This is a genomic window from Longimicrobium sp. (genome assembly GCF_035474595.1).
Taxonomy (GTDB): domain Bacteria; phylum Gemmatimonadota; class Gemmatimonadetes; order Longimicrobiales; family Longimicrobiaceae; genus Longimicrobium.
This window is the reverse complement of sequence record NZ_DATIND010000001.1, coordinates 1-57,671: the sequence shown is the minus strand read 5'-3', so window position 1 is coordinate 57,671 and position 57,671 is coordinate 1. Positions and strand designations below refer to the sequence as shown.

Sequence of the window (57,671 nt, the reverse complement as noted above, 5' to 3'; positions counted from 1 at the left end):
TTCCGGTGATGGCGGCGGGGCGCGCGGTGGCGGTCGTGGAAGCGTGGGCCTCGCAGAACGAGGCGGAGGACGCCGCCGTGCTCGACGCCTGCGTCTTCGCCGCACGCCAGCTCGGCGCCGCGTTCGAGCGCGAGGCCGAGCGCGCCGCCCTCCGCGCCGAGGCCGATTCGCTGCGCGCGGTGGTCGCCGCGGCGCCGGCGGGCGCGGTCGCCTTCGGGGCCGACGGCGAGCCGGCGCTCTGGTCGTCCGTCGCGGCGGAGCTGCTGGGCGGCTCGCCGGAAAGCGGCGGATGGCAGCCGGTGCGCAAGGCCGCGGGCGAGGCGATCCGCGCCGGCCGCCCGTCCACGCTGAGCCTGCGGACCGCGGGCGACCGCCCGCTGAAGCTGCGCCTGTCCCCCGTCACCGTGGCGGACGGGGCGCAGGGAGCGGCCGGCTGGGTGTGGAAGCAGCGCGCGGCGCGCCCCGCCGCCCCGGCGCCCGCTGTGCAGGCGGAGACGGCGTCGCGCTGGGCCGACCAGGCGCTGGCCACCGTCGCGCACGACCTGCGCAGCCCGCTCACCGGCATCACCCTGGCGGCGGAGACGCTGCTGCGCGCGAAGTCGGCCGGCGGGGAGCAGGGCCCCGAGGCCATGCTGCTGGGCTCCATCTGCAATGCCGCCGAGCGGATGCGCGAGATGGTGAACGACCTGCTCGATGCGTCGCGGGTGGACGGCGGCGCCATCCCCATCGCCCCGCGCGAGGTGGAGCTGGGCGCGCTGCTGCGGGACGCGGCGGACGCGCAGCGGCTCCAGGCGGCCGACCGGGGAATCGCCCTGAGCGTGGAGGAGTTCCCGGCCTGCACGGTGGCGGCGGACGCGCGGCGGGTGGCGCAGGTGTTCCAGAACCTGGTCGGCAACGCGCTGGCGCACACCCCCGGCGGCGGCCGGGTGACGCTCTCCGCCGCCATCCGCGGCGGCGAGGTGCGGGTCTCGGTGCGCGACACCGGTCGCGGCATCGCGGCGGCGGACCTGCCGCGCGTGTTCGAGCGCTTCTGGCGCGCGGCGGACGCCCGCGGCAAGGGCGCGGGGCTCGGCCTCTCCATCGTGCGCGGTATCGTCGAGGCGCACGGCGGCACCGTCCGCGCCGACAGCACGGTCGGCGAGGGCACCACGATGACCTTCACCCTCCCGCTCGCCGAGGAGCTGGCGATGGCGGCGTGACTTCGCGGCGGGATCGGGATTGGACTGATCGGGAGATGGAGAAACGAAGCGGCGCCCGGGATCGCCCCGTGCGCCGCTTCGTCGTCGCTCGATGGCCCGCGGCTCACATGATCGGCGCGAGCTCGGTTTCGGTGAGGGCGGCGCGGCGGGGGAGGAACCAGGCGAGCGAGACGGCGCAGAACGCCACGCCCGCCGCCGCGGCGGAAACGGGGATCGCGCCCATCCATCCCAGCAGCGCGCACGCGGCGCCGAGAACCAGCAGCCGCGCCGTCTCGATCGGGCCGGCCCACTTCGCGGACTCGAACACGCCGCCCACGCCGGCCAGGCTGATGGCGACGTAGAAGCCCGCCGCGGCGACGTGCGCGCCCGGCATCGACGCCGCGTTCAGCAGCAGCGCGAAGCTCCCCGCCAGCGCCGCCGCGAACTGCGCGAACCCGTACGCCGCCAGCCCGGCGGGGACGACGGGGTCCCACGCCTCCGCCACCTCCGCGGCGACCTGGGGCGGCGCGGCGGAGCCACCCTCGGCGGCGGAGCGCCACCCCGGCGGCCCGGCGACGTACATCCACCGGTCGCGCCAGCTGCGCGCGCGCATGGCGTCACGGGCGATCTCCACGAAGCCGTGGACGTTGGCCCACAACGGATTCCAGCTCCGCAGCGGCTTCGTGATGCCGTAGACCGGCTCCTCTTCCTCCGCCTGGAAGGTCCCGAACAGGCGGTCCCACACGATCAGCACGCCCGCGTGGTTGCGGTCCAGGTACCTGGGATTGCGCCCGTGGTGCACGCGGTGGTGCGACGGCGTGTTCATCACCCTCTCCGTCCATCGCCCCATCCGGCCGACCGCGCGGGTGTGGATCCAGAACTGGTACAGCAGGTTGAGCGCGTAGCAGGTGACGTACGTGGCCGGCGGGATGCCGATCAGCGCCAGCGGCACGTAGAACACCCAGGTGAACAGCCCGTGGATGGAGCTCTGCCGCAGCGCGACCGCCAGGTTGTACTCCTCGCTGCTGTGGTGCACCACGTGCCCCGCCCACAGCAGGTTGATCTCGTGCGACAGCCGGTGGCTCCAGTAGTACGCCAGGTCCACGAGCACGAACGCCGCCGTCCACGCCGCCAGCTCGCGCGCGTTCGCCGCGAAGCCGGGGAAGGCGGCGCTGCGCGCGAACGGCGCCCCGTCCGCCCACATGGGGACAGCGGGAAGCCAGCGCTGCACGGCCAGACGGCGCCACGCCCAGACGTAGATCCCGATCGCGAACAGCTTGGAGAACACGCCCGAGACCTGGCTCAGGATGCCGCAGCTCAGGTCGGCGATGGAGTCGTTCAGCCGGAAGAGCCGCCGCCGCGACCACGCCGCATAGGCCAGCTCCACGCCCATCAGGACGAAGAAGAAGGGGATGGAGAAGAGGATGATGCCCATGCGGCCGGATCGGAGCGGGCGGAGCGGCGGGAGGAGGACCCGCGAACGATACCCGGGCCGTTGCGGCGCAACAAGGCCGATACCGCACGCGGTCGTGCGCCGGATGCGGATGGTTGAGCGCTGATGGAGGCCGTCATGCGAAAGAAGCTCAGGCTCGACCTCGAAGCCATCGCCGTCGACACCTTCGATCTTGGTGAGAACCACGCGAGCTACGGCACCGTGCACGCGCGGTCGGAGGGCGACGCGCCGGCGGAGGCGGTGGCGGCGGGGACGCTCTGGTGGTCGTGGTGCAGCACCTGCGACGGCGCCTCGTGCGGCGTGGCCTGCGTGGCTACCAAGAACACGCCCGATTGCTGGAACAAGGTGACCGGGGGCAACTGGCCCAGCTGCTGGGGCTATCACTGCTACGCCGAGACCGATCCCGAGGTGGTGGCGTAACGCCATCCGAGGGACGCAGCACGCGGGAGGCGCCGGATGGCGCCTCCCGCTTCGTTTGCGCCGCTTGCGTTCCCGGCCCCGCCGCGCGCACGTTGTTCCGCATCATCCCACCAGCGCTTCCCGTCGCCCCCGCGCCTCCCATGATCCGTGCACGCCGCGGCCTGTTCGCCGCACTGGCCGTCCTCGCGGCCGCATCTCCATCTCCCGCCTGCGCGCAGGTGAGCCCGCGGATCTTCGGGGGGCTGCACTGGCGCACGATCGGGCCGTTCCGCGGCGGGCGCACGGTCGCCGCCGTGGGCGTGCCGTCGCGGCCGGGGGTGTTCTACATCGGCGCCAACAACGGCGGCGTGTGGATGACGAACGACTACGGCCGCGTCTGGCGCCCCATCTTCGACGACCAGGCGACCGGCTCCATCGGCGCCATCGCCATCTCCGAATCGAACCCGGACGTCGTCTACGTCGGGAGCGGCGAGGGGCTGCAGCGGCCCGACCTCTCCACCGGCGACGGCATCTTCAAATCGACGGACGGCGGCAGGACGTGGGCGCTCCTGGGGCTCGCCGACGCGCGGCAGGTGCCGCAGATCGTCGTCGATCCGCGCGATCCGGACCGCGTCTTTGCCGCCGTGCTCGGGCATCCGTACGGGCCCAACGCGGAGCGCGGCATCTTCCGCTCGACCGATGGCGGGCGGACATGGCAGAAGGTGCTGTATCGCGACGAGAACACGGGCGGGATGGACCTGGCGCTCGATCCGTCGAACCCGCAGACGGTGTTCGCCGTGCTGTGGTCCGCGCGGCAGGCGCCGTGGGAGATCGGCGGCTCGTACACGCTTTCGCGCAACAACGGGCTGTACAGGTCCACCGACGGCGGGACGACGTGGCGGCAGATCACCAACGGCATCCCCTCCGCGGCCGACGGTCTGGGGCGGATCGGGATCGAGGTGAGCCGCAGCGACCCGCGGCGGATGTACGCGGTGATCGGCGCGCGGCGCGGCGGCGGGCTGTACCGCTCCGATGACGCCGGCGAGAGCTGGCATCTGCAGAACCCCGATCCGCGCCTCTGGGGACGCGATGGGGACTTCAACGAGGTGCGCGCCGACACGAAGAACCCGGACGTGGTCTACGTCGCCAACGTGGTCACCTGGAAGTCGACGGACGGCGGGAAGACCTTCGAGGCGTTCCGCGGCGCGCCCGGCGGCGACGACTACCACCGGCTCTGGATCGACCCCAACAACTCGCGCGTGATCCTGAACGCGGCGGACCAGGGCGCCATCATCACCGTGAACGGCGGCGAGACCTGGAGCTCGTGGTACAACCAGCCGACCGCGCAGATCTACCATCTCTCCACCGACAACTCGTTCCCCTACAACATCTACGGCTCGCAGCAGGAGAGCGGGTCGGTGGGCATCGCCAGCCGCGGCAACGACGGCGAGATCACCTTCCGCGAGTGGCACCCGGTGGGCGCGGAGGAATACGGCTACGTGGTGCCCGATCCGCTGGACCCCAACATCGTGTACGGCGGCAAGCTGAACCGCTGGGACCGGCGCACCGGTCAGGTGCAGGACGTGGCGCCGCGCGCCTTCCGCGAGAACGGCTACCGCGTGGTGCGCACCGAGCCGGTCGTCTTCTCTCCCGCCGACCCGCACACGCTGTACTTCGCCAGCAACGCGGTGTGGAAGACGATGGACGGCGGCGCGCACTGGACGCAGATCTCCCCCGACCTGACGCGCGAGCAGTACGCCGTCCCCGCGAACCTCGGCGCCTTCGTGGGCGAGGACCCGGAGAAGGGGCACCACCGTGGCGTAGTCTACGCGCTCGCGCCGAGTCCGCTGGACGCGGGGCGCATCTGGGCGGGGACGGACGACGGGCAGATCCACGTGACCTCGGACGGCGGCGCGCACTGGCGCAACGTCACCCCGCCGCAGCTGGTCCCCTGGGCGAAGGTGTCGGTGATCGAGGCGTCGCGCTTCGACACGGCCGTCGCCTACGCCGCCATCAACACCTTCCGGCTGGACGACCTGCGTCCGCACCTCCTCCGCACGCGCGACGGCGGGAGGACGTGGCAGGAGATCGTGGCGGGGATTCCGAACGCGGGGATCACCAACGCCATCCGCGAGGACCCTGTGCGCCGTGGCCTGCTCTACGCGGGAACGGAGCGCGAGGTGTACGTCTCGTTCGACGACGGCGATCACTGGCAGTCGCTGCGGCTGAACATGCCGGCGTCGTCCATCCGCGACCTCGTGGTCCACGACCAGGACCTGATCGCCGGCACGCACGGCCGCGGCTTCTGGATCCTGGACGATGTGACGCCGCTGCGGCAGTTGGACGCGCGGACGGAGATGGCCGGGGCGATGCTCGTCCGCCCGCACGACGCCGTCCGCGCGCGCTGGAACACGTACACCGACACGCCGCTGCCGCCGGACGAGCCGATGGGCCAGAACCCGCCCGACGGCGCGGTGATCGACTACTGGCTGGGCCGCGCCACCTCGGCGCCCGTGACGCTGGAGATCGTGGACGCGGCGGGGCACGTCGTCCGCCGCTACGCGAGCACCGACTCGGTGACGTCCGTGCGCACGGAGGGGAACGTGCCCTGGTACTGGGTGCGCCCGCCGCAGCGGCTGTCGGGCGAGGCGGGGATGCACCGCTTCGTGTGGGACCTGCACCACGCGCCGCCCGCCGTGCTGGAGCGCGCGTACCCCATCTCCGCCACGCCGCGCGACACGCCGAAGGAGCCGCGCGGGCCGTGGGCGCTCCCCGGCGCGTACACGGTGCGGCTGACGGTGGACGGGCGCGCGTACACGCAGCCGCTCACGGTGCGCATGGACCCGCGCGTGCGGACGCCGATGCCCGCGCTGGCGCAGCAGCTGGACGTGGCGCTGCGGCTGGCGGACGGGCTGCGCCGCGACAGCGAGGCGCTGGGCCAGCTCCGCGGCGTGCGCACGCAGCTGACCGCGCTGAAGGGAAAGGGCGCGGCCGAGCTGCAGACCGGCATCGCCACCTTCGACCAGCGCGCCGCCGCGCTCGACGAGGGCGACGACGAACCGGCGGCGGCCGGCGCGCCGATGAGCCTGGCGCAGCTGAACGGCGACCTGGCCACGCTCTACGCGCTGGTCGAGAGCGCCGACGCCGCGCCCACCAGCCAGGCGCTCGAGGCCGTGGACCAGCGTCTCCGCGCGCTGGACGTGGCGCTCGCGGCGTGGCGCGCGCTGCAGCAGCAGGACCTCGACCAGCTGAACCGCCGGCTCCGCGCCGCCGGCATCACCCCCGTGGCCGTACGCGCCCTCCCCGAGCCCGACGACCCGGACAAGCCCGCGGAGGAGGAAGAGGACGAGCCGTGAGCGGGGCCGGCCGCTGACGGGGTGCGGTTTGGTTCGGATCGGTTCGGGTCGGTTCGGTTCGGTTCGGTTCGGTTCGGTTCGGTGGGGGGAAAAATGCCACTGAAGTGGCGGCTACAACGGCACACACTCCGCCTGCGCGGAGTTCCGGTGCGGCCGATGCGACGGTGCGGTTAACCCACGGTGAAGGCGGACGCGAGCAGATGAGCAGTGGGTGGTGACGTGACGAGGCCGGCTCCGGAATGGGGCCGGCCTCTCGATCGTACAAATCTCCACCCGGTCAATTCAGGCAATGTCCATGTTGACGGAAGGAAATGAACGGGGGATGATTCCGTGTCCTCCGTTCTCAATTCACCGTCTGCATGGAGCATGTCCGATGCGAGTCCGTCGATCTCTTCCGCTCGTGCTCGTGGTGGTGCTCACCGTTGCTGGCTGCGCCAGAGAAAATGAAATCACCGCCCCCTCGACTCCGGCCCACAACGACGCGTCGGTCGACAGCCTGAAGCGAGGGCCGGGTACGTTCGGCGGAGGAGCCTAGACCTAGAACGAAGGTCGCACGCGGGCAACGACTCTTCGGTGGAAGTGATCACCAACGATTTCACGGTCGCCACCAGCGGCGGTGGCATTCGCCGGACCGCGGAATGCAGCGCGCCGGCGTGTACCTCGAACTGTCGAACGTCTGCTGCGGTGGCGGCTACAACGGCACGCACTCCGCCTGCGCGGAGTTCGCGCGGAGGCCGCAAGCGCTGAACCCGCGACGACGCAGGTAAAATCCCACAGCGGGAAGACGAAGGGGCCGGCTCCGGCGGAGTCGGCCTCTTGTTTTGTCCGATCGCACACCCGGTCAATTCCGGCAATGTCCACGTTGACGAATGGAAATGAACGGGGGATGATTCCGCTGCTCCCGATGTTCACCCCAGTTCTCTCAGGAGGATCAAGATGCAAAGCCGTTCACTGCTCCCGGTTCTCGCACTCGTGCTGCTCGCGTCGCAAGGCTGCTCGCGGCAGGCCGAGATCACCGCCCCCACGCCGCCGAGCACGGCGCACCACACCGAGTTCGCCCCCGATTCGGCAAAGCGCGGCCCTGGCACTGCGGGCGGTGGAAACTGAGGCGATCTCGCTTATGTGGACGCGAGCGACGCTCCCACCCCGGAGAGCCGCTCGCTCAGTGACTGGACCGTGACGCGCGTAGCCTCTGCATTCTCGGGATTTTCGTGAACGACCCGTTTGAACGGATGCAGCTCACGCACTTCCATGAGAAGCTGCTCCGCCGCGAACATGGTGTCGTGCTGCCCCGTTGCGCGGGCCGCGGCGAGGGCTTTCAAGGTTAAATCTTCAGCCGCGGTCCAGCGCAGCAGGAGTGCCGCGCCGCGCCCTGCGTGCAGCAGAGCCTGTGCGTAAAAGGGTGAGGTGGGGCACTCCACGCACAGCGCCTCGAACCGACGCCTCAGCGCGTCATAGGTGGCGTTCTGCCCGCACGCTCCTGCGGCCCGCATCGCCGACCCTGCGAAGAGGAGCTGGAGCGGGTACGATTCGATGGAGGGTTCGCCCACCAGCGCGAGAAGCACCTGCAGGGCGTGCGGATAGTCGCCGCTGTCCATCCAGTAGGTGGCCAGGTCGTGCGCGAAGTTGGGAAGCGTGGGATGCTCGGGCCCGTACAACGCGGCCGCCGCACGGCTGTGGAAATCCGCGGAGGAACGGTCGGAGACGGCTCTCGCCACCGTGAACAGGTAGTGGTGAGCCTCACCCTCGCGATCCGGCAGCTTGAACCGGTGGGCCGTCGCCACCGCGCGTTCGAAGAGCCGCTTCGCCTTCGCGTACCGGCCGACATTCAGGTGAACGTGGCCCCAGGACATGAGAGCGCGTGCCCCGATCTCCCAGTCGTGTTCTCGTGCCGCGAGGGAGTAGGCGACCTGGCACCAGATCTCGGCCTGCAGGGCCTGGTTGTGCTCGCGGTGAAGCCGGCCGGCAAGCCACGCATAACGCGCGTTCTGCCCCACGAGCGCGGCGGCGCGGGCGAAGGCCAGCGCGGTGTCTTCCGCACCTGCGCCGAGAGCCCAATCGGCCACGGCGAGGCAGGCCCGCGCAGCCCGTCTCAAGTCGGGTTGCGATGCGGTGATCTCGCCGAGAATGAAGACGAGCGCACCACGAGGATCTTCGGGATCGAACGGCTGGTCGCCGGCGGTCGCGAGCAGCGCCGCGTGCACCTTGTCTGCGTCCAGCAGCCCGCGGCGGCTTTCCGGCGGCTCACCCATCCACAACGTCAGCAGCCGGAACACACGCCAGATGGCGAGCCCCACCGGACGATCGGCAAGCTCGAGGAGGATGTGCGCGCCGGAAGCCTCACCGCGTGGACTGGTGGTGAGGTAGCCGTCCCGCGGCGTCGTCACCAACGCGCGTCTCTGCTCGGGCGTTGTCCGGGACATGAATCAGGGAGGAGAGAAACGCGGTGATGCGACAGCTAAAGTAGGCGTATTCTATCCGAGCCACGGGCCATCGTCCACCCTGCGCGACCAGATATGGATCGCGGCACCCGCGCTGCTCGGGCCTCACCCCGCGGCGCGCTGCTCCTTGGGGCGGCCGAGCTGGCGCACCAGCCAGTCGGCGGCGTAGTCGATGGCGTCCGGCGGGAGGCGGTGGCCCGCGTTCCACCAGCGGATCTCCTTGGGCTCCCGCGCGGCCTCGAACAGGCGCCGGGCCTGCTCCGGCTTCATCGTGCGATCGTTCCTGCCGTGGATCATCAGCAGCGGGCGCCCGTCCAGCCGGCGCACCGCCCGCATGGGGTCGGCCACGGCGCGGGCAGCCAGCGCGAGCGGCGTCTCCGCGGGAAGGTCGCCGCCGGCGGCCAGGACCACGGCGCGCACCGAGGGCTCGTCGGCCGCCAGCATCACGGCCAGGAAGCTGCCGAGCGAGTAGCCCGCCACGCCCAGGCACCCGCGGTCCACCTCGGGCCGCGCGGCCAGGTAGTGCAGCGCCAGCTTCACCTCGCGCTGCGCCTGCCGCCACAGGCCGAAGATGGCCAGCGGGTTGCGCGCCGCCTGCGCCTGCAGCGGGTCGTGCCGGGTGCCGTGCAGCGGCAGGTCGATGGACAGGCTGGCCAGCCCGTGGCGCTGCAGCGACTCGCCCACGCCCTCGGCCATGTGCTCGCGCCGCGACGAGTACCCGTGCAGCAGCAGCACCCCGCCCGACGGCGACGTCTCGGGAAGGAGCAGGATGGCGGGGATCGACTCGCCGGTGGTGCGGAACTCCACCTCCAGCCGCCGCCCGCCGGGGACCGCGCGCTCGCTCCGGATGGTCTGATGGATCCTGGTAGCCATGCCGGCGGCAACCGGCAAAATCGCGGCCGGTCTCCCCTCACTCGCCCGGAAGCCGCGAGCGGGATCGGCTACTTGCATTACCGGACTGTATTTGATAGCATGGGTGCCGAAGCTTTCGCCGCCGTGCGGAAGCCGCCTCCGGGCGAACCTGTCGCCCGGCACCTCACTCTCTTTCCGGGAGCGGACTCATGGAAAAGCTGAAGCTGAACATCGACGAGCTGAAGGTGAACGGGTTCGCGACGGTGGAGGGCGACACGCCGAACGTGGGCACCGTGCGCGGGAACGCGGGGACCATCTACACCCGCTGCACTTCGGACTGCACGGACATCACCAGCTGCGGGAACCCCTGCGCCTGAGGCCGCCGCGCTTGCGATGGCCGCGTCGATCACCCGGATCGGGCCGCCGCGAGCGATACGAGGCCGGTCCGCGCCGGACCGGCCTCGTCGTCGTATCCTCCCCCCTGCAGCTCGTGATCGTATCGCCTGGTCTTCCATCTCCCGAACTTCATCTCCCGAACTTCATCTCCTGATCTATCGCCGGTCTCCATCTCCCGATCCCAGCTTCCGATCCGTTTTCCGTTCCCGCGGCATCCCGCTCGTTCCCGCATCCGTGCCATTCGCGGCGCGGAACCCGCCGTTCGGGGCCGCGGCTGAATCCATCCTCCGGACGCTTGCGTAAACTTCGCCCGGCGCGATGGACCAGTCGCGCCCCGCCGCGCCCAGCGCGCCGCGGCCCCCGCACCCGCTGACCCGCATGAACGACGCATTGATCCTGGACGGAGTATCGAAGCGGTTCTCCGGCCACACCGCCGTCGACGACCTGAGCCTGAGCGTGCCCCCGGGCACCATCTACGGCATCCTGGGCCCCAACGGCGCAGGCAAGAGCACCACGCTGCGGATGGTGATGAACATCATCGCCCGCGACTCGGGGCGCGTCTCGCTGCTGGGCGCCGACCCCGCCACCGACCGCACGGTGCTGCGCCGCGTGGGCTTCCTTCCCGAGGAGCGCGGCATCTACCGGAAGATGAAGGTGATCGACGTAATCGTCTTCTTCGCCGAGCTGAAGGGCGCCGACCGCCGCAAGGCGCGGGTAGACGGCGAGCAGTGGCTGGAGCGGATGGGGCTGGGCGACTGGAAGCTGGCGAAGGTCGAAACGCTGTCGAAGGGGATGCAGCAGAAGGTGCAGTTCATCGCCACCGTCATCCACGACCCCGACCTGCTGATCCTGGACGAGCCGCAGTCCGGCCTGGACCCGGTGAACCAGGAGGTGCTGCGCGACACCATGCTCTCGGCCCGCGACCGCGGGAAGACGGTGATCTTCAGCACCCACAACATGGAGCAGGCCGAGCAGATGTGCGAGGCGGTGTGCATCATCGCGCAGGGGAAGAAGGTGCTGGACGGGCGGCTGAAGGACGTGCGGCGCGAGAACCTGGGCAACCGCTGGTACGTGGAGTTCGATCCGGCCACCGAGGCCGCGCGCGCCTTCATGGCGCGCGAGACGCGCTTCGGCGCGGTGACGCCCCACCGCGAGGGGTGGCGCATCGAGCTGGACGGCGACCCGCGCGCGCTGATGGGCGCGCTGGCGCAGCTGGACGCCCCCGTGGTGCGCTTCGAGCGCGAGCAGAAGAGCCTCCACGAGATCTTCATCGATCGCGTGGGCGGCGCCGTGACCCCCAACCGCCGTCCCGAGGTGGCCCATGTCTGAGGTGATGGTGGTGATGCGCCGCGAGTTCCTGGAGCGCGTGCGCAGCCGGAGCTTCGTGATCTCCACGCTGGTGTTCCCGCTGTTCATGGCCGGGATGTTCGCGCTGGCCGCGCGCGGCGGCTCGGGCGGCGGCGAGCACAGGATCGCCATGGTGGACCAGGCGCCCGCCGGCGTGGGGCAGATGGTGGAGCAGGCGCTCACGCATCCCGACGCGAAGTCGGAAGACGGCAACACCTACGTGGTCGAGCGCATCGCCCGCCCGCTGGACCAGGTGCACGCCAGCCTGGTCCAGCGCGTGGCGAAGAAGGAGATCGACGGCTGGCTGTACCTTCCGCCGGACCTGGTGCGCACCAGCCAGGCCGACTACCGGGCCCGCAACGTGGCCAACTTCAACGTGCTGAGCGACCTGCGCCGCGCCACGTCGCGCGGGGTGCAGGCTGCGCGGCTGCGCGAGTCGGGGATCGCGCCGGCGCAGGTGGCGGCGCTGGTGCGGCCGGTGGAGCTCACCACCATGCAGGTGACCGAGCAGGGCGAGAAGGGCGGCAGCGCCGTGTCGCGCTTCTTCCTCAGCTACATCGTGGGCTTCCTGATGTACATGATGATCCTGTTCTACGGGATGAACGTGCTGCGGAGCGTGCTGGAGGAGAAGACGAACAAGATCAGCGAGGTGATCGTCAGCTCCATGAAGGCCAGCCACCTGATGCTGGGGAAGATCGTGGGCGTGTGCGCGGTGGCCCTGCTGCAGGTGGCCATCTGGGCCGCCCTCACCGCCGCGGTGGGGATGCGCGGGAACACGCTGGCCGCGCGCTTCCACGTGCCGCCGGAGACCTTCGACGTGCTGCACGTGCCGGCAACGGCCGTGGCGGGGCTGGTCGGCTTCTTCGTGCTCGGCTTCCTGCTGTACTCGGCCGTGTACGCGGCGCTGGGCGCGGCGGTGAACAGCGAGCAGGAGGCGCAGCAGTTCCAGATGCTGGCCATCCTGCCGCTGATCGTGCCCATCATGTTCGTGGGCCGCATCGTGGGCGACCCGCTGGGGCAGACGGCCACGGTCCTGGGGCTCATCCCCTTCACCGCGCCGGTGACGATGGCCATCCGGCTCGCGACCACGACCATTCCGCCGCTGCAGATCGCCGCGTCGCTGGCGCTGCTGGTGGTGACGGTGTGGGCCGTGGCCTGGGTCGCCGGGAAGATCTACCGCGTCGGCATCCTCAGCACCGGCAAGCGCCCGACGCTGGCCGAGCTGGGCCAGTGGCTCCGCGCCGCGTAGGCCGAATCTCCGGTAGACGATCGACAGGGCGGCGCATCGGTCCATCGGTGCGCCGCCTGCCGTCTATGGGGCCGAACGCGAGAAATAGACACAGACGTCATCCTGAGTCGGACACCGCGCTGCGCGCGACCACAGAGGATGAAAGTCGGGCGCCCAGAACAACACAATCTGGACTGACTTTCTATTCAGGCCGTCCACACCGCGCGCGTCCCCGCGCGAATGCCCGCAGGCCGAAGGATCTATCGCCGGACAGCACGTCTGCTTGGGAGATGCGACCAAGGCTCCGAGGTTCCCGCCGCCCCCGGCCACCGGCGACTGAAGTCGCAGCAACAACCACGGGAAGCCTCGCAAACTGCGCGAGGCTGATCCGCTCACTCCGCGGCATCGGCGCTCACGACCGATCTCCTTTCACACCTCCCTGGACGCGCAGCGTGGGGGACGGCACGGGATGACGTTACCACCCGGAGCGGCGGCGCCGGCCCGGTTTCTTCATCTTCCCCCAAATGCGGACGGCCTCCCACAGCGTAGCTGCGGAGGCCGCCCCGACCCTGGTGACGTTGCCCGCCCGGTCCGCCGCTCGCACCCCGGAAGACCGGAATGCCGCGCCGCTTCCCGGCGCCCCCTGGAGGGAGCGCTGTTTCGAATGGCCGTCGGGATGATCGCCCGTGCCGCCCTGCTGCCTCCCGCGCATATTGCCGCGGCCCTTCCGCGCTTCGCTCCAGCTCCCGGCCTGGGCCGTGTCGGCCCGCTCTCGCGAGCGGGCGGCGTGCCCTGGTGTCGGGCGGCTGCGATGCGGCCGGCTCCGCGCTCACCGCGGTCCGCCCGGGTCGTTGGTCTGGGCCGTGCGAGTTGTCCTTCCGCGTCCACGTCGGTTCCGGTGGACCGTTCCATCCGGGTTGAGTTCCCGTAGTGGCGAACGCCCTTCAGGTCCGGAGCCCATCCCCTTCGCTTCCGTTTCCGGTTCCCCGCCGTGCCTGCGCCCGTGCCCGGTGCCTGGCGGACGGTGATCCCCCGTTCTCCCCTACTCCAGTTCCCGTCGGATGACGCCCTCCCCGGCGGTGACCGCCGGCTCGGGACGCGCCCCGTTCCAGAGCCGTCCTCCGGTGCCGGGGGGATGCCCCGGTCCGTGAGGAACGAAGTGCTAAGTCCTAAGTGCTAAGTCCTAAGTCCTAAGTGCTGAGTGCTGAGTGCTGAGTGCTGAGTGCTGAGTGCTGAGTGCTGAGTGCTGAGTGCTGAGTGCTGAGTGCTGAGTGCTGAGTGCCCCACTTGGGACTTAGGACTTAGCACTTAGGACTTCTTTTCTTCCTTATGCCGGTGAATCCTGTGGCGAGGCCGGCGGGATGGGCTCTGGCTCCGCGGGCGGCTGCTGGCCCAGGAAGTTGCGCGCCGCCACGATCCACGGCGTCACCCGCGCGGCGTCGACCTCGTTCACGCGGCGCCGGCCGGTGCGCTGCACCTGGCCGTTGAACTCCGCGGCCAGCGTTTCGGGGTTGCTCGCGGCCAGCTGCTCCAGGTTGCGGATCCCCAGCTCGTACAGCACCCCCGCGGTGCGTCCGTCCACGTCGCGGATGGTCAGCAGCTGCGCGTGCGCCAGCCACTCCTCCACCCGGTAGCGGTCCACCTCGAGCAGCGAGGCCAGCTCCACCGTGCCGCGGACGCGGCCGCCGGCGTGCAGCAGGTCGCCCACGGTGTAGATCCCCTCCTGGTTCAGCTGCTGCCGGAGCTGCCTGCCGATCCCGCGGATCTCGTCCACCCCGGCCGACGGCGTGAACTCCACCGGGCCCCAGCTTCCCGCCTGCGTCTGCTTGGGCACCGGGACCACCGTCATCTTCACGTTGCTGACGGCGGTGGGGTCCACCTTCTCGCCGGGCTGGATGAAGCGGTACTCCACGGTGCCCAGCCGCGTCACGTTCACCGCCACCTTCGCGTCGATCGAGAACTCGCGCACCGCGAAGTCGGTGAGCGGGTTGGAGAGCCCCGAGAGCCGCGTCTGCAGCGTGTCGAGCGAGTGGCTGACCGCGCTGGCGAAGTCGTCGGGCTCGCGGCCGGACTGCGTCTGCGTCTGCCCCAGCTGCTCGCGCAGCGTGATCTCGGTCTGCTGCAGCGCCACCAGCTTCTCGCGGTAGGCCAGCTCCGTTTCCTGCATGGTCACCAGCTGGCTGCGCAGCTGCGTGTTGGCCAGCTGCAGGTCGGTCACCTGCTGCTGCAGCGCGCTGATGGTGACCGCCGGGTCGGTGGTCCCGGTGGTGAGGGTGGCCGCCGTGACCCCCGACACCGGCATGTCCAGGGGGATCTGCGGATAGCCGGCCTGCGGTGTGTCCTCCATCTCGCTCCGTCCTGCGCTCTATGGTTCAGCGGGCGTCGTCGCCGCCCGCGTCCTTGATGGTCAGGGGCCCGCGCGGGCCCATCAGCAGCCGCACCTTCACCCCGGCCGAGGCCTCGTAGCCGTACAGCCCCACCATGGTGGGGTCGGCGGTGCGGCAGAAGAGCCGCCCGTCGCCGGTGGCGCCGCCGGCCACCGTGGCCGACATCTCCAGCTCCAGCGCCACCTGGCTGAAGGCGAACCAGAGCGGCGGCACCGCCAGCTCGCCATCGGGAAGGGCGCGGTACTCGCGCGAGCGCGCCAGCGTGCGGTCGTCCAGCTCCTGCTGCGCCTGCGCCACCGCCGCCACCGTGGTGGTCAGCAGCGACCCGAACTCCACCCCGATGCTAGGCGGGGCGCCCGTGGATCCGTCGCTCATCGGTTCCGTCGTTGCTGCGAGTAGTAGTGCCAAAATGCCAAGTGCCAAGTGCCAAGTGCCAAGTGCCAAGTGAACCGCACCGCCGTCCGTGAGACACCAGAACCAGGCACTAGGCACTAGGCACTGGGCACTTTTCACTCAGAACGTGATCGTCGTGCTGTTCTGGATGATCCCGATCCGGGCGGTGACCACGAAGTCCTTCGGCGCGGTGTCGCCCTGGTTCCCCTCGCCGTCGAGCGGGATGTCGCGGTGCACGGTGATCTGCAGGTTCCCGTTCGCGTCGGTCTTGTCCTGCGCCGGGTTGGTGTAGCTCCAGGTGAGCCCCTGCACGTCGATCGCCAGCGGCTTGTCCTTGATGGGCTCGCCCGAGGCGCGGTGGTAGGTGAGCAGCACCTTGATGGTGCGGCCGGTGATCCTGGCGTCGGTCTTCTCGTCCTGCACGTCGCCCGAGATCACGGCCAGGCGCGGGCCTTGGATCACCTGGTTGGGGCGCTGCACCACCACGTCGGGGCGGGGGTTCAGCTGCGCGTTGGCGCGGATCCGCCCGTACGAGTAGTCCTCGCTGGCCGTGGTCTTCGTGTCGGTGCTCGTCGACGTGCCCGTGCTGCTCCCGCCGCCCGACGCGTAGCCGATGCCGAAGATGCCGCCCAGCCTGATCCCCACGTTGCTCTGCGAGGTGGCCGTGTCGGTGCCGGTGTCGCTCTCGCCGGTGAACTCGCGGGCGATGAACTCGCCCTGCAGCCGCACCTGGCTCCAGCGGTAGAAGGTGGGGTCGATGAAGTTCACCAGCGGCAGCTGCATGGTGTGCGCGGTGCTGGTGGTCAGCACGCCCGAGTCGTTGTACGTCTTCTCCTCCACCGCAACCACGTCGACCAGCGTGGTGGCCAGCGCGGTGGCCGACTGCGCCGAGGTGTGGTTCAGCAGCTTCTGCGTTTCGGCCACGGCCTCGCCGGTCTTCTTGATCAGCTCGCCGAAGGCCAGGCCGGCCGCCCGCCCCTCGCCGCTCACGTCGCTCGTTCCGGTGGCCAGCACGGAGCCGAACAGCCCCGCCGGCAGGTTGTTGTCCGCCATCGTTCTATGTCTCGCTTTCCGCGTTCAGCGTCAAAGGGGGGGGTCAGAGGACGATCTCGAGGGTGCGCACGATGGCGCCCAGCCGCACGGTCACGGTGCCCTTCTGCGCGGCCGAGAAGCGCTCGTCGGGGATCTGCCGCGTGACCATCACCTTCACCTGCCCGTCGGGGTTGGTCAGGCTCCCCTTGAAGGGGGCGTCGGCCACGAACGAGTACCCGAACTTGTCGCACTCCACCACCAGCGGCGCGTTGGGGTTCGGCTCGCCGCTGGCCTTCAGCACGGTCACGGTGATCGGCATCGACCGGGCGGTTTCCTTGCCGCTGGCGGTGACCCTGGTGATGGCGCCCTGCGCGAAGAAGATCTGCGGCCCGATCACCACCTGCGACGGCGCGGTGAACTTCTCGGTGCGGCGCGGCGCCAGGGTGGCGTCGAGCTTCACCTGGCCGGTGGCCCAGCTGCTCTCGGAGTCGCTGTGGCTGTTCACCTGGGTGGACTGCGACTGGTAGTCGTAGTTGAACCAGCTGCCGAAGCCCCAGAAGCTGGCGCCAGCCTGCACCTTGCTGGTGCCCTGGCTCTGCTTGAACTGCACCCCGCGCTCCGAGTCGATGGCGCCCACCTCGAAGTCCATCGAGATGGCCACGTTCTTCCACTCGTGCACCTCGGGGCTCAGGAAGTTGATCAGCGACACGTCCTCGGTGATCAGCTGCGTCTGCTCGGCGTCGGGAAGGCCGTCGTCGTCCAGCTTCTGGATGACGTCGGTCACCACCTTGATCTTGGTCTTGCTCAGCTCCTTGGCCGTGTCGATGAGCGACCGGTCGAGCGCCGCCTGCGACTCGGCCACCCCCTGCCCCACCGACAGCAGCACCTCGCCGAAGGTGGGCGCCAGCCTGGTCAGCCCGCCCGTGACGTCGGCGCCCAGCGCCAGCGCGCCGGTAGACGCGCCCGCGGGCATGAAGTCGGGCGAGAAGCCGCCCACCGGGGCGCCGATCACCGGCGCGTCCACGCCCGCCTCGGCCAGCGACATGCTCCCCGTGGGAACGGCCGCGCCCGCGAGCTCCATCTCCTGCTCCTTCACCTCGGCTTCCGCCCCGGGCTGCTGCGCCCGCGGCTTCTTGCTCTCCGCCATGATGTAGTTCTCCGTGAGATTCGGTTGATTGGGGGTCCTGCGGTTTCAGCCCGCCGCGCCGAACAGGTCGGCCAGGCGGATGCGTCCCAGGCGGGTGCGGTCGAACACCTCGGCCAGCGGCCGCAGCTCGGCCGCGGCGCGGGTCCACGCCTCGGGGGCCACGCCGGCGGGGGGCGGCGCCGCGGGGGCGCCCACCTGGGCCAGCGTGAGCGAGGGCGGCAGCCCCGCGGCGGGGCGCCGCGCGGCCGCGCTCTCCAGCGCGGCCAGCCGGCCGCGCAGCGTCTCCAGCTTCTTCCCGCGCAGCCCCGTGTGCGCGGCGATCTCGTCGTCGCCCATCCGCTGCAGCGCGCCCACCGTCGCCGCTCCGGCCGCCGCGAGCTTCTTCGCCGCCGCCGCGCCGATCCCCGAGATGAAGTCCACCGGGAGCTCGATGACGGCGGGCGACGCGGGGTGGGTGTAGACCAGCGCGAAGGGCTGCGGCCCGGCGGGAACGTTGGCGCCGGTCACGCGGAGCACGTACTCGCCCGGCGCCGCGTCGTCCAGGTGCACGACCTCGACGGTGTTGGCGCGGTCGGGCGCGCCCGCCTGCCCGGCCGGGTGGTTCCCCCACACCTTCCCGGCGGGGCCGGAAAGGGTGAGGTCCAGGTCGTTCACCAGCCGCTCGCCCGGCGCGTCGTACCAGGCCAGCACCGCGCGCACCGTCCCCGCGCGGCGCAGGGTGAAGCGGTACTCGCGCAGCTCGCCGCTGCCGAGCCCCGGCGCGTCCTCCACCAGCTTCACCGTCCGGTCGGCCTGGCGCGGCGCGCAGCCGTCGAAGTGCAGCCGCCCGAACCCGGCCGCGGTGCGCGGCTCGGGGCCCTTTCCGTCGCGGCGGAGGACGGGGCGCGCGCCGTGCACCAGCAGCGCCTTCAGCGCCGCGCCACCGGGGGCCTGCCCCAGCTCCGCCTCCCACGCCTGCCGCACCAGCGCGGCGAACCCGCCCGCCACGCCGTTGGCCATCGACGTCCCGCCGAAGTACATGTAGTACGGGAGCGGGCTGGCCAGCCCCCAGCCGTTGCCGCGGCAGCGCTGCGACCGGGGGGCCACGAGGTTGGTCCCCGGCGCGCAGACGTCGGGCTTGATGCGCCCGTCCGCCGTGGGCCCGGCGGAGGAGAACTGCGCCAGCTGCGTGGGATCGCCCGACACCGCGTCGGCGCGGTCGGCGGTGCTGCGGTAGCGGTCGAACGCGGGGTCCATGTCGCCCCAGCTGCCGCGGACGCCCACCCCCGACGCGGCGCCCTCGGTGGCGCCGATGGTGACGACGTTCTTGGCCGTGGCCGGCGCGTAGAGCGATCCCGCGTCGCGCAGCCGGTCGCCGTCCCGGTCGCACCCGTCGTTGCCGGCGGCGAAGAGCACCACCGCGTCGGGGTTCTCGCGCAGGAACAGGTCGGCCTCGAAGCAGTCGTCGGTGTAGCGCCCCTGCGCCGGGTCGCCCCACGAGTTCACGTGGATGCGCGCGCCCTGCGCCCGCGCCTCGCGGAAGAGCTCGCGCAGGTCCAGCGGCCGGCCGCTCAGGTAGTAGCCGGTGGGGATGCGCGACGCGTAGGCGGTGGCGACGTCGGTGTACTGCTCCAGCGACTGGAAGACGAGCTCCGCCTCGGGCGCCACGCCGCGGTGGGCGCCCTCGAGCGCGCCGCCGCCCAGCGCCAGCCCGGCCACGTGGGTGCCGTGGCCGCTGTTGCGGTCGGCCGGGCCGTCGTCGGCGCCGGGCGTCTTCACGAACGGCGACCACGAGGGGTTCACGGGCCAGCTGCGGAGAAAGCGCACGCGGCCGCGGAAGTCGGGGTGCAGCGACGCGTCCGCCGCGCCGGTGTCCAGCCCCGTGTCGGCCACGGCGATCACCTGGCCGCGCCCGGTGAGCCCCGCCGCCTCGCCGCCGGCCAGGCCGAGCGCGCCGGCGGTCGTCGCCGGGGCGGCGGCCGCCGCGGTCTGCAGGGTGACGGGAACGCGGGCGGGGTCCACGATCTTCACGCCCACGATGTCGCGGAGCACCTGCGGATCGCCCTGGAAGCGCACGCGGATCTTGGACGAGGACGCGTCGAGCACCTCGATCCCCATCCCCTTCAGCTCCTCGGCGACGCGCGCCCGGTCTTCCTTCGAGAAGCAGACGAGGTCGTACAGGTCCGGCGGGGAGACGGTGCGGCTGCCGGACTGCTCCTCGAGCCCGCGGCTGCAGTGCTCCTCCAGGTACGGCTGCGCGCCGGCGATGAAGGGGAAGGCGGCCTGGAGCGCGGCCCCGTCCATTCCCTCGGGAAGGGCGACGCAGGCGCCGAAGCGGGGGCACCAGAAAAGCACCTCCACCGACTTCGCGGCGAGCTCGCCCTTCCACTCCCCGGTGACGGGGCCGACGAAGCGCACCAGCACGTGCGGCGCATCGCCCGTCTCGAACACGCCCCCGGCGATGCGCACGGGTTCGCCGTGCACGGAGATGGTCTCGTCGCCCAGGACCTCCACCTCGCCGGCGGGGAGGCCGGCGGGAAGCTCGTCGCCGCTCACCAGCACGAAGGCCGGGTAGCGCGCGACCACGCGCAGGCCGCCCAGCATCGCCTCGCGTTCGCGGTCCACCAGTGCGTACATGATCTATGACCTCAAGGAAAGTTGGGATTCGGGGACTGCGGTGGAGCGAAGTGCTGAGTCCTAAGTCCTAAGTCCTAAGTCCTAAGTCCTAAGTCCTAAGTCCTAAGTCCTAAGTCCTAAGTCCTAAGTCCTAAGTCCTAAGTCCTAAGTCCTAAGTGCTGAGTCCTAAGTCCTAAGTGCTGAGTGCTGAGTGCTGAGTACCGGATCGCGGTATTTCGGTGCTGCTGCCCGGCGCGCCGTCGGGTCAAATCCGGCCCACTTGGGACTCAGGACTCAGGACTTAGGACTTCTTCTTTTCGGCACTCAGCACTCAGCACTCCGCACTTTTCCTTACGGCTGCGGAATCTCGAGATGGTATCCCGGATCCCGCGGCGGGGTGAGGAAGAACGCCACCCGCCGGTCCGACCGCACCGCCGCCTCGAACGCCACGCGGTCGGTGATGGAGCTGGGCGCCACGTCGAACACGTTCAGCACCGTGGGGTCGGACGCGTGCCGCGACACCTTGGTGGGGCCGATGGCGATGATCTTCCTGGCCATCGCGTCCTTCACCCCGTCGCTCGACAGGCCGCGCGCCCTGGCCTCGGCGTAGGCGTCGCACACCATCTGCCCGCCGCGCGCGTAGAGCCGCTTCTGATGCTCCACGCCGTAGCGCTCCAGGTTGTCGAACATCACCCGCGCCTGCTGCGCCGGGTCGCGCGAGGTGCTGGAGACCATGCACCCGCGCAGGTTGGCCGTCTTCAGGATCGACTTCAGCACCTGCAGGCTGTACGGCGTGACCGCCCGCGGGTCGGCGTTGCTGCCGAACGTCACCTTGGCGTCGCCCGGGGCGGTGAACCCGCTGGCCTCGGCGTAGCGCGGCGGCGGCGCCTGCGACACCACCGGCGGCTCGTAGCTCCCGCCGATGAGCACCGAGTGCGGCACCGTGGGCGCCAGCGGGTGGCCGGCCATCATCGCCACCGCGTCGTTGTAGAACTTCACGAAGCGGTCGCAGTGCGCCGGGGTGCCGATGGGAAACTGCCGCAGCTTCCAGCGGTTCTTCTCGCCGTTCTGGTGCGCCAGCCGCCCCGCGTTGTAGGCCGCGGCCACCAGCGGCGGGTCGAACTTCGTGGTCCTGCCCTGCCGGGCGATGTAGCTGGCCCCGGCGTCGATCGCGTTGCGCGGCTGCCGCAGCCACTCGCGGTCGATGCTCATCCGCATGGTCTCGGACGCGGTGGAGATCAGCGTCTGCGTGAGGCCGATGCTCACCCGGCCCGGCGTGGCCGCGTCGCTCACGTAGCCGGGCTCGAGCCGCACCGCGTCGGGGTTGCCGCCGCTCTCGGTGCAGATGGTGGCCACGATCAGCGGGCAGGGCACCTGGCGCGCCTTCGCCACCTGGTTGATGGCCTCGCCGAACGCGTCCCACACCCGGGCGACCGTGGTGGGGCGCCCTTTCGAGCGCTCCACCCCCGATCCCTCGATCTCCACCCCTTCGGGAACCAGCCGCCAGCGCACGCTGTTCTCGAACCCGTGCCACTCGCGTAGGGAGGCCATGGCTCAGACGCTGACCGGAACGCTGGCGTTCACCAGGTTCATGGACACCCGCAGCAGGGCGCTGACCGCCGCCGAGCTCTCGGCCGTCAGCCCGGTGCGCTTCAGGGTGATGGTGAGCGTGCCGTCGGTGGTGGTCTTCCCGCCGTCGGCCACCACCACGCCGATGTTGGCGTTGTCGCAGGCCACGTCCAGCGCCTTGGTGGCCATCGGCTTGCCGTCCTTGTCCAGCAGCGTGGCCACCGCCGTCACCGTGCGCTGGGTCACCAGCTTGGGGTCGGTGGTCTCGTTGCCGTCCTTGTCCAGCTCCTTCCGGCCGGTCACCAGCACGCCCAGCTTGGGGCCCTTCTGCACCACGAACGGCTGCGGCAGCGCGAAGGCGGGGCGGGGCTCCAGGGTGGCCTCCATGTGCAGCTTGCCGGCGGCCTTGCGCTCGCTGCTGCTCTTGCGCTCCTGCGTCTCGTCGTGGGTGTTGTTGTAGCTGGCGTCCAGCGAGCCGCCGAAGCCGCCGAACACGCTGTAGCTGGCCTTCAGGTCGGCGCCGAAGTCGCTGTGGTCCTTCTTGATGTTGAAGCCGTTGGCGGTGTTGAACTCGCTGGCCTCCATGTCGGCGGTGAGGTGCACCGTGGTGAACTGGTACGCGGTGGGCTGCACGAAGGCGATCAGCGGCAGCTCCTGCATCACCGGCGTGGCCTTGTCGAAGGTGCCGTCGTCCTTCAGCTCCTGCGTGAACATGGCCACGGTCTGCACCTTGGCCTCGGAGAGCGCCTTGCTGGTTTCCACCAGCGTCTTGTCAAGCGCGCCCTGGGTCTCGGCCACGGCCAGCCCCACCGAGCGCAGGAAGGCGCCGAAGGCCGGGCCGCCCTTGGCCAGCTCGTCCACGACCGACGCCTGCGCGGCGCGGACCGGGTCGTCGGTGATGCCGCCCGTGGCCTCGAGCGTGGTCGCGCCGAGCCCGGCGATGTCGCCGGCCAAGTCGGCCATCGCCGCCAGCTCGGCGCCGCCGGCGGGGGCGGAAAGCTGCTGCGAGGCCGCGGGAACGGCGGCGAGCGAGGAGGGCTGCGGGGCCGCGGGCGCCGGCTGGGCGGGCGCCTCGACCTTGGTCTCGGAAGTCTTCGCGTGATTCATGGTTGGTGGTGCTCCGTCTCGGTTTGCTGTGGGGGTGCCGGGGATGGCGACGGGTCTGCGAGCCGGACTGGCCGTGGCGTGTATCGAGCTGAACTCGTTCAGTCCGAATCAGAACGAAATCACAGGTGCGCCAGGTCTCCCGTCCGGTGGGGCGGGAGCGCCGCGGATGGGCCTCCCATGGAGCCCGGGGTCACCGCTCCGGCCGCCGCGGCGACGTCTCCGCCGTGGCTGACAGACGATAGAAGTCCCGTAAAGGGCTGTAAAGACGATTATTGCAAGTCGTTTCGGCCCAATCTCTTGCCAGACGAGTGCGGCGTTCGCTGAACACCGCTCACCGCGAGTTGAGGCCGCGGCGCCGCGGATTGTGGCGCCCGTGCCGCATCTGGAACCCATGCATCCCCGATGTGGCGCACGCGGAGCGGTGAGATGAACAGCGTGTGAGGGGATTTTTCCGAATTTCTCTCCGTCAGGACATTCGCGCGTCTCCGCGGGAGGACGAAAATCCGTTGGAACACGCCCGGCATGCGCCATCCGTATGGCCCGCGCCTGCCCCATGCACTCCCAAATCGCACGGAATGCCCGCAATCCGCACATCCAGCACAGCCGCGTCCGTGGCCTCGCCAGAGCGCCTGCTGGAGATGGGGGGATTCAGGTCCTACCCGATTTCATCGCCAAGTCATGTTCGGGGTCGCCATACGCGTGATCAGGCGAATGATCCCATCATCCCGCCGACGTCATCCTGAGGCCGGCCACGCCGAGCTATTTCCGCACAATCGGTTGCAGGCCGAAGGATCCCATAATCCGTCCAGCACGTGACCTGGAGGACGCGCTCCATCTTCCTGACAGCGGAAGAAGACGCGGCGCGTATCCCCGGCTGACGTGCGGACAGGCTATGGATCCTTCGGCCTGCAAGCGTCTGCGCAGACTAAGTTTGCGGGGTGGCCGGCCTCAGGATGGCGTCCCAAGGGGGGATGCCGGGAGGGCGTAGGTTCGTGGATGCGACATCGGCGAGTCATCAACTCCAAACGTGAAAAAGCCGCGGAGAACCCGGTCGGTTCTCGGCGGCTCCGCGGCTCTGCGTGCAGATCTGCGGGTCAGTGCGGCTTGTCGGAGCGCTTCTGGACGGCGGGCTGGCCGGCCACAGGCGGGCGCATGCGCGTGACGCACGGCAGGGTGCGCAGCGCGCGGCCGCCGCCGCTCAGGGTGAAGATGAAGTCGCGGGTGCTGTCGTCGGCGTCCCAGACGCGCAGGACGAAGCGGCCGGCGGTCATCGCCCGCTGCGTGATGGCGTACGTCTCCTCCTCGGGGAAGAAGAGCCAGACGTAGCCGTCGCTGGGCGCGGAGGTCAGCACCGTGGTGTCGGGCCGGTCCTGGTCGAAGCGGTACACGGCGTCGATCTCCTCGCCCTCGGGCGGCTCCTTGAACGCCGCGAACACGCCGGCCGTGTCGCCGTAGCACTGCCACCACATCACCGCCGTGCTGTCGACCGATGCCACCGCCGCGTTGGAGCGGTCCTCGTCGCTGATCGGGTCCACGTTGCGCGACATCGTGAAGGTGCCAAAGGTCTGCACGGGGTTCTGCGCCACCGCACGGCCGCTCATCGCCATCAATCCCAGGAGCGCGGCCATGGACGCGCGGATGATTCGCTTCTGCATCGGGGTTCTGCTGCTCGTTGCGTGATCGATGGGGGGATGCGGCGCCTGCTCCCGCGACCTGCCGCTCCGCTCGGCGAAGGCTGCGGCCTCGAGCATACGCTTCACATCGGAGGGAATTCCGGGAGACGGGCAGGAGCGGATCGAGCGCAGAAAAACAAACCGCCAGAACGGTTTACGTCAATCCCCCGCGGCAATCTGCAAGCTTCCGTGCATCCCGCCGAATTCCGATTTCAGCCGTTCCCCGCACAGCGAGGAAGGCTGGCGGGAGATGGGGATCAGCGCGGCTTGTCCGACGGCTTGCGCACGGCAGGCTCGCCGGCGACGGGCGGGCGCAGCGTGGCGATGCACGGCAGCGAGCGCAACGCGCGCCCGGAGCCGTTCAGGTCGAAGAAGTAGTCGTACGGCTGCCCGTCCGCGTCGAACGCGCGCACCACCAGCCGCGCCGCGTTCATCGCGCGCGTGCTGAAGCCGTAGACCTCGTCCTCGTCCAGCAGGAAGAGGTTGCCGCCCTCGACCATGCGCGAGACGACGGTGTTGGTCGCCGCCTCCTGGTCGAAGCGGTAGATCACGTTCAGCCGCGCGCCGGTGAAGTTCTCCAGCGCGAGCGACAGCCGAGCGCCGCGCTCGAAGCATCCCCACGCCACCGCCGACGCATGGCCGCGGTCGGCGGAGACGACGATGGCCATGTCCTGCCGCGCGTCGGTGATGGGATCGACCTTGTGGAACACGCCGAAGTTGCCGATCACCTGCCGCGGGCCGATGTCCTGCTGGGCGGTGCCTGCACGGGGGTAGAGCGCGAGCAAGCACGCCGCCAGCGCGGCGGTTCCGGGACGCATGAGGTTCATGGAGAAAGATCGGTTGGACGAGAGCCGTGAAGGAGTCACTAAATCAATGCCGAAATACGATTTCGTCAACCGTCCCATCCACTGCGTTTGTCCGTGATTTCCTGAAAAGCAGGTGTCCATCGTCTACCAGTCGCGCACCGCCCGGTGCTGGGCGCGGCTGCGGCTCAGGACCTCGCGCTGGGCGTCCTTCTCCGCGTTCGAGGCGCCGGTCAGGATCTGCTCGGCCTGCCGCTCGCTGAGCTCGGGGCGCGGCGCGGGGTTGGGGTTCGGCGCGGGCCGCGGCGAGGGAGACGGCTGCGGCTGCGCGCCGCCGCCGCCCGCGCTCTGGTCCTGCCGGCTGCCGCCGCCCCCGCCGCCGCGCTTCGGCGGCTCGCGGCGGAGCAGGCGCTCGGCCAGCTCCAGGTTCCACTTGGCGTCCGCATCGTCGGGCCGCAGCAGCAACGCTTCCTTGTAGCGGCCGATGGCTCGCTCCAGCCGCTCGCGGCGCTGCTCCGCGCCCGTCACCCGGCGGCGGAAGACGGGCTCCAGGTCTGCGTTCCCCGCGTTGTACTTCGCGCGCTGCCGCAACTCCGCGTCCGGCGCCTCCGCCGCCGCCTCCAGGTGCGGGCGCGCGTCGTCCCAGCGCCCCAGCCGCAGCAGCGCCGTCCCCAGGTTGTAGCGCAGCGACGTGGAGGTGTCCCCCGCCGCGAGACGGGCGCGGTAGACGGCCTCGGCGCGGCGGAACTGGCCGGAGCGGTAGAGGCGGTTTCCCTCCACCACCCCGCCGCCCAGCAGCGGCGGGAGCGCGAGCAGGAGAAGGAGCCGCCTCACGACGCCACCTCCGCGCGCGGCCGGCGGCGCCCCGGCTCCTCGGGAAGGAGCGCGTCGATCGCCAGCAGGAGGAGCGCGACGCCCGCGAACCACGCGTAGCGGTTCCCTGGCGCGCCGCCCGTCGCCGTGCGGCGCGAGCGCGCGGGGACGCTGCGCGCCGCGGCGGCGACGGCGGCCGCGGCGCCGGGGCGGGACGCGTCCGCGTAGACGCCGCCGGTGCGCTTCGCGATCTCCTGCAGCAGCGGCGCGCCCAGCCTGGACGTCGCGACCTCGCCCGTCGGCTCGTGCTTCCACCCCACCTGCTTTCCCGTCATCGGGTCCACGTCGGGGACCTGGCCGCCCGCCGGCGTCCCGATCCCCACCGTGCTCACCGAAACCCCGGCGCGGCGGGCGACGTTCACCGCGCGCAGCACGTCATCGCGCTCCTCCAGCGCGTCGCCGTCCGTCAGCACCACCATCGCGCCGGACGGTGCGTCGCCGCGCGCGCCCGCGAGCAGGCCCAGCGACTGCACGATGGCGTCGGAGAGCGAGCTTCCGCCCTGCGTCACCAGGTCCGGCGACAGGCCGTCGATGTACAGCTGCAGCGCGCTGAAGTCGGTGGTCAGCGGCGACATGGCGTATCCCCGCCCGGCGAAGATGGCCAGACCCACGCGAGCGCCCTGCAGCCGCGCAAGGAGCTCGCGCGCGGTGCGCTTCTCCACCTCCAGCCGGTCCGGCGTCAGGTCGCGCACCCGCATCGACCCGGAGGCGTCCAGCACGAGGACGACGTCGGCGTTCCCCTCCGCGCCGGCCTCGGTATCCACCCCCCAGAGCGGGCCGACGATGGCGGCGCCCAGCATCAGCGCGGCCAGGGTGACCAGCAGGATGCGGCGGTTGGGCGCGGCGGTCAGGTCGGCGGCGCTCAGGCGGCGCACCAGCCCGGCCTCGCCCAGCGCCTCGGCGGCCTGGCGGCGGCGGCGCGCGTACAGCAGCATCGCCAGCCCCACGATGCAGGGGAGGAGCGGGATCAGGTGCACGAGCTCCGGGTGCGCCATCCCCATCAGGGCACCCTCCCCCAGCGCGTGGCGCGGAAGCACCATTCGGCCACCAGCAGCACCGCCGCGGCCAGCAGGAAGGGGAGATACCGCTCGCTGAAGCGCACGGAGCGCCGCACGTTCACCCGCGTCTTCACCAGCCGGTCGATCTCGGCGTAGATGCGCCGCAGCGCCCCCAGGTCGGTGGCGCGGTAGTATCGCCCGCCGGTGGTCCGCGCGATCTCCTGCAGCAGCGGCTCGTCGATGCTCACCGGCATCCACGCGTAGCGCAGCATCCCGTTCGGCGTCACCGCCACGGGGATGCGCGCGCGCGTCCGCGACCCCACGCCGATAGTGAACACGCGGATCCCGAACGCCGCCGCCGCCTTGGCCGCGTCGCGCGGGTCCACGGCGCCGCGGTTGTTGTCGCCGTCGCTCATCAGGATGATGACGCGGCTCTGCCCCGGCGTCTGCTTCAGCCGGTTGGCGGCGGTGGCCAGCCCCAGCCCGATGGCCGTCCCGTCCTGCAGCATCCCCACCTGCACGTTCCCGAGCTGGATGCCCAGGAGGTTGTGGTCGGCCGTCGCGGGCACCTGCGTCAGCGCCTCGGCCGCGAAGGCCACCAGCCCGATGCGGTCGTGGGGACGGTTCTCCACGAAGTCGGCCATCGTCGCCTTGGCCGCGCCCAGCCGGTTGGGCGTGAAGTCCTCCGCCAGCATGGACGACGACACGTCCAGCGCCAGCATGATGTCGATCCCCTCCGACGCCTCCTCGACCACGCGGGCGCCGGTGCGCGGGCCGGCGATGGCCACGATCAGGGAGACGAGCGCCGCGGTGCGCAGGATTTCCGGCAGCACGCCCAGGAACGCCGCGCCGCGCGTTCCCAGCGCGGAAAGGGTGGAGGCGCGGGAGAAGACGATGGCCGTGTCGCGCGCGCGCCGGACGCGCCACCACCACACGGGAACGAGCGCAAGCAGCAGCAGCGCCCACGGATGCGCCAGGTCCAGCCTCACGGCGCCACCTCCGCGGCCACGGCCTCCGCCGGCTCGGACGCCGGCGCGGCGAAGGTCTTCACCCAGTCGCGCGCGTGGTCCAGGTCGCGCCGGGCGTCGTCCGGCTCACGCCCGCGGCGGGCGAACTTCGCCAGGTCGGCCACGCGCAGCAGCTCGCCCAGGGTGGCGAGATGGATCTCGTCCGCTCGCGCGCTCCGCATCTCCCCCATCAGCTCGGCGGTGGTCAGGTCCGTGCTCCAGCGCGGGTCCAGCGACGCGGCCAGGCCGCGCAGGGCTTCGGAAACGAGGGAGTAGAAGGCGTTCCAGTTCCCCGCCTCGATGAAACCGCTCGTGCGCGCGCGCTCCAGCAGCGCCAGCGCGCGCTCCCGCGCCGTCGCGGGGATGCGGCGCGCGCGGCGGCGGCGGACCAGCTTCGCGACCAGCCAGGCGATCAGGGCGATCAGGAGAAGCGCGAGCGCCGCCAGCAGCGCCAGCAGCCGCCAGTCGCGCGACGCGCCCCACACGTCGTGCGGCGGGCGGACGCGCCACTTCGTCGTGTCCACCGGGAGGACGGAGCGCACCTCCGGCAGGCGCAGGGCGACGGGGATGGTGGCGACGCGCCCGTCCGGCGCGGTGAGCCGCAGCGTCGCCCCCGCGGTGTCCGGAAGCCCCGGCACCCACGCCACCATCGGCGCGACCACCAGGTAGCGCGTCCACGCGCTGTCCGCCGCCGTCGCCGTCGCCCGGCCGACCACGCGCCAGCGGTCCGCGGAGTCCTTCGCGACGTCGATGGCGACGCGCGTCCCCGCGGGAACGGAGACGGCCAGCCCGGAGACGAAGCGTTCGCCGACGGTGACGGCGCGCGGGCGGACGCTGGCCGTGTACGCGAACCCCGGCGGCGGCGGCATCGTCGCCGTGGTGGTGTCCAGCGTGGGGCGGATCGTGTCGCGCGTCCCCGCCGGCGCGGAGGGAGCGGCGCGCGGCGGGCGCTGCGTGCGCGGGCGGAGGGCGCCCAGGCGGCGTCCGGGCTCCGCGCGCGGCGCGGCCGTCCGCGCGGGAACGGAGTCCTGCGCGGAGAGCGGCGCGGCGGCCAGCAGCGCCACGGCGGCCAGGAGCGGGGCGGCGCGCCTCATCGTCCCCGCCGGCGCTCGCGGCGGCGGAAGAAGGAGAGGATGGCCTTGGACGCATCGCCCTCCGTGGACAGCTCGATCGCATCCAGCCCCAGCCGCCGGAACACGCGCCGGATGGCCGTCCACTCCCGCTCCACCGCCTCCCGGTAGGCCCGCCGGTTCCCCTCGTCGCCCGAGTTGAACACGACCAGCGCGCCCGTCTCCGGGTCCATCACCTGCACCAGCCCGGCGTCGGGAAAGTCCAGCTCCGCCTTGTCGGTCAGGGCGATGGGGACCACGTCGTGGCGGTACGCCAGCGCGGTGAAGGCCCGCTCCAGCTCGCGCGTGAGCGGCTGCTGGAAGTCTGAGACCAGAAGCACGATGGAGCGCGAGCGGAGGATGCGGACCGCGTACTCGATGGCCCCGGTGAGGTCCGTCCCCGTCCCCTTCGGCTCGAAGCTGAGCAGGTCGCGCACGATCCGCAGCGCGTGCCGCCGCCCCTTGCGCGGGGGAACGAACAGCTCGATGCCGTCGGTGAAGACGAGGAGCGCCACGCGGTCGTTGTTGCGCACCGCCGACATGGCGAGCGACGCGGCCACCTCGGCCACCAGCTCGCTCTTGAACCGCCCGCGCGTGCCGAAGCGCTCCGAGCCGCTGAGGTCCACCATCAGCAGCACGGTCAGCTCGCGCTCCTCCACGTACTTCTTCACGAACGTGCCGCCGGTCCGCGCCGAGACGTTCCAGTCGATGGTGCGCACGTCGTCGCCGGGGAGGTATTCGCGCACCTCCACGAACTCGATTCCCTGCCCCTTGAACACCGAGTGGTACTCGCCGCTGTAGCGCGACGAGACCAGGCCGCGCGTGCGCAGCTCGATGCGCCGCACCTGCCGCAGCACCTCGGGCAGCGCCGGCGCCGTGCTGGCGTGCGCGGGAAGCGCCGGCCCGCGCTCGCCGCGCCGCCGGAAGAGCCCGCGCAGCCACCCGAAGCGGCGCCGCGGCTCGGGCCGGGGACGCGCGAAGCGGCTCAGCATGGCGCGCTCCGGATGGCCCCGCGGGCCCTCTCCCCGGCTGCCCGGCGCGACTCCCGTCGCGTCCGGACAGCCTGTCCCTCCCCCAAAACCGCCTGGGGGAGGGACGGGGCTGCGTCGGGGCCTGCAACCCTCCGCGGGGCGACGGGGTTTAGGTGCGCCGGGTATTCGGCACAGCGCGCGGATGCCACGGCTCGCACCGGAGTCCGCGCAGGCGAACTGTGTGCCGTTGTAGCCGCGAGTTTACTCGCATTTTCCACGATCGACGCCGTCACGACCACGTACATCCCGGACATCCCCGCCACGGCTCCGCCCATCGCCGCCGCGATCCGCATCTCCCCCGCCCCGATCCCCATCACCCCGGCTCTGTTCAAGGCACGCGCACCGTCTCGAAGATGCGGCGCACGATGAGGTCGGAGGTGATCTCCTCGGCCTCGGCCTCGTAGGTGGTCACGATGCGGTGGCGCAGCACGTCGGGGCCGATGGCCTTCACGTCCTCGGGCGTCACGTACGCGCGGCCGCGCAGGAACGCATGGGCGCGCGCGCACGATGCCAGCGCGATGGTGGCGCGGGGAGAAGCGCCGAACTCGATCAGCGGCTCCAGGTCCGGCGCGCCGGCCGCCTTCGCGTCGCGCGTGGCGGCCACCAGGTCCAGGATGTAGTCGGCGATCTTGTCGTCCAGGTACAGGTTGGCGATCTGGTCGCGCGCGGCCAGGATCTCGTCCGGATGCGCCACGTGCTGCACGGAGATGTGCCCTGGGGCGCTCATCCGCCGCAGGATCTCCTTCTCCTCCACCCGCGTGGGATAGCCCACGCGCACCTTCAGCATGAAGCGGTCGACCTGCGCCTCGGGAAGCGGATACGTCCCCACCTGCTCGATGGGGTTCTGCGTGGCGAGGACGAGGAACGGCTGCGGAAGCGGATACGTCTCGCCGCCGATGGTCACCTGGCGCTCCTGCATGGCCTCGAGCAGCGCGGCCTGCACCTTGGCCGGCGCGCGGTTCACCTCGTCGGCCAGCACGATGTGGGCGAAGATGGGGCCCTTGTGGGGGACGAACTCGCCGGTGCGCGCGTTGTAGATGGTGGTTCCCACCACGTCCGCCGGAAGGAGGTCGGGGGTGAACTGGATGCGCTGGAACGACGCGTCGATGGTTTCGGCCAGGGTGCGCACGGCCAGCGTCTTGGCCAGGCCCGGAAGCCCCTCCATCAGCACGTGCCCGCCGGTGAGCATCCCGATCAGCAGGCGCTCGATCATGTATTCCTGCCCCACCACGCGCCGGTGCACCTCGGCGCTGATGCGGTCCAGGAAATCCGCCCGCGGCAGTTCCGCCGGCGCGTAGGGAGAAGCCGTCGTCATCGCGTCCATGTGTCCCGTCGATCCCGTCATCCGCCCGCAGAGGCCAACCCGCAGTGCACGGGGAAAGATCGTGCCGGGCCGTGGGATAGGGCAAATCGGGAGGGGACAGGGGACAGGGAACAGGACAGGGGATCGGGAGGGACGGGAGCTCGATCGGAAGATGATCAGCCGGGTCGTGAAGCGATGGATTTTCCCGCGGAACGCAGGGGCTCTTTCGGCCCGACTGCCGCCCCTTGTGCATCATACCATTTCCCGCTATATATTGCGCGCTCGATAAACATCCGTTCTCCCGCCTCGCGATCCGCGGGGCGGCACGCAACGGATTCATCCACCCACCTGGCAGGGAGAGGACCATGCAGCACCGCAGCAGGTCGATCTTCACGATCGCCGCCACCGCAGTTCTGTTCGCGACAATCGCCGCGTGCGACGAGCCCACGCTCACCGGCGGCGCCGGCGGAACCGCCCGCACCGAGCTGGCGCCCGAGGGCGACCGCGCGCTGTACCGCAGCGGCGACGAGCTGGCCCTGGACGCCGACCGGCGCGCCGGGATGCTCACCGCCGACCTGGCGCGGCTTGAGGAGCAGCAGGGATACCCGTCGCTGCGCGCCTACCTGGACCCGGACGCAACCGAGGAGACGGCCAGGGCGAGCGGCGACTCCGAGGAGCCCACCGGGAACGAGGCGGTGGCGCTGCAGAAGGACGGCGTGACGCGCGGCGACTTCAACGTGGCCGACGGCATCCTGTCGCTGCTGAACAGCCGCGGCGAGATCCAGGTGGGCGACACCGTCTACAAGGTCACGCGCGACAACGCCTACGCGGTGAACGTCCGCGACCTGGCGGTGCTGCGCGAGAAGGTGCCCACGCTCAGCTCGCCCGCCCCCGCCGACGGCGACCCGCGCATCGTGGTGGAACCCATCAAGACCACCGAAATGCCCGGCGGCGACAAGCCGGCCGCCAGCCGCAGCGGCGACCCCGCGGGGATGGCGTCGATCGGCGCGGCCACCAGCAGCTGCCTGTGGCAGAGCGGCAGCAACCGGATGCACGGCAAGACGTACATCACCAGCTTCTGGTTCTACTCCGAGGCGGGGATCCGCACCGACTGGGAGCACCGCCACAGCTTCCTGTGGTGGAGCTGGTGGTCCAACGAGTGGCAGCCGGGCACGCTGGGGTACTACTACTCGCTGGGCGGCCTGACCATCGGCAGCAGCTACGTCTACCCGACCTCCGGCAGCTTCGTGCAGAGCGGCACCGCCTCGGTGGGCAAGGTGATCGCCTCGGGGTGGTTCAAGAGCATCCGCGGCGCGATCTACGGCACGCACTGGTCGCCGATCGGCACCTGCTACACGGCCGTCTACATGTAAGCCACCCTCTCCACCTGCTCCCGCGCCAGTCGCGGGAGCAGCCTATCGCCAGTTCCTGACGCGAATTTCTCCCACAACAGACTCATCATGAAGTTGCTCCGCAGAAACGCGCTACTCGCATGCGCGTCGATCGCTCTTACCGGACCCATCGTTTCCGGATGTGGCGATTCGACCTTGGCGACCGTTCCGTCGGGCCGCCGTGCGTACGTGACCCAACCGGGCCAGAAGGGTCTCTGCGATCCGGACGGGATCCAGCCCTCCTACGACTACAATCGCTACGATGAGCCGGTGTACACGAAATGCGATCCGCCGCCCCTCGAGCTCCTGACCGAGAGGGCGGTGTTCTCCAGCGGCGATGAACTGATGAACCAGCTGGCGCCCCGCATCGACGCGCCGATCGAAACGCTGGTGGCATATGAGCAGCAGCAGGGATATCCGTCGCTCCGCGCGCACCTGGACGGAGGCGAGTCGACGGAAGAAGGAGCGGCTGCCGGGGCGGGGAGCGACGGGCCGACCGGGAACGAGGCCGCGACGCTGGAGCAGGACGGGGTCACTCGTGCCGACTTCCCGGTCGGTGACGCCATCCTGTCTCTACTCAACGACCGGGGAGAGATCCAGATCGCAGACACCGTGTACAAGGTGACGCGCGACAACGTCTACGCGGTGAACGTGGTGGATCTGCCCGTGCTGCGGCAGAAGGTACCGTCCCTCAGCTCTCCACCCCCGGCAGACGGTGATCCACGGATCGCGGTTACGCCGGTGGAGACCACGGTGCCCCGCGAATCCATGGAGCCGCTGTCCAGCCTGACGGCAACGAATGGACCCCGATTCCACCACATCCCCGGCGTGGGCAGCGTCTGCGAAGTGTACGCCGGAAGCAGCAACCGCATGCGTGGCACGTCGTACAAGACCTTCTGGTTCTTCTACACCGAGGCGGGCGTGACGACCGAGTGGGAACGAAAGAAGAAGTTCCTGTGGTGGTCGTACTGGGCCAGCACGTACCAGCCGGGAACGCTCTCGTACAGCTTCACCTCGACGCTCACCCAGGGGCAGATCGGTCTTCCCGGGTCCAACCCGGCCGGGCCGCGCAGCGGCAGCTTCAGCTGGACCGGCACGTCCAGGATCCACACAACGCTGGCATGGGGCATCTTCCACCGCATTTTGGGGGAGATCCATTCGCACCACTCGGTTTCCAACTCATCCGTTACTGGCTCGTGCGACACAACCGCCTGATGCGGTCGTGACTTCCGTCCGTCGGCGGAGGTAAAACCGAAGGCCCCGTGGCAAATGCCGCGGGGCCTTCCGCCTCTACCCACCGAGTAAACCTACGCCACGTCGGGATTGCCGTCTCCCGGCCGGTCCGCCGTCCCTTCGCTGGCCTTGATGGCGGCTTCGCGGACGGCGTCGTTGCGGTCGCGCATGAGGCGCTGGAGGACGGTGCGCGCCGCCTCGCCGCCCACATCGCCGAGGGCGCGGATGGCCTCCACGCGGATGGGGATGGGGACGCGCGAGAAGAGGCTGCCGCCGTTCGCGCGGTCGGCCAGCGCGGCGATGGCGCGCGGGTCGCCGATGCGGCCCAGCGCGCGCACGATCTCGATCACCGTCTCCTGGTCGGTCTCGCCGCCCAGGCGCTTGATCAGCGGGGCCACCGCCGTTCCCGCCTTGGTGAGCCCCAGGCCCAGCGCCGCCGCCGACCGCAGCGACGGCTCCGCATCCCCCAGCCCCACGATCAACTGCTGCACCGCCTCGTCGCCGCCGAACTTGCTGAGCGCGATGATGGTCTCGCGGCGCACGCGCACGTCGGGGTGCCGGATGGTGCGCGCGAAGTGCTCGGGGGCGTCGGCGCTGCGGATCTCGCCCAGGATCCCCACCATGTTGCGCACCACGAACCAGCGCTCGTCGCCGATCATGTCCTCCAGCAGGGGAACGCCCACGCGGTCCAGCTCCACCAGCGCGTCGCGGAAGGCGCGCCGCGCGGACAGGTCGCTGGCGCCCACCAGGCTGCGCACCAGCGGCGTCACCACCTCGGCGCCCAGGGCGAGAAGAACGCCGCGCAGCTCGGCGCGCTCGTCCTCGCTCTTGCTGCGCCCCAGCCGCTCCACGATCTCCTCGATGATGTAGCGGTTGGCGATGCGGTGCATGGCCATGACGATGCTGCCGCGCGTGGACGGGTTGCGCTTGGCCAGCGCGTCGGAGTCGCGCCGCAGGTCGCGCAGCACGCCGATGGCGCGGTCCATCATCCCCCGCTCGATGCACCACTGCGCCACGTACTCCAGCCGCTGCAGCGCCTCCACGCGGTCGCTGTCGGCGCCCTCGCGCAGCATCTTCCGCAGCTCCTCCAGGTCCTCCGTCTCCACCCGCCGCGCGGAAAGCTGCACCTGCTGATACATGTCGTGCGTGCTCCACAGCGCCACGCCGTCGAACTCGCCCTTCTCCTTCTTCTTCCCCGCCCCGGGCACCGGGAGCGCCGGCCCCGACGCCGCCACCGTGATGGGCGCGGCGGTGATGGTGCGCCCGTTCACCGCCACGCGCGACACCCCCGCCGCCGAGAGCGCCGCCTCCAGCCCGCCCGCGGCGGCAATCACGCGCGGCGGCAGCGCCACGCCCGACAGGAAGCGCCCCAGCGACTCGGCCGGCACGTGGTGCTGGAACACCACCTCGCGCACGCCCAGCTCCACCAGCTTGGCGCCCAGCCGCTGCACGTGCGGCGACCGCCGCGCCACCGTCTCGCCCGCCACCGCCAAGCCGCCCGGCGCCACGTCGATGGCCAGGTCGTCGCCGTACGCCAGCAGCGCCTCTTCCACCCGGTGCAGCTGCGTGACCAGGGTGGGATGGACGATCGGGTAGAACTCGCTGAGGGAGTGCCCTTTCGCGAGGTCTACGACGATGGCGGGGACGGTCTTGGGTCCGCTCATGGGATTCGGGACGGTGGTGCTGCGTCCGGGACTGGGGAAGTCCTGAGTCCTAAAGTCCTAAGTCCTGAGTCCTGAGTGCCAAGTGCCAAGTGCCGAGTGCCGAGTGCCGAGTGCCGAGTGATGAGGCACATCGGGGCGAGCGAAAAATGCGACTGAAGTCGCGGCTACAAGGGCACGCAGTCCGCCTTCGCGGACTTCATCGGCGCGGTGGCGGCCGGGGCGCGTGGCACCAGCATCAGCGCGGCGGGCACCTCGTCATCCAAACGCACCTGCCACTCAGCACTCAGCACTCAGCACTAGGCACTAGTAGGCACTAGGCACTAGGCACTAGGCACTATCTCTTGATCCTCTCCCCCTCATCCTCGTACCGGAACACCCACGCCGCCAGCGCGCCGGGGCGGATGGTGCGCTCGCGGTGCCAGGGCTCCATGTCCCACTGGCTGCCGCCCTCGGGGCCGGGCTCCCCGGTGATGCGGGCCAGCACGCCCACCGCGCGGTCGCGCCATGCCTCCCAGTTGGCGGCGCGCAGGTCCACCCACCCCTTCCACGCGGTGTCGTCCAGCGCCTCGGCCGGCTCGGGCTCCACCACCACCTTGCGGCCGCGCAGCACCCGCTCGCCGTCGGGGAGGAGGATCGCGAGATTCGCCGACAGGATGCGCGTGCGCAGGTCGATGTCGCTGGCCACCAGCGCGTCGGCGTCGCGCGCGGCGGCGTCGGGCTCCAGCTGCGCGGCGCACTCCAGGCTCCCGCCGCAGATGCGCCGCAGGATCTCGCCCTCGAACAATAGCTTGGTCAGCCGCGGCGGGCCCAGCATCTCGAAGCCCACGCTCCGGTGCTCCGCATCGCGCTCCAGCTCTTCCATGTACGCCAGCGCGCTCTGCCGCAGCACACCGGCCCGGTAGGTGGGGCCGCTGGTGGAGGCGTCCAGCGCGGCGACCACGTCGCGGCCGGTGGGGTGCCCGGTGATCTCGCGCACCGCGTCGCGAGCGATCTCCTCGGGGGTGATGAACTCCATCAGCCCCAGCGAGGTGATGGCCTCGAACTCGTCGGGGCTGAACAATCCGTTCTCGCCCGAGTCCAGGTAAACGCCCTGCAGCACCTGCCCGGTGTCGCGCCACAGCGTGTCGCGCCCGAACTCCCTGCGCGCCAGCCGGGCCTCGCCGCCGCGCCCCGGCTCGGGCGGCGCCACGAACGCGTCCGCGACGGAGACGGGCGCCACCGCGTCCACGCGGGTGATGGGCGCGCCGCGCCACACCACGTCGCCCGAGCGGATCCCCTTCCACGAGATGGCGGCGGTGGGCTTGATCTCCTTCACCGCCGGGGCGCCGGGGGTGCGCGCCATCAGGTACAGCAGCAGCGTGTGCGCGCCCGCCACCGCGGACTTGGACAGGAGCTGGCGGCTGGGCCGGTCCTCGCTGTGGGTGAAGGGGATGTTGAGCCCCATCCCCCCCGTGCCGGCCGTGCCGATCTTCAGGTAGACGCGCGTGCCGACGGCCTGCATGGCGTGCAGCGCCACCCACACGTGGTGGATCAGGTGCGGCAGGGTGATGGTGGCCAGGTGCTTCTCGATGGTCTCCAGGTCCACCGGCCCGCGGCGCGCCGCCTCGCGCAGCGACTGCGCGCTCTTGAACACGTTCTGGTAAGCGAACCCCGTCGCCGTGTTGATGCAGTCGATCAGCGCGTCGGGGCGGTGGCGCAGCACCAGGTCGCCCAGCGCGGAGCGCAGCAGCGCCTCGTCGCCCAGCGGCCCGTACAGCTCGTCGAGCATGGCGCCGCGCGCACCGGCGTCGTCCAGCAGCGTGTCGCGGCGCTCGTCCTTCAGGGCGGCGGGCACGAACAGATTCCCCCACTCGCCGGCGATCTCCACGCCGTCGGGGGCGTGGGCGCGCAGCTCCTCCACCCCGTCGTCCGCCTCGCGCTGCGTGAGGGCGGAGATGACCAGCAGCCCGGGCTTCAGCGGCAGCAGCGCGCGGGCGATGGCCATCCCCACCAGCCCCGAGCCGCCCAGGATCACGATGCGTGAATCGCGGATATCCAAAAGAAATCGATACGTCAGGGTGATGTGATGCGGTTCGCGGTCACCGCCGCCCGCGCGGCGCGCCGCCCTTCTTCGGCCCGCGCGATCCCCCGCCCCCGCGCGGGGACGATCCGCCGCCGCCCGCGCGCGGTCCCGAAGGCCGCCCCCCGCCCGGCTTCCCGCCGCGCCGCGGAGAGTCGTCTCCCGCGCCGCCGCGCGGCCCCGACGGACGCCCGCCGCCGCGAGGCCCCGACGGCTTCGACGGCCGCCGCGACTCCTCTTCGTCGCGGTCGCGCCCGGCGCGCACGCTGTCGTGGAACGTCCCGCGCCGCCCATAGCCGGGCCCACGCGACGTCGCCGAGTCGTCGCCGTCACGATCGCGAGGAGCACCCGGCTTCGCCCCGCGTCCACCGCCCGGCCCGCGCGGCGCCTCCTCGTCCCGATCCCGCCGCGGCGACGGCTTTCCGCCCCGCGCCGGACGATCGCTGCGCTCGCCGCCCGCCGCCGGACGCGATGCGCCGCGCCCGCGAGCCGGCCCACGCGGCGTCTCTTCATCCCCCGGCTCACGGCGCGAGTACGGCTTGCCACCACGCGCTGGACGCTCGGGCCGGTCACCGCCCGCGGGTCGAGCACCGCGAGCCGGCCCGCGCGTCGGCGCCTCCTCATCCCCCGACTCACGGCGCGCGTACGGCTTGCCCGCGCGGGCCGGCCGATCGCCGGACGTGGGACGGGCACTACCTCCGCGAGCCGGAGCGCGCGTCGGCTTCTCGTTATCCCCCGAGTCACGGCGCCCGTACGGCTTTCCGGCGCGCGGCGGCCTCTCTTCGTCCCCCGAATCGCGGCGCTGGAACGGCTTGGCGGCGCGCGTCGGGCGCTCAGTGCGATCGCCGGAAGCAGGACGGGCACCGCGAGCCGGAGCGCGCGACGGCGTCTCCTCATCCCCCGAATCGCGGCGCGCGTACGGCCTGGCGGTGCGCGTCGGACGCTCGGGACGATCGCCGGATGCCGGACGGGCGCCACGTGCCGGAGCGCGCCTCGGGGCCTCTTCGTCACTCGACTCCCGACGAGAGTACGGCTTGGCAGCGCGCGTCGGGCGTTCGGCCCCGTCACCGGCGGCGGTGCGGGTGGCGCGGCGGACCGGGGCGCGCGCCGGCGTCTCGTCATCTCCCGAGTCCCGTCGCGGAGCGGGCTTTCCGGCTGGCTTCGCGCGGGTGGGTGGGCGCGACGGGTCCCACGGGCGGCGCTCGCCCGCGCGGTCCATCTCCCGCTCCTGCGAGGCGCGGCGCGGCTTCGACGTGTTCGTCTTTCGCGGGCCCTTCGCCGCGTCCTTGCCGCGCGCCGGGGCCTGCGCCTTCTCGCGGGCGACGCGGTCCGCGCCCTTGCCGCGCTCGGAGCCGCGCTTGGTCTTCGTCATCTTCTCCCGCTCCCTCTTCTCGGTGCGCGCGACCACCATCTCCTCGGCCGCATGCTCGTCCGTCTTGCGGCGCGGCGGGCGCTCGCCGCCGGCGGCCTCGGCCTTCCCCGGCTTCCTGCGCAGCGCGGCCAGCTCCGGCTCGGTCACGATGCGCCACTTCCCCGGCTTCAGCTCGCCCAGCGAGACCGGGCCGAAGCGGCGCCGGATCAGGCGGTGCACCGGGTGGCCCAGCACGTCCAGCATCCGCCGCACCTCGCGGTACTTCCCCTCGCGCAACACCAGCGAGAGGCGGTGCTCGTTCTCGCCCGTCTGGTGCAGGCGGCGGATGGACTCGGCGCGCAGCAGCTCGCCATCGTCCTCCACCCCTTCCTCCACGATGCGGTGCATCTGCTCGGCCGTGGGCTTCCCCTCCACGTCGGCCCAGTACTCCTTGGTCACGCCGAACGACGGGTGCGTCATGCGGTTGGCCAGCGTGCCGTCGTTGGTCAGCAGCAGCAGCCCCTCGCTGTCGCGGTCCAGCCGGCCCACGTGGAAGAGCCCGTGGAATTTCTCGGGGAGGAGGTCGTACACCGTCTTGCGGCCGTACGGGTCGTCGCGCGTGGTGACGTAGCCCTTGGGCTTGTTGATGGCGAGCCAGGTGATGGGCTGCACCTCGATGGGCTGCCCGTCGACCTCGATGTGGTCGACGCCGGGGGTGATCCTGATTCCGGGCGCGGTCACGCTCACGCCGTTCACGAACACGCGCCCGGCGGCGATCAGCTCCTCGGCGTGGCGCCGCGAGGCGACGCCGGAGTGCGCCAGGAAGGCTTGCAGGCGCACTTCCTCGCCGTGCGTGGGCTGGGTCTTACGCGGCATCACCAAGCGTGAGCTGGGGGTCGGGGTCGCGGCGCGCGAGCACCACGGGAAGTTCCTCGGGACGCGGCAGGTCGTCCAGCGAGCGGAAGCCGAAGTGCTGCAGGAAGAAGGGCGTGGTGCCGTACAGCAGCGGCCGTCCCAGCCCCTCGCCGCGCCCCACCACCTCGATCAGGCCGCGCTCCTGCAGCGTCTTCAGCACGGCGCCGGCGCCCACGCCGCGGATTTCCTCCACCTCCGCGCGCCCCACGGGCTGGCGGTAGGCCAGGATGGCCAGCGTTTCCAGCGCGGGCCCGGACAGGCGCTGGGAAGACGGCACGCTGTCGAAGCGCTCCAGCACCGGCGCGTACTCGGGGCGGGTGAGGATCTGGTAGCCGCCGCCCACCTCGAAGATGCCGAACGCGCGCTCCTGGTCGTCGTACTCGGCGCGCAGCTCGGTGATGGCGGCCTCCACGCTCTCCTCGTCCAGCGACTCGTCGGCGCGCGCCAGCTCGGCCGCGCTGAGCGGCGCCTCGCTGGCGAAGAGCAGCGCCTCCACCATGCGGCTGGCCCTCATGCGCGCCTTGCCCCGGGGCCGAACAGATCCCGTGCGCGCCCGACGGCATCCCTGGATCGCGCGCGGGATGGGAAGTGCCCGGGCAGGCCTGCACCGGCGGCTGAAGCCGCAGCAACAACTACGGGAAGCCTCGCAAACCGCGCGAGGCTGTTCGGCGCGGCGGCAGGTGCAGACTCGCGGGGGATGGTTCCGTTCGTTCCCGGCGGGCACACGCAGGCGCGCGACGAATGCTCGCCCTGTCCCCTGTCCCCTGTCCCCTGTCCCCTGCCGTTCACGCCTCGGCCTCCTGCTCGCGGCGCTCGCGGGCGCGGTAGATCCAGAGCGGGTCGAAGGGCACGTTCTGGCGCAGGCGGACCACGTTGCGCTTCCCCAACTCCAGGCACGCGAGCAGCGTGGCCACGGCGTGGATGCGCGTTCCCCAGCGCTCGACCAGGGCGGCGAACTCCACGCGGCGCTTCTCCACCAGCGCGTCCACCACCTCGTCCATCTTCTCCTCGATGCGCACCTGCCGCCCGTGCACGGTGTGCACCACCAGGGCCTCGGCCAGGCGCTCCTGCATCCGGAGCGCCGCGTCCCACACGTCCTGCCACGAAGTCTCCAGCGGCAGCTCGGACAGGCGGGGCTGCGGGCGCACCTCCACGTAGCCGCGCGAGAACAGGCGCGAGCGCACTCGCTCCGCCTGCTCCAGCAGCCGCGCCGCCTCGCGGAAGTGCTCGTACTCCAGCAGCCGCCGCACCAGGTCGGCGCGCGGGTCGTCGCCCTCGTCCTCGCCGGGGGGGCGCGGGAAGAGCATCTGCGCCTTGATGCGCACCAGCGTGGCCGCCATCTCCAGGAACTCGCCCGCCCGCTCCAGCTCCAGCCGCTGGAGGTCGCGGATGGCCGCCAGGAACTGCTGCGTGATCCGCGAGATGGGGATGTCGAAGATGTCGATGTCCTGGTTGCGGATCAGGTGCAGCAGCAGGTCCAGCGGCCCGTGGAAGCGCTCCAGGTCGATCTCGAAGGGGTCGCGCGCCCCGGCCGCGGGAACCTCCAGCGTCTGCTGCGCCGTCACATCGTCATCCCCGCCACCAGGTCGCCGGGCACCAGGAACAGGTCGCCCAGCGGCCGCGCCACCAGGAACAGCCGGTTCAGCGCGCCGGTGAAGATCAGGGCGTACAGGATGATGAAGCCGAAGGAGGAAAGCTGCCGGTACGCGCTTCCCAGGTTGGCCGGGAGGAGGTGATACAGCACGTGCGACCCGTCCAGCGGCGGCACGGGGATGAGGTTGAAGAGGATGAGGAAGAAGTTCAGCTCCACGCCGATCACGAACAGCTTGTCGGCCGTCACCAGCACCTCGTTCCCCCCCGTGGCGCGGAAGACCAGCGCGGCGACGACGTGCAGGAGCGCGAAGAGCAGGATGAGCAGGAAGTTGCCCGCGACCCCGGCCAGCGAGACCAGCACGTCGCCGCGCACGTACTTGCGGTACTTGCGCGGGGTGGTGGGCGTGGGCTTGGCCCAGCCGATGAGCGGCGCGCCCGAGATGGCCCCGATCAGCGGGAACAGGATGCTCCCGATGGGGTCGATGTGGGCGCGCGGGTCCAGCGTAACCCGCCCCAGCATGTACGCGGTGTCGTCGCCCTGCTTCAGCGCGACGTAGGCGTGCATGAACTCGTGGACGGAGAACGCCAGGAGCAGGACGGGCAGGCTGAGAAGAACGTACTGCAAGCGTTGTGGATCCATGCCGGCCAAGTTAGACGCGGGCCCGGACCTTGTCAAAGCAAGCGGGGAGGCGGGGTTGACACCCTCCGGCAGTTCGGGTATAATTCGGCTTCCCGTTTTCCGGGACCAGCATTCCGACCCATCGTTTCAACCAGCTCCGGCGCCCTGCGTGGCGCCGATGTTTTCCGGAGGCCAGCCTTGCCGAACGTCAAGTCCGCCGAGAAGCGGATGCGGACCAACGAGATCCGCGCCGACCGCAACCGTGCCTTCCGCTCGCGGCTGCGCAGCGCGCTGAAGCGTGTCCGCACGGCCGCCACCGCCGCGGACGGCACCGCCGCCCTGCGCGAGGCCACCTCGCTGCTGGACCGCGCGGCCCGCAAGCGGATCGTGCATCCCAACAAGGCCGCCCGCGCCAAGAGCCGCCTGAACGCCTTCATCGGCCGCCTGGCCGCGTAAGTCGCCGGGCAGCACCGAGGGCACAAGGCCCGCCGACCTCTTCACGGTCGGCGGGCTTTTCGTCCGTTCCGAAACGAAGTGCGGAAGTGCGTGAGTGCGCCTGCATCGGCGCGGCCGCTCCAGCGCATGCAGGCCCGCCACGAGGCCGCGGCCGCAGTCCCGCAGGGACTTTGTGCTTTTGCTGCCCGCCAATTCATTGGCGGGTGCCAAGGCCACGCCCGGCGCTCGCCCGCCCGCCACGAAGCCGCGGCCGCAGTCCCGCAGGGACTTTGTGCTTTTGTTGCCCGCCAATTCATTGGCGGGTGCCAAGGCCACGCCCGGCGCTCGCCCGCCCGCCACGAGGCCGCGGCCGCAGTCCCGCAGGGACTTTGTGCTTTTGTTGCCCGCCAATTCATTGGCGGGTGCCGAAGCCGACGAGCCCCTCCCCCCGATGCTCCGGGGAGAGGGGCTCGTCCGCGTCTACCCGCCGGCGACTACTCCGCGGCTTCCGCCGCCTCGAAGCCCACCTGCAAGGTGCGCGAGCGCACCTGCTCCAGGATCCGGTCGGCCAACGCGCGGCGGTCCAGCACCTCCTGCTTGCGGCCGGCGCCGCGCACCCGCACCGCCGCCGTGCCGCCCTCGGCCTCGCGCCCGCCGATCACGGCCATGTACGGCACCTTCTGCGTCTCCGCCTCGCGGATGCGGTAGTTCAGCGTCTCGTTGCGGTCGTCCACGCGCACGCGGATCCCCATCTCCCTGAGCTCCGCCCCGTACTGGCGCGCCACCCCGGCCTGGTCGTCGCTGATCGGGATCACCACCACCTGCACCGGCGCCAGCCACACCGGGAAGGCGCCCGCGAAGTGCTCGATCAGGATGGCGATGAAGCGCTCGAACGAGCCGCTGACCGCGCGGTGGATGACCACCGGCCGGTGCGGCAGGTTGTCTTCCCCCACGTACGTCAGGTCGAAGCGCTCGGGGTTGCTGTAGTCCAGCTGGATCGTGCCCAGCTGCCACGCGCGCCCGATCGAGTCGGTCACGTCGAAGTCGATCTTGGGGCCGTAGAAGGCGCCGTCGCCCTCCTTCAGCTCGTACGGCATCCCCGTGGCCTCGAGCGCGGCGCGCAGGCCGGCCTCGGCGCGGTCCCACATCTCGTCGCTGCCGATGCGCTGCTCGGGGCGCGTGGCGAACTTCAGCGTGGCCGTGAGCCCGAACGTCTCGTAGTAGCCCAGGATGAACCCCAGGAGGAACCGCACCTCCTCGGTGATCTGGTCCTCGCGCATGAAGACGTGGCAGTCGTCCTGCTGGAACTGCCGCACCCGCGTGAGCCCCGAGAGCGCGCCCGACAGCTCGTTGCGGTGCAGCACGTCGAACGTCACGTAGCGCAGCGGCAGCTCGCGGTACGAGTGCTTCTCCGAGCCGTAGTAGATGAAGTGCGAGGGGCAGTTCATCGGCTTCAGCGAGATGTCGTGCTCGCCCGACTCGGCGTCGAGCACCAGGAACATGTTCTCGCGGTACTTTCCCCAGTGGCCGGACTGCTCCCACAGCGCCTTGTTGTACAGCAGCGGCGTCTTGATCTCCTCGAAGTCGCGCAGCTGCCGCTCGCGCACGAACTCCACCAGCGTGTTGTACAGCGTCGTCCCCCTGGGCGTCCAGAACGCGGCGCCGGGGGAGACGGGGTGGAACTGGAAGAGGTCGAGCTCGCGCCCCAGCTTGCGGTGGTCGCGCTTGCGCGCTTCCTCCAGCCGGTGGATGTACTGCTCCAGGTCTTCCTTCGTGAACCAGGCCGTGCCGTAGATGCGCTGCAGCATCTGGCGCTTCTCGTCGCCGCGCCAGTACGCGCCGGCCGTGTTCAGCAGGCGGAAGTGCTTCAATCGCCCCGTGCTGGGCACGTGCGGGCCGCGGCAGAGGTCCGTGAAGGGGCCGTTGCGGTAGATCGTGATCGTCTCGTCCGGCCCCAGCTCCTCCAGCCGCTCCAGCTTCAGCGGGTCGTCGGCGAAGATCTCGCGCGCCTCGTCGCGGCTCACCACGCGGCGCTCGAACGACTCGTCGTCCTTCGCCACCGCCTCCATCTCCCGCTCGATCTGCTGCAGGTCCTCGGGCGTGAAGGGGCGGTCGACCTCGAAGTCGTAGTAGAAGCCGTCGGCGATGGAGGGCCCGAAGCCGATGCGGGCCTCGGGGCGCACCTTGCGCACGGCCGTGGCCAGCACGTGCGCGGCCGAGTGGCGCAGCACGTCCAGCGCCTCGGGGTTCTTCTCCGTGAGGATCTCGACCTTCGCGTCGTGCTCGATGGGGCGCGTGAGGTCCACGACCTGGCCGTCGACCCGGGCCGCCAGCGCGGCCTTCGCCAGCCGCGGGCCGATGGCCTCGGCCACGCTCAGCACCGTGGCGCCCCGCGGCAGCTCGCGCTGCGAGCCGTCGGGAAGCGTGACCTTCACCGCGCCTGCGTTTTCTGCGATGCTCATTCTCTATGTCTCCGCGGCCGTCGTCGGCCGCCGTTTCAGCGTGGTGGATAGACGAAGAACAGGACGATTCCGGCGACCAGGGCGCCGGTGAAAACGGCCCAGGGCCACGCGGCCCGGGCCGGCACACTCCCTTCTTCGTCCACCTCCAGCAATCCGCCGTTCATCTTTCCCTCGATTCGTCCGAAGCGCGAACGTGAAATTTATTCCCGTGCGGCGCTTCGCGGCAACCGCCCGAACGGGTGGGACGCGGGGGGTGGGGCGCGGAGCACATCGTCCCGTCACGCCGAACGGCCCCGGATCGCTCCGGGGCCGTTCTCGCACGGATCCGCGCCGCGTCAGTAGAGCGACTGCCGGGAAAGATAGCCCTGGTACGCAAGGCAACCCGCGATCTTCAACTCCACGAACACACGCGTTACCTCCGGAGGAACCGCCAGATCGAGGTCCTTGCGCCCCGCGACGGTGACCGGCTCCCAGCGCCAGCTCTGGCGCTGCCCGGAGGGGTACCGGCTGTTGGCTTCCACCGTATGCTCGCCGCTTCCGAACTGGATCGAGAGCCTTACCCCGCGGTCGGTCAGGCTCACGTCACGTACGAACGTCCAGTCCCGGTAGAAGATCCGCTCACCCGGCTGCTGGATCCGCACGCGCGGCGCCCACTGCCTGTTTTCCGGTCCCAGGAGCGTGAGCAGGGTGGTGCGCTCCGCGGGCGTGCGGCACACCACCTCGCGAAGCGCGGACAGATCCACCTCGCCGGGAAACACGACTTCGGCGCACCGTGCACGCGTGATCTCGTCGCGCTCGCCGCGCGACATCGAAGCGGGGTACGGCTCGTCGTGGTAGATCGCGCGGAAGTTCAGCCGGCGAAGGAACGCGGCGCCACTTCCGATCCGGTAACGCTGGCGCGCCAGGTTTCCGTCGGTGATCTGCGCATCGCCACGGGTCAGCATCTCCGCGGCATCGAAGATCAGGAAGACGGGCACCGGGCAGTGGCTGTGCTTGGACCGGTGCTCGGGCGGCCGGATTCCTTCGTTGTGGTACTGGGTCGGGGTGACCGGACGGAAGTAGAGCCGCGCCAGGCCGTGAGCCCACGGGCTCCCCTCGATGATGTCCAGGCTGGCGATCTCCACGTCGTGCAGCCCGAGCTCCTCCGCTCGCCGCCGGCTGTACACGCGGCCGCTGCGGAGGATCGAGGCTACGTTGCGGACGTCGCTGAAGTGGTAGAGGTGAAGCGGCCAGTCTCGGCGTTGCCGGCCCAGCCACTTCTGCTCCGACAGCTCTTTCAGGAACGAACGGATATCCCGCGCATCCGGTGCTTCGGGCATGGAATCAGCCGAACGCGAGCTCCCGCTGCGGCTCGCTGCTCCCGACGGCGGGGGCGAGCTGCAGGCCGGTCATCGGAGAGCCCCCGAGCATCTGGTAATCGGTTCCCAGCGGCACCAGCTGCACATACGGAAGCAGCGCCAGGATTCCCAGCACATACGAGCCGATCTTCTCCAGTCCCACCGGAAGCCGGCGCGCGGTCAGGATCCCGAAGTCCCGGAGCTGCTTCCAGGCTTCGGCGAGCTGCTCCTTCGGCACCACCGTGGTGCGCCGGCCCGACATCCAGATCCGCAGCCCGGCAATCCCGCTGTCGGCCACCTGGACTTCGAACTGCCCTGCCTTCGAAGGCGTTTCGACCGCAACACGGACGCGAAACATCTCCGTGAGATCCGCCCACACCTCCTCGAACGGCAGCTCGGCCGGGGCGGAGCGCAGCCACTCCGCGATGGCGCGCGGCTGCCGGTGCTCGGCCACCGCACGGCGCGGCACGGGGGCGTACATCAGCACGGTGATCGGGAGAGGCGCCAGGTACCGCTCCATCAGCGGGCGCACGGCGGCAAATTCCAGTTCGCCGTTCCCGCATCCCAGCGGGGGAAAGGCGATGGAATGGATCCCGGCCCGCTCGTACATGTTCACGAAGGCCCTGAGCCCCGCTTCGATGTACTCCAGCCTGGAAGGGTTACGCCAGTGCTCCTTGGTGGGAAAGTTCAGCACGTACCGCGTGGGCCCTCTCCACAGGTGAAGCCCGCCCACCCGGAGATCGCCCCGCTCGCAGACGGCGCGATATTCCCGGAACATCTCCGGAAAGATCTCCCTGAAGGTCAGGGCGATGCCCTTCCCCATCACTCCCACGGTGTTTACCGCGTTTACGAGCGTCTGGACGGGGGCCTCGAAGAGGTTACCCGAGACGTAGGTCAGCATGTGCCGGGTATGTTGAAGGGAGCGCAATTGAAATCCGATGGAAGGATAGCTTCTCCACGTCCCCGGGTCAACCCGCGGAACTGCTGGGGAACCGCATGATTGCTGGGTTTACGCCACCTTGGCGCCAGATGCAGCACACCAGTTTGCGAGTGCCGGCGACCCTGCCGGCATCGCTTGGCTCGCGCGCGGCCAAGCCGGAACGGGCTCCCCACCGATCCGTTGTCCGCGGCGCTTTCCGCCGGGCAGCGACCGATTGGGGACACGGGTGCGGTGATCGAGATCGTGGGGTGGCGTTGTCATCGGCGCGGCCGGGAACGATGTTCATCGCCATCCGCATCTTCCACCCGTCTTCCGGACCGATGACCGACATCCAGAACTTCGGCGGCGCCACGCACCTGGAGTGCACCCGCTGCGGCGCGCGCTACGAGAGCGAGACGCCGCACCGGCTGTCGCCCTGCTGCGAGAAGCCGCTGTACGCGCGCTACGACCTGCCCGCCATCGCCGCGCGCGTGACGCGCGAGGAGCTCGCCTGCCGCAGCGCCGACCTGTGGCGCTACCACGAGCTCCTGCCCGTGCGCGACCCCGCGAACGCCGTGCGCCTGGGCGAGGGGTGGACGCCGCTGGTGGACGCGCCCCGGCTGGCGGACCGCCTGGGCGTGGCGCGGCTGATGATCAAGGACGAGGGGCAGAACCCCACCGCGTCGTTCAAGGCGCGCGGGCTGTGCCTGGCCGTGTCGCGCGCGAAGGAGCTGGGGATCACGGAGGTGGCGCTCCCCAGCGCCGGGAACGCGGGGAGCGCCACCGCCGCCTACGCCGCCGCGGCGGGGATGGGCGCGCACGTGGTGGTCCCGCGCGACACGCCGGCGCCCATCGTGGAGGAGATGCGCGCGCTGGGCGCCGACGTGGAGCTGATCGACGGCCTGATCACCGACTGCGCGGTGCGGGTGGCCGCCGGCGCGCGCGAGCACGGCTGGTTCGACCTGTCGACGCTGAAGGAGCCGTACCGCGCCGAGGGGAAGAAGACGATGGGGTACGAGGTGGCCGAGCAGCTGGGGTGGACCCTTCCCGACGTCATCGTCTACCCCACGGGCGGCGGCACCGGGCTGGTGGGGATGTGGAAGGCGTTCGCGGAGATGGAGGCGATGGGGTGGATCGGCGCGGCGCGCCCGCGGATGATCTCGGTGCAGGCGGCCGGGTGCGCCCCCATCGTCCGCGCCTGGGAGCAGGGGACGGACGAGGCCGCGCCGTGGGAAGACGCGCACACCTACGCCTCCGGCCTGCGCGTTCCCCGCGCCGTGGGCGACTTCCTGATGCTGCGGGCCATCCGCGAGTCCGGCGGCGCCGCCGTGGCCGTGCCCGACGAGGAGATGCGCCGCTGGACGCCCGTGGTGGGCGCCGACACCGGCATCTTCTGCGCGCCCGAGGGCGCCGCCACCGCCGCCGCCGCCCAGCGCCTGCGCACTGCAGGCGCCATCCGCGAGAGCGACACCGTCGTCCTCTTCAACACCGGCAGCGGGCTGAAGTACGTGGGGATGTAGAAAAGAAGTGCGGGAGTGCGGGAGTGCGTAGAGGCTTGGGTGGGATGCACTTCCGTGGCGCACTCTCCGTCTCCCGCGAGGGGTGGAACGCGCCGTCGCGCGGGCTCGAAAAACATGGGTTTGTCCCGCAGACACAGCTTTGTCCCGCGGGTGGCGGGAAGCGGTTGAACCGGATTCGCGGGCCTCGTTTACGTTCGGCGCAGGCCCAGCGGAGCACCGCCGGGCTGGCGGCGCCGAAGTCCGGCGCACCACACCCCCCACCCGATCCGGGTCCCCATGCAGACACGCAGCATCCTCGCCCGCCGCGCCTCCGCGGCGCTCGCCCTCCTCGCCCTTCCCTGGGCGGCCGGCTGCGGCGGCGACTCCACCCTCCCGCAGCGCTCCGCCCGCGGCCCCGCGGCCGTCATCTCCAACCCGGCCGATCTGGAGTCGGCCAGCTGCTCTCCCAGCCTCGCGTGGACGCGCGTGTCCGACGGCTCCAGCGCGTCGGCGTCGCTCGTCGCGGGGCAGAAGTACCGGGTGCGCGACATCACCACCTGCATCACCAACTTCCGCGCGCAGACCGGGCCCGTGCTCATCGTATCGGGCGGGCAGCAGCCCACGGTGCAGGCGAAGGATGCGTCGCAGACCTCGGCCACCTTCATCGGGGAGATCGGCGATGCCACGTATCCCGTCTCCGTGACCATCGCGCCGGCGAACCTGTTCCTGACCGACCACGCCACGGTAACCGCGGGCTCCTCCACCACGCTGTACTTCGAGGCGTACGAGCCCACGCTGCAGAAGATCCCCTCGGGCGACTGGCCCAGCCAGCCGGTGTTCACGAGCGACAACCCCGCCATCGCCACCGTTGCCGCGGGTGGCGCGAACGGCCCGGGCATCAACGTGGTGGTGGCGGGGAAGAGCGCCGGCACCACCGTGATCCGCACCAGCTTCCTGGGGCGCAACGCCGTAGCCACGATCACGGTGAACCCGGCCGGCCCGCTTGCGGCCAGCGTCACGCTGAGCGTCAGCCGGATCGTGGGAAGCATCGGGGGAACGTACCAGATCACGGCCACCGTGAAGGACGCGGCCGGCAACTTCATCTCCAAGCCGGTCACCTGGACGAGCTCGAACGCCTCCGTCGCCACGGTGGACCAGACGGGGAAGATCACGGCCAAGGCCGCGGGCACCGCCGTCATCCGGGCGTCGGTCGACGGAGTGTCCGCCGAGGCCACGATCGACGTGTACCAGTACGCTTGCCGCGACTGCTCCGGGCCGCTGATTCCCCCCGATCCGGGGCTCACCTACTGAACCCGGACCTGCCGCCACGAAAAAGCCCCCGCCGTCGAGATCGACGGCGGGGGCTTCGTTCCATCTCCCTGCAGGCGAGCGAACTACTTGGTGCGGACGATGTTCACCGTCACGCCGCCGGGGCCGTCGACTCCGTTGACGGCCATGCGCGGGCCCTTGCGGCCGCCGGCGAGCGTCTGCATCAGGCGCTGGCCGCGCAGCCGCATCTGCAGGTCCAACCCGCCGCCCTGCGGAAGGGACATCCGGTCGAGCGGGAACGGCGACACGCCGCTCGCCGACAGATCCAGCGACTTGCTGGGGTTCGGCGGACCCACTGCCGTGCCCACGCTCTGCGCCGTCAGCGTCAGCGAGATGGTGGCATCCTGCGTGGCCGAGCCGTAGAAGGGGATGACCACGTACTCGGCCCCCGCCGCGCCGCCGGTGGGGCAGAGCGCCACCCCGCCGCTCATCACCACCTGCTGCACCTGGCCCACCGCCAGGTTCAGCACCGTGCAGGCCCCGCCCACGGTGGTCCCCGACTGCGCCACGCGCACGTCGGCCTGCTGCCCGGGCGCCACCGCGAACTTGTAGTACGCCGCCGAGCCGGACTTCACCGACACGTTATTGGCCCCGTTCGCCAGCGCGAGCACCCGCAGCGGGTACACGCCCCCGGTGGTGGCGCGGAAGATGTCGCGGAAGTTCCAGCTGGGCTGCGTGAACTGCGGCGCCACGGGAATCCCCGCGTCGTCGGTGTACACCGACACCGCCCAGTCGCGCGCCAGGGCCACGGGGTCGGTGCCCAGCGCGTTGGACAGGTTGTTCAGCCCCACGCTGGTGCCGTTGGCCAGCGCGAACCAGAGCGCGGCGTCGTTGCCGTTGCGGCGGTCGGCGGCGTAGCGCAGGAAGTTCCAGGTGGCGCCGCGCGTTTCCAGCTCGTCGTTGTTGGCGTACGGCGAGTTCGACGACGGGTCGCGCAGGTACGTCTCGTAGCGCCCCAGGTTCTGCCCCTGGAACTCCTCGAACAGGCTGGTCTGCTGCGTGGACGCGAAGATCTGCGCGCGGTCGATGTTCTGCCGCGGCGCGTGGCCGCTCTCGGCGTAGTAGGCCAGCTCCTCGGCGATGTGCGACAGCCCCTCGTCCAGCCACACCTCCTCGTCCTCGCGAACCTTGTTCACGTACAGGCGGCGCGAGTAGTTGATCAGGTGCTGCAGCTCGTGCGCGGTGGTGGTCAGCGTATTCTCGCGGACGTAGTCCTTGCTGCGCACGTGCCCGTTGATGCTCCCCGAGGGGTCCGCCGAGAGCAGGTAGAACATCTCCGACACGTTGCTGGTGGGGCAGGCGTCCAGCTCGGTGGTGGGCGTGCGCGGGAAGGCGTCGCGCGGATAGAAGAAGCCGCCGTACACGAAGCCGGCCCCCGGCGGCGTCAGCTCGTTCACCGCGCGGGTGTACAGGATGATGACCTTGCCGTTGCCGTCCAGGTCCGTGGGCGTGCCGAAGTTGGCCAGGTCGGTGGGGTAGATGGTGGCATCGAACTCGTTGGCGATCGCCTGGTACTCGGCGGCGGTGAAGCCGCCCGCCGGGTTGTTGGTGTCCTCGTAGATCAGCACGTGCGCGGCGCTGGCCACCTGGCGCGCGCTGTGGTAGACCGGCTGGTCGCACCCGGTGATGCCCACCGCGTCCACGTTGAAGGTGCGGATGTTGGCGGTGGCGGTCACGTTGATGGTGGCCGTGTCGGCGCGGCCCTCGGCCTTCCCCACGATCTGCGCGGTGCCCACCGCCAGCGCGGTGACCTTGCCGTCGCCGGTCACGCTGGCCACCGACGGGTTGGTGCTCTTGTACGAGGCGCCGGTGATGCCCACGAACTTCTGCTCGTCGTCGATCCCCACCGCCGTCAGGCGCACCGTGTCGCCCTGGCTCAGGAAATAGGTGCTGGGCTCGATCACCAGCTCGGCGATGCTGGAGCTGGAGCCGGTTCCGTCCTTGCAGGCCGCCAGCCCGGCCAGGGCCAGGAGGAGGACCGGGAGGGTGCGCTTCATGATGGGCTCGGGATGTGTGAGGGAGCGTGGGCCGCGCTGCGTGCGCGGACACCGGAGAGAACGTCCGGGGCGGCGCCGCCGGGACGCCGCGGCCGGCCGTTGCCAGGCCGTGCCGCCGACAAGTGTAGGAACAGCCGTCCCGAAAAGGAAGGCGCCCCCGCGGGGGGCGCGTCCGCGGGGGGACGTGCCGGAATGCCACAACCTGATGCGGAGAACGCACTTGTACTCGCGCGCGCGAGGCGTGTTCCCCGGGTGTGGTCCGCCCGCGGAACGGATGCTATCTTCCGCCGCCCGATCCGTCCCTCGCTGAACGCCCGACCGAGTCCTGCCATGCCCGAACGCCCGGTGCGCCACTTCGTCTCCATCCCCGACTTCTCGCGGGAGGAGCTGCTCGACACGCTGGACCTGGCCGCGCGAATGAAGCGCGGCGAGTACACGGCCCGGCCGCTGGAGGGCCGCACGCTGGCCATGATCTTCGCCAAGAGCTCCACCCGCACGCGGGTGTCGTTCGAGGTGGGCACGTACCAGCTGGGCGGGCACGCGCTCTTCCTTTCCAGCCGCGACATCCAGCTGGGGCGCGGCGAGCCGCTGGCCGACACCGCGCGGGTGCTGTCGCGGATGGTGGACGGGATCATGATCCGCACCTTCGCGCAGTCCGACGTGGACGACCTGGCGCGCTACGGCTCCATCCCGGTCATCAACGGGCTCACCGACCTTCTGCACCCCTGCCAGATCATGGCCGACCTGCAGACCATCCGCCAGGAGTTCGGGCCGGAGCTGGAGCCGGTGAAGGTGGCGTGGGTGGGCGACGGGAACAACATGGCCAACTCCTGGCTGAACGCCGCCTACCGCCTGGGCTTCGAGCTGCGCCTGGCCTTCCCGGCCGGGTACGAGCCCGACGCGGAGATCCTGGCCCGCGCCCAGTCGGCCACGAAGATCGTGGTCACGCACGACCCGCGCGAGGCGGTGGAGGGCGCCGACGTGGTGAACACCGATGTGTGGACCTCGATGGGGCAGGAGGAAGAGTCGCAGAAGCGCCTGCGCGACTTCCAGGGCTACATCGTGGATGAGGCGCTGATGGGCCGCGCCTCTCAGCGCTCCATCTTCCTGCACTGCCTTCCCGCGCACCGCGGCGAGGAGGTGTCCGACGCGGTGATCGAGGGCCCGCGCAGCCGCGTGTTCGACGAGGCCGAGAACCGCCTGCACGCGCAGAAGGCCATCATGGTGAAGGTGATGGCGCCCGGCGCCGCCTGACCTTTCCCCGCGCGCTCCAGGCATCGCGGAATCTCACGCGGAGACGCGGAGAGACGCGGAGGTGTGGGCCCTGCACCTCCGCGTCTCCGCGTCTCCGCGTGAGGCATGACGATGTCGGGCTGCGCGATGGTTGATGAGGAGACACGCGAACGTCGGCACTACCCTCGAAAGAGAGAAGCCCCTTCCCGGTGATCCGGGGAGGGGCTTTCTGTCTGGACGATGCCGCCTGGTTACCGCGTGCGCATCAGCGTCAGCGTCACCCCCGTCGGCGCCACCGCCGCGGCGATGCTCGCGCTGGCTCCGCGGCGGCCGATCAGCGGCGACAGCTCCGCGCGCTCGCGGCGGCGCAGCGCCAGCTCGAACCCGCCGTCGCCACCCACCGCGGTGAACGGGGTGAAGGCGGGGCCGGAGATCCCCGGCAGCCGGTTGGGCGTGGGCCCGCCGCTCACCGCCGTCACGTTGGTGCCCACCACCGCGACCGCGGCGGTCCTGCCGGTCGACAGCACGGGGTAGCCCACCACCAGCACGTAGTCGCTCCCCGTGCCGCCCGCCACGCAGAAGGCGGCGGTGGTCGCGGCGTCGACCTGCACCGCCTGGCCCACCGAGAGCGTCACCGGCGTGCACGCGTTCGCCACCGTGGTCCCCGCGGCCGAGACGCGCACGTCCGCCGTGGCGCCCGAGGCCACGCCGAAGCGGTAGTAGGCGGCCGAGCCGGAGCGGATGGTGGCCGTGCGCGTGCTCCCCGACACCAGCGCGTTCACCTGCAGCGGGTAGCCGCCGAACGCCTTGTTGGAGTACAGGTCGCGGAAGTTCCAGCTCGGGTGCTGGAAGCGCGCCTCGGCGCCGGTAACCGCGTCGTCGGCGTAGTTGGCCACCTGCCAGTCGCGCACGTACGCGCCCAGCTCCGGGCCCACCACCTTGCCCAGGTTCACCAGCCCGCTGTCGGCCGAGTTCACCAGCGCGTTGAAGAACGGCTGGTCGCCCGCGCCCTTCCGGTCGGCCGAGTAGCGCAGCAGGCTCCAGGCGGCGCCGCGGGTGGCCAGCGAGTCGTTGTCGGCGTACGGCGAGTTGGGCGGCGGGTTGCGCAGGTACTCGCCGAAGCGGCCGAAGTTGGCGATGCCGAACTCGTTGAAGGCGTCGACCCGCGTCTGCGAGGCGAACAGCGTGCTCTGCCCGATGTTCTGCCGCGGCCCCAGCCCCGAGGCCGCGTAGAAATTCAGCTCCTCGGCGATGTGCGCCAGCCCCTCGTCCAGCCACACCGCCTCGAAGGTGGGCGCGTTGTTCACGAACAGCCGGCGCGACGAGTTGATCAGGTGCTGGAGCTCGTGCGCCAGCGTGCCGATGGTGGTGTTGCTGACGTACTGGGCGGTGCGCTCGTTCCCGTTGATGGTGCCCTGCGGGTCCGGCGCCAGCATGTAGAACATCTCGCCCAGGTTGCTTCCCTCGCACCCCTGCAGCTGCGTGGTGGCGGTGTGGGGGAACAGGTCGCGCGAGAAGAAGAAGCCGCCCACGACGAAGTTCACGTTCGCGGGGGTCAGCTCGTTCACCGCGCGGGTGAAGAGGACGATGACCTTGCCGTTGTTGTCGATGTCGGTGGGCGCGCCGAACGCCTGCACGTCGGTGGGCCACACCAGCGTGTCGAAGCGGTTGGCGATCTCCTGGTATTCGGCCGAGGTGAAGCCGCCCGGGGGGTTGCGCGTGTCCTCCATGAGGATCACGTGCTGTCCCACGGCGGCGGTGCGGAAGCCCACCAGCAGCGGGTCGCCGCAGGCCTGGTCGGTGTTCACGTTGAAGGTGCGCGCCACGTCGCCGGCCACCACGTTCACGGCCACGGTGTCGGAGCGGCTGCCGGACTCGACCACGATCTGCGTGGCGCCCACCGACACGCCGGTGACGGTGCCCGCCGAGCTGACCGTGGCGATCGCGGGGTTCAGGCTGCGGAAGGTGACGGCGCCCGAGGCCGTGACGTTCAGGCGCACGGTGTCGCCCACGGCCACCGTGACGGGGTTGGGCTGCACGCTGATGGTGCCGCCCGAGGGCCCGGTGGCGTCGCCGCCGCTGCACGCGGCCAGCGCCGCGGCAAGCAGCACTCCCGCCAGACTGCGGTACTTCATGCTTCCCTCACTTGCTTGCAATGGTCGACGCGTGGCCCGGATCCCGCCTCCGGCGCGCTTCGCCGCGGCGGATTCCGCCCGGGATGGCCCGGAGCCGGACCCGCCTCCGACGCTAAACCCGTGCCGCCGTGCCAGTTGCATCCAGAGCGTCCGGCGGCGGGGCTGAATGGTGAAGGAGACACGCGAGGGGGCGGGCCACCCTCGCGCCGCCGCCCGCGTGAGATTCCATGTGAGCGAGGCCGCCGTGGTGATAAGCTGAACCTGGAGGAAGTCACTCAACCAGGAGGAGCTTATGGGAACCACGACGGCCTCGGGAACCGCGGCGGGCGGGGACACGCTGGTGCTGGCGATCGGCTTCGAGCTTGGCGCCACGGAGTGGAAGATGGCGTTCAGCCCTGCGCTGGGGCAACCACCGCGTCATCGGACGGTGGCGGCGGGCGAGATGGAAGCGGTGAAGAAGGAGATCGCGGCGGCGAAGGCGCGCTTCAAGCTGTCGGCGGACGTGCGGGTGGTGAGCTGCTACGAGGCGGGACGGGATGGGTTCTGGATCCACCGGGCGCTGGAGCTGCTCGGAGTGAAGAACCAGGTGGTGGACTCGGCCGCGATCGAGGTGAGCCGGCGGTCGAGGCGGGCGAAGACGGACCGGCTGGACGCGGAGAAGCTGGTGAACCAGCTGCTGCGGTACGTGTCGGGAGACCGGCGGGCGTTCCGGGTGGTGCGGGTTCCGACGGAAGAGGAAGAGGACCGCCGCCACCTGCACCGGGCGCTGAAGACAGCCAAGGGCGCGCGCACGGCGGTGACGAACCGGATCAAGGGGCTGCTGGCCACGGTGGGCGTGCGGCTGAAGGAAATCGTGGAGCTGCCGCGGGTGCTGGAGCGGCTGCGGCTGTGGAACGGGAAGGAGCTGCCACGGTGGCTCAAGGCGCGGGTGGAGCAGGACTGGCAGGAGCGGGAGCAGCTGCAGCGGCGGATCGCCGAACTGGAGAAGCAGCGGCGGGAGCTGCTGCGCAACGGGAAGGACAGCGGCTCGGAGTGCGCGCGCAAGCTCATTCAGCTGCGGGGGATGGGACCGAACGCATCGTGGCTGTACTCACTCGAGTTCTTCGCCTGGCGGGGGTTCAAGAACCGGAGGCAGATCGGCGGTCTGGCGGGGCTGACCCCGACGCCGTACCAGAGCGGGGCGGACCGGCGGGAGCAGGGGATCTGCAAGGCGGGAAACCGGTGGATGCGCTCGGTCGCGATCGAGATCGCCTGGGGATGGCTGCGGTACCAGCCGGACAGTGATCTGAGCCGATGGTACCAGGAGCGATACGGCCACGGCAGCCCGCGGCTGCGGAAGATCGGGATCGTGGCGCTGGCGCGGAAGCTCCTGATCGAGCTGTGGAAGTACCTGCAGACCGGGACGCCGCCGGCGGGCGCGGTGCTGAAGACGCGGCCGCGGCAGCAGACGGTGTAGCCCGGCAACCGAGGGACGTGTAGCACAAGGCACCGCACGAGCGGGTGCGAGGGCCCGGAGCAATCCCGGGGCGGCTTGGCTGTCCGAGCGTGAGATGGGGTCCCTCGCCCCGTGCTTCCCAGACTCGCCTTGCGGCGAATAGAGAATGTGGTGACCGGCCCTGGGCCGGCACGGATAGAAGGTGGACCGCGGGGGGAGTGGAGTCCCCCCGGGCGCCCGAGGGGAAGCGGCCCGCAGTGCGGCGGTGCCATTGAATCGCAGTGGGGCAGAAAGACGCACAACTGCCCCTGAGGCGGGTTTTGCCCTCCTCCAGGCCCTTGACACCGGCGCGTGCTCATAGAAGGGATGCGCGCCCGGAGGGCCGGGA

The 57,671-nt window shown here is 71.0% G+C and carries 43 protein-coding genes (1 of these 43 running past the window's edge); 13 read left to right on the top strand and 30 right to left on the bottom strand.

The features are described 5' to 3' along the window. Window positions 1-1,199: the 3' portion of a GAF domain-containing sensor histidine kinase gene (locus VLK66_RS00215; RefSeq protein WP_325306936.1), read on the top strand. 487 nt of this gene lie to the left of the window's left edge; the window shows 1,199 of its 1,686 coding nt (coding positions 488-1,686); its start codon lies off the left edge, out of view; the stop codon is at window positions 1,197-1,199. Between the two features lie 103 nt (window positions 1,200-1,302). Here VLK66_RS00215 and VLK66_RS00210 read toward each other — a convergent pair whose 3' ends face one another. After that, a complete protein-coding gene (locus VLK66_RS00210) occupies window positions 1,303-2,613 on the bottom strand; it encodes a sterol desaturase family protein (RefSeq protein ID WP_325306935.1) in 1,311 nt (436 codons plus the stop codon). 135 nt (window positions 2,614-2,748) lie between these two features. Here VLK66_RS00210 and VLK66_RS00205 point away from each other — a divergent pair, with 135 nt between their 5' ends. Beyond that, on the top strand, window positions 2,749-3,051 hold the full coding sequence (locus VLK66_RS00205) for a hypothetical protein (RefSeq protein WP_325306934.1): 303 nt from the start codon (window positions 2,749-2,751) through the stop codon (window positions 3,049-3,051). Window positions 3,052-3,191: 140 nt separating this feature from the next. After that, window positions 3,192-6,386, top strand: a complete 3,195-nt coding sequence (locus VLK66_RS00200) for a VPS10 domain-containing protein (protein ID WP_325306933.1) — start codon at window positions 3,192-3,194, stop codon at window positions 6,384-6,386. A 1,118-nt stretch (window positions 6,387-7,504) separates the two neighbouring features. On the opposite strand, the gene VLK66_RS00195 is transcribed toward VLK66_RS00200, so the two are convergent. Both VLK66_RS00195 and VLK66_RS00190 read right to left on the bottom strand, forming a co-directional pair. Further along, window positions 7,505-8,776: a hypothetical protein gene (locus VLK66_RS00195; protein WP_325306932.1), complete on the bottom strand. Its 1,272-nt coding sequence runs from the start codon at window positions 8,774-8,776 to the stop codon at window positions 7,505-7,507. A 156-nt stretch (window positions 8,777-8,932) separates the two neighbouring features. Beyond that, window positions 8,933-9,700, bottom strand: a complete 768-nt coding sequence (locus tag VLK66_RS00190; RefSeq protein WP_325306931.1) for an alpha/beta hydrolase — start codon at window positions 9,698-9,700, stop codon at window positions 8,933-8,935. Between the two features lie 188 nt (window positions 9,701-9,888). Here VLK66_RS00190 and VLK66_RS00185 point away from each other — a divergent pair, with 188 nt between their 5' ends. The 3 genes from VLK66_RS00185 (at window position 9,889) to VLK66_RS00175 (ending at window position 12,671) form a co-directional block, all read left to right on the top strand. Then, window positions 9,889-10,056: a hypothetical protein gene (locus tag VLK66_RS00185; protein ID WP_325306930.1), complete on the top strand. Its 168-nt coding sequence runs from the start codon at window positions 9,889-9,891 to the stop codon at window positions 10,054-10,056. Between the two features lie 397 nt (window positions 10,057-10,453). Further along, a complete protein-coding gene (locus tag VLK66_RS00180; RefSeq protein ID WP_325306929.1) occupies window positions 10,454-11,404 on the top strand; it encodes an ABC transporter ATP-binding protein in 951 nt (316 codons plus the stop codon). Beyond that, window positions 11,397-12,671: an ABC transporter permease gene (locus VLK66_RS00175; protein WP_325306928.1), complete on the top strand. Its 1,275-nt coding sequence runs from the start codon at window positions 11,397-11,399 to the stop codon at window positions 12,669-12,671. The genes VLK66_RS00180 and VLK66_RS00175 overlap by 8 nt, the downstream gene beginning before the upstream one ends. 1,306 nt (window positions 12,672-13,977) lie before the next feature. On the opposite strand, the gene VLK66_RS00170 is transcribed toward VLK66_RS00175, so the two are convergent. The 15 genes from VLK66_RS00170 to VLK66_RS00100 form a co-directional block, all read right to left on the bottom strand. Beyond that, the gene (locus VLK66_RS00170) at window positions 13,978-14,997 is read right to left on the bottom strand and encodes a DUF4332 domain-containing protein (protein ID WP_325306927.1); all 1,020 of its coding nucleotides are present in this window, start codon (window positions 14,995-14,997) and stop codon (window positions 13,978-13,980) included. A gap of 25 nt (window positions 14,998-15,022) precedes the next feature. Beyond that, a complete protein-coding gene (locus VLK66_RS00165) occupies window positions 15,023-15,412 on the bottom strand; it encodes a hypothetical protein (protein WP_325306926.1) in 390 nt (129 codons plus the stop codon). Window positions 15,413-15,550: 138 nt separating this feature from the next. Beyond that, window positions 15,551-16,483, bottom strand: a complete 933-nt coding sequence (locus tag VLK66_RS00160) for a hypothetical protein (protein WP_325306925.1) — start codon at window positions 16,481-16,483, stop codon at window positions 15,551-15,553. 43 nt (window positions 16,484-16,526) lie between these two features. Further along, the gene (locus VLK66_RS00155) at window positions 16,527-17,609 is read right to left on the bottom strand and encodes a hypothetical protein (protein WP_325306922.1); all 1,083 of its coding nucleotides are present in this window, start codon (window positions 17,607-17,609) and stop codon (window positions 16,527-16,529) included. Window positions 17,610-17,654: 45 nt separating this feature from the next. Then, window positions 17,655-20,225: a S8 family serine peptidase gene (locus tag VLK66_RS00150; protein ID WP_325306921.1), complete on the bottom strand. Its 2,571-nt coding sequence runs from the start codon at window positions 20,223-20,225 to the stop codon at window positions 17,655-17,657. 330 nt (window positions 20,226-20,555) lie between these two features. Beyond that, window positions 20,556-21,755 carry a transglycosylase SLT domain-containing protein gene (locus VLK66_RS00145; RefSeq protein WP_325306920.1) on the bottom strand — a complete coding sequence of 400 codons (1,200 nt, stop codon included), beginning with the start codon at window positions 21,753-21,755 and terminating at the stop codon, window positions 20,556-20,558. A gap of 3 nt (window positions 21,756-21,758) precedes the next feature. Next, entirely contained in the window at window positions 21,759-22,880 is a 1,122-nt protein-coding gene (locus tag VLK66_RS00140) for a hypothetical protein (protein ID WP_325306918.1), read from the bottom strand. Window positions 22,881-23,974: 1,094 nt separating this feature from the next. Continuing rightward, a complete protein-coding gene (locus VLK66_RS00135; RefSeq protein WP_325306917.1) occupies window positions 23,975-24,535 on the bottom strand; it encodes a hypothetical protein in 561 nt (186 codons plus the stop codon). Window positions 24,536-24,810: 275 nt separating this feature from the next. Beyond that, entirely contained in the window at window positions 24,811-25,380 is a 570-nt protein-coding gene (locus tag VLK66_RS00130; RefSeq protein ID WP_325306915.1) for a hypothetical protein, read from the bottom strand. Between the two features lie 123 nt (window positions 25,381-25,503). Beyond that, on the bottom strand, window positions 25,504-26,190 hold the full coding sequence (locus tag VLK66_RS00125; protein WP_325306913.1) for a tetratricopeptide repeat protein: 687 nt from the start codon (window positions 26,188-26,190) through the stop codon (window positions 25,504-25,506). Next, complete coding sequence (locus VLK66_RS00120) at window positions 26,187-27,269, bottom strand: vWA domain-containing protein (RefSeq protein WP_325306912.1); 1,083 nt, start codon at window positions 27,267-27,269, stop codon at window positions 26,187-26,189. Before VLK66_RS00120 ends, VLK66_RS00125 begins: the two co-directional genes overlap by 4 nt. Then, a complete protein-coding gene (locus VLK66_RS00115; protein WP_325306911.1) occupies window positions 27,230-28,216 on the bottom strand; it encodes a VWA domain-containing protein in 987 nt (328 codons plus the stop codon). The genes VLK66_RS00120 and VLK66_RS00115 overlap by 40 nt, the downstream gene beginning before the upstream one ends. Further along, window positions 28,213-29,328, bottom strand: coding sequence for a hypothetical protein (locus VLK66_RS00110; RefSeq protein ID WP_325306910.1), 1,116 nt, complete (start codon window positions 29,326-29,328; stop codon window positions 28,213-28,215). The genes VLK66_RS00115 and VLK66_RS00110 overlap by 4 nt, the downstream gene beginning before the upstream one ends. Then, the gene (locus tag VLK66_RS00105; protein WP_325306909.1) at window positions 29,325-30,335 is read right to left on the bottom strand and encodes a DUF58 domain-containing protein; all 1,011 of its coding nucleotides are present in this window, start codon (window positions 30,333-30,335) and stop codon (window positions 29,325-29,327) included. Before VLK66_RS00105 ends, VLK66_RS00110 begins: the two co-directional genes overlap by 4 nt. Before the next feature lie 367 nt (window positions 30,336-30,702). Continuing rightward, a complete protein-coding gene (locus VLK66_RS00100) occupies window positions 30,703-31,689 on the bottom strand; it encodes a MoxR family ATPase (protein ID WP_349260470.1) in 987 nt (328 codons plus the stop codon). Window positions 31,690-32,042: 353 nt separating this feature from the next. Here VLK66_RS00100 and VLK66_RS00095 point away from each other — a divergent pair, with 353 nt between their 5' ends. Beyond that, complete coding sequence (locus VLK66_RS00095) at window positions 32,043-33,050, top strand: hypothetical protein (RefSeq protein WP_325306907.1); 1,008 nt, start codon at window positions 32,043-32,045, stop codon at window positions 33,048-33,050. Window positions 33,051-33,224: 174 nt separating this feature from the next. Next, window positions 33,225-34,283: a hypothetical protein gene (locus VLK66_RS00090; protein WP_325306906.1), complete on the top strand. Its 1,059-nt coding sequence runs from the start codon at window positions 33,225-33,227 to the stop codon at window positions 34,281-34,283. Window positions 34,284-34,375: 92 nt separating this feature from the next. Here the strand turns inward: VLK66_RS00090 and VLK66_RS00085 are convergent, their stop codons facing one another. The 6 genes from VLK66_RS00085 to VLK66_RS00060 all read right to left on the bottom strand — a co-directional run bounded on the left by VLK66_RS00085 (window position 34,376) and on the right by VLK66_RS00060 (window position 42,508). Then, window positions 34,376-35,965: a HEAT repeat domain-containing protein gene (locus VLK66_RS00085; RefSeq protein ID WP_325306905.1), complete on the bottom strand. Its 1,590-nt coding sequence runs from the start codon at window positions 35,963-35,965 to the stop codon at window positions 34,376-34,378. A gap of 334 nt (window positions 35,966-36,299) precedes the next feature. Next, window positions 36,300-37,979, bottom strand: a complete 1,680-nt coding sequence (locus tag VLK66_RS00080) for a hypothetical protein (protein WP_325306903.1) — start codon at window positions 37,977-37,979, stop codon at window positions 36,300-36,302. 64 nt (window positions 37,980-38,043) lie between these two features. Next, window positions 38,044-40,251 carry a pseudouridine synthase gene (locus VLK66_RS00075; RefSeq protein WP_325306902.1) on the bottom strand — a complete coding sequence of 736 codons (2,208 nt, stop codon included), beginning with the start codon at window positions 40,249-40,251 and terminating at the stop codon, window positions 38,044-38,046. Further along, on the bottom strand, window positions 40,241-40,804 hold the full coding sequence (scpB, locus tag VLK66_RS00070) for an SMC-Scp complex subunit ScpB (protein ID WP_325306883.1): 564 nt from the start codon (window positions 40,802-40,804) through the stop codon (window positions 40,241-40,243). The genes VLK66_RS00075 and scpB overlap by 11 nt, the downstream gene beginning before the upstream one ends. Before the next feature lie 271 nt (window positions 40,805-41,075). Then, window positions 41,076-41,855 carry a segregation and condensation protein A gene (locus VLK66_RS00065; RefSeq protein ID WP_325306881.1) on the bottom strand — a complete coding sequence of 260 codons (780 nt, stop codon included), beginning with the start codon at window positions 41,853-41,855 and terminating at the stop codon, window positions 41,076-41,078. After that, window positions 41,852-42,508 carry a site-2 protease family protein gene (locus VLK66_RS00060; RefSeq protein ID WP_325306879.1) on the bottom strand — a complete coding sequence of 219 codons (657 nt, stop codon included), beginning with the start codon at window positions 42,506-42,508 and terminating at the stop codon, window positions 41,852-41,854. Before VLK66_RS00060 ends, VLK66_RS00065 begins: the two co-directional genes overlap by 4 nt. 192 nt (window positions 42,509-42,700) lie before the next feature. On the opposite strand from VLK66_RS00060, the gene rpsT reads away from it, so the two are divergent. Then, a complete protein-coding gene (gene rpsT, locus VLK66_RS00055; protein ID WP_325306877.1) occupies window positions 42,701-42,958 on the top strand; it encodes a 30S ribosomal protein S20 in 258 nt (85 codons plus the stop codon). 473 nt (window positions 42,959-43,431) lie between these two features. Here rpsT and thrS read toward each other — a convergent pair whose 3' ends face one another. The 4 genes from thrS to VLK66_RS00035 form a co-directional block, all read right to left on the bottom strand. Then, window positions 43,432-45,399 carry a threonine--tRNA ligase gene (gene thrS / locus VLK66_RS00050; protein ID WP_325306842.1) on the bottom strand — a complete coding sequence of 656 codons (1,968 nt, stop codon included), beginning with the start codon at window positions 45,397-45,399 and terminating at the stop codon, window positions 43,432-43,434. Window positions 45,400-45,434: 35 nt separating this feature from the next. Continuing rightward, a complete protein-coding gene (locus VLK66_RS00045; protein WP_325306838.1) occupies window positions 45,435-45,563 on the bottom strand; it encodes a hypothetical protein in 129 nt (42 codons plus the stop codon). Window positions 45,564-45,734: 171 nt separating this feature from the next. Beyond that, window positions 45,735-46,718, bottom strand: a complete 984-nt coding sequence (locus VLK66_RS00040; RefSeq protein ID WP_325306837.1) for a DarT ssDNA thymidine ADP-ribosyltransferase family protein — start codon at window positions 46,716-46,718, stop codon at window positions 45,735-45,737. A gap of 4 nt (window positions 46,719-46,722) precedes the next feature. Next, entirely contained in the window at window positions 46,723-47,637 is a 915-nt protein-coding gene (locus tag VLK66_RS00035) for a macro domain-containing protein (RefSeq protein WP_325306832.1), read from the bottom strand. 287 nt (window positions 47,638-47,924) lie between these two features. Here VLK66_RS00035 and VLK66_RS00030 point away from each other — a divergent pair, with 287 nt between their 5' ends. Both VLK66_RS00030 and VLK66_RS00025 read left to right on the top strand, forming a co-directional pair. Beyond that, window positions 47,925-49,175, top strand: a complete 1,251-nt coding sequence (locus tag VLK66_RS00030; RefSeq protein ID WP_325306823.1) for a threonine synthase — start codon at window positions 47,925-47,927, stop codon at window positions 49,173-49,175. Between the two features lie 276 nt (window positions 49,176-49,451). Beyond that, on the top strand, window positions 49,452-50,465 hold the full coding sequence (locus VLK66_RS00025) for an Ig-like domain-containing protein (protein WP_325306818.1): 1,014 nt from the start codon (window positions 49,452-49,454) through the stop codon (window positions 50,463-50,465). 83 nt (window positions 50,466-50,548) lie between these two features. Here VLK66_RS00025 and VLK66_RS00020 read toward each other — a convergent pair whose 3' ends face one another. After that, window positions 50,549-52,480, bottom strand: coding sequence for a hypothetical protein (locus VLK66_RS00020; RefSeq protein ID WP_325306817.1), 1,932 nt, complete (start codon window positions 52,478-52,480; stop codon window positions 50,549-50,551). Between the two features lie 330 nt (window positions 52,481-52,810). On the opposite strand from VLK66_RS00020, the gene argF reads away from it, so the two are divergent. Next, window positions 52,811-53,734 (top strand): ornithine carbamoyltransferase, encoded by a 924-nt coding sequence (gene argF, locus VLK66_RS00015; protein WP_325306816.1) that lies wholly within the window; start codon window positions 52,811-52,813, stop codon window positions 53,732-53,734. 230 nt (window positions 53,735-53,964) lie between these two features. Here the strand turns inward: argF and VLK66_RS00010 are convergent, their stop codons facing one another. After that, the gene (locus VLK66_RS00010; RefSeq protein ID WP_325306815.1) at window positions 53,965-55,848 is read right to left on the bottom strand and encodes an Ig-like domain-containing protein; all 1,884 of its coding nucleotides are present in this window, start codon (window positions 55,846-55,848) and stop codon (window positions 53,965-53,967) included. Window positions 55,849-56,140: 292 nt separating this feature from the next. Here VLK66_RS00010 and VLK66_RS00005 point away from each other — a divergent pair, with 292 nt between their 5' ends. Then, window positions 56,141-57,304, top strand: a complete 1,164-nt coding sequence (locus VLK66_RS00005) for an IS110 family transposase (protein WP_325306814.1) — start codon at window positions 56,141-56,143, stop codon at window positions 57,302-57,304. Window positions 57,305-57,671: the final 367 nt, after the last annotated feature.

Excerpts from the sequence above, each read along its gene's own strand:
- VLK66_RS00210 (WP_325306935.1), bottom strand. The coding sequence starts at position 2,613 with ATGGGCATCATCCTCTTCTCCATCCCCTTCTTCTTCGTCCTGATGGGC.
- VLK66_RS00205 (WP_325306934.1), top strand. The coding sequence starts at position 2,749 with ATGCGAAAGAAGCTCAGGCTCGACCTCGAAGCCATCGCCGTCGACACC.
- VLK66_RS00200 (WP_325306933.1), top strand. The coding sequence starts at position 3,192 with ATGATCCGTGCACGCCGCGGCCTGTTCGCCGCACTGGCCGTCCTCGCG.
- VLK66_RS00190 (WP_325306931.1), bottom strand. The coding sequence starts at position 9,700 with ATGGCTACCAGGATCCATCAGACCATCCGGAGCGAGCGCGCGGTCCCC.
- VLK66_RS00185 (WP_325306930.1), top strand. The coding sequence starts at position 9,889 with ATGGAAAAGCTGAAGCTGAACATCGACGAGCTGAAGGTGAACGGGTTC.
- VLK66_RS00180 (WP_325306929.1), top strand. The coding sequence starts at position 10,454 with ATGAACGACGCATTGATCCTGGACGGAGTATCGAAGCGGTTCTCCGGC.
- VLK66_RS00175 (WP_325306928.1), top strand. The coding sequence starts at position 11,397 with ATGTCTGAGGTGATGGTGGTGATGCGCCGCGAGTTCCTGGAGCGCGTG.
- VLK66_RS00170 (WP_325306927.1), bottom strand. The coding sequence starts at position 14,997 with ATGGAGGACACACCGCAGGCCGGCTATCCGCAGATCCCCCTGGACATG.
- VLK66_RS00165 (WP_325306926.1), bottom strand. The coding sequence starts at position 15,412 with ATGAGCGACGGATCCACGGGCGCCCCGCCTAGCATCGGGGTGGAGTTC.
- VLK66_RS00160 (WP_325306925.1), bottom strand. The coding sequence starts at position 16,483 with ATGGCGGACAACAACCTGCCGGCGGGGCTGTTCGGCTCCGTGCTGGCC.
- VLK66_RS00155 (WP_325306922.1), bottom strand. The coding sequence starts at position 17,609 with ATGGCGGAGAGCAAGAAGCCGCGGGCGCAGCAGCCCGGGGCGGAAGCC.
- VLK66_RS00150 (WP_325306921.1), bottom strand. The coding sequence starts at position 20,225 with ATGTACGCACTGGTGGACCGCGAACGCGAGGCGATGCTGGGCGGCCTG.
- VLK66_RS00145 (WP_325306920.1), bottom strand. The coding sequence starts at position 21,755 with ATGGCCTCCCTACGCGAGTGGCACGGGTTCGAGAACAGCGTGCGCTGG.
- VLK66_RS00140 (WP_325306918.1), bottom strand. The coding sequence starts at position 22,880 with ATGAATCACGCGAAGACTTCCGAGACCAAGGTCGAGGCGCCCGCCCAG.
- VLK66_RS00135 (WP_325306917.1), bottom strand. The coding sequence starts at position 24,535 with ATGCAGAAGCGAATCATCCGCGCGTCCATGGCCGCGCTCCTGGGATTG.
- VLK66_RS00130 (WP_325306915.1), bottom strand. The coding sequence starts at position 25,380 with ATGAACCTCATGCGTCCCGGAACCGCCGCGCTGGCGGCGTGCTTGCTC.
- VLK66_RS00120 (WP_325306912.1), bottom strand. The coding sequence starts at position 27,269 with ATGGTGCTTCCGCGCCACGCGCTGGGGGAGGGTGCCCTGATGGGGATG.
- VLK66_RS00110 (WP_325306910.1), bottom strand. The coding sequence starts at position 29,328 with ATGAGGCGCGCCGCCCCGCTCCTGGCCGCCGTGGCGCTGCTGGCCGCC.
- VLK66_RS00105 (WP_325306909.1), bottom strand. The coding sequence starts at position 30,335 with ATGCTGAGCCGCTTCGCGCGTCCCCGGCCCGAGCCGCGGCGCCGCTTC.
- VLK66_RS00100 (WP_349260470.1), bottom strand. The coding sequence starts at position 31,689 with ATGACGACGGCTTCTCCCTACGCGCCGGCGGAACTGCCGCGGGCGGAT.
- VLK66_RS00095 (WP_325306907.1), top strand. The coding sequence starts at position 32,043 with ATGCAGCACCGCAGCAGGTCGATCTTCACGATCGCCGCCACCGCAGTT.
- VLK66_RS00085 (WP_325306905.1), bottom strand. The coding sequence starts at position 35,965 with ATGAGCGGACCCAAGACCGTCCCCGCCATCGTCGTAGACCTCGCGAAA.
- VLK66_RS00075 (WP_325306902.1), bottom strand. The coding sequence starts at position 40,251 with ATGCCGCGTAAGACCCAGCCCACGCACGGCGAGGAAGTGCGCCTGCAA.
- scpB (WP_325306883.1), bottom strand. The coding sequence starts at position 40,804 with ATGAGGGCCAGCCGCATGGTGGAGGCGCTGCTCTTCGCCAGCGAGGCG.
- thrS (WP_325306842.1), bottom strand. The coding sequence starts at position 45,399 with ATGAGCATCGCAGAAAACGCAGGCGCGGTGAAGGTCACGCTTCCCGAC.
- VLK66_RS00045 (WP_325306838.1), bottom strand. The coding sequence starts at position 45,563 with ATGAACGGCGGATTGCTGGAGGTGGACGAAGAAGGGAGTGTGCCGGCC.
- VLK66_RS00040 (WP_325306837.1), bottom strand. The coding sequence starts at position 46,718 with ATGCCCGAAGCACCGGATGCGCGGGATATCCGTTCGTTCCTGAAAGAG.
- VLK66_RS00035 (WP_325306832.1), bottom strand. The coding sequence starts at position 47,637 with ATGCTGACCTACGTCTCGGGTAACCTCTTCGAGGCCCCCGTCCAGACG.
- VLK66_RS00025 (WP_325306818.1), top strand. The coding sequence starts at position 49,452 with ATGCAGACACGCAGCATCCTCGCCCGCCGCGCCTCCGCGGCGCTCGCC.
- VLK66_RS00020 (WP_325306817.1), bottom strand. The coding sequence starts at position 52,480 with ATGAAGCGCACCCTCCCGGTCCTCCTCCTGGCCCTGGCCGGGCTGGCG.
- argF (WP_325306816.1), top strand. The coding sequence starts at position 52,811 with ATGCCCGAACGCCCGGTGCGCCACTTCGTCTCCATCCCCGACTTCTCG.
- VLK66_RS00010 (WP_325306815.1), bottom strand. The coding sequence starts at position 55,848 with ATGAAGTACCGCAGTCTGGCGGGAGTGCTGCTTGCCGCGGCGCTGGCC.
- VLK66_RS00005 (WP_325306814.1), top strand. The coding sequence starts at position 56,141 with ATGGGAACCACGACGGCCTCGGGAACCGCGGCGGGCGGGGACACGCTG.